Source organism: Trichlorobacter thiogenes, from assembly GCF_900167465.1.
Taxonomy (GTDB): domain Bacteria; phylum Desulfobacterota; class Desulfuromonadia; order Geobacterales; family Pseudopelobacteraceae; genus Trichlorobacter; species Trichlorobacter thiogenes.
Genome location: NZ_FUWR01000006.1, coordinates 1 through 57671, shown reverse-complemented (window position 1 = coordinate 57671; position 57671 = coordinate 1). Strand labels below are relative to the sequence as shown.

Here is a 57671-nt window from a genome sequence, read left to right as displayed (position 1 = left end):
TTTGGGTAAGCCTATGTCAAAGACCATTACCATAGCACCGGTTACCCGGATCGAAGGCCACGCCAAGATCACCATCCAGTTAAATGATGCTGGCGAGGTGGCCGACGCCCGTTTCCACGTCACCGAGTTTCGTGGCTTTGAAAAGTTCTGTCTGGGGCGCAGCTACCGCGAGATGCCCTCCATTACCGAGCGGATCTGCGGCATCTGCCCGGTCAGCCATGCCCTGGCCTCGGCCAAGGCCGGTGATATGCTGAAAGGGGTCAAAATCCCACCCACTGCCGAGAAGCTGCGGCGTCTGATGCACTATGCCCAGCTGGTGCAGAGCCACGCTTTAAGCTTCTTTCTGCTCTCCGGCCCGGATCTTTTGCTGGGGATGGAGAGCGACCCGGCCAAGCGTAACCTGATCGGCCTGATTGAGGCACAACCAGAGCTGGCCAGGGAAGGGATCAGGCTGCGCCAGTTTGGCCAGGAGATCATCCGTCTGCTGGGTGACCGGGCTGTGCATCCGGCCTGGGCGGTATCAGGCGGGGTGCGGGAGCCACTGACGGTAGACAAGCGGGACTGGATTGCAGCCCGGCTGCCTGAGGCGTTGGCCACCGCGAAAAAGGCTCTGGCCCTTGGCTATGATGCCCTGCAACGCCTGTCAGAAGAAGCGGACTCTTACGGAAATTTTCCCAGCCTGTTTCTGGGGCTGGTCTCGCTAGATGGCGGTCTGGAACAGTACGACGGCAAGCTACGGCTGATTGATGCCGAGGGCAAAAATCTTGAGGGAGACCTTGATCCATCCCGCTACGCCGAGTTTATCGGTGAGGCAGAGCAGAGCTGGAGCTATCTGAAATTTCCCTATTACAAACCCCGTGGACATGAAGGTGATGCCGGTATGTATCGCGTTGGTCCACTGGCCCGCCTGAATGTGGCTGATTTTGCCGGAACGCCGCTGGCAGAGCAGGAACTGCAGCGGTTTCGCCAGTTCAGGGAAGGGGGCGGACCGGTGCTGGGCAGCTTCTACTACCATCAGGCCCGCTTGATCGAACTGCTCTACTGCCTGGAACGGATCGGCCAGCTGCTGGATGATCCGCAACTGTTGGATGACCATGTGCGCAGCCATGCCCGCACCAACAACAGGATCGGGATCGGTGTGGTGGAAGCGCCCCGGGGTGTGCTGTTCCATGAATATCATGTTGATGATGACGGGCTGCTCTCCTACGTGAACCTGATTATCGCCACTGGCCAGAACAACCTGGCCATAAACCGTACCGTGCTGCAGATAGCACAGAAGTATCTCTCAGGCAGCAGGTTGGATGAAGGGCTCTTAAACCGGGTGGAACATGGCATCCGCTGTTATGATCCCTGTCTTTCCTGCTCTACCCATGCTGTTGGGAAGATGCCGATGCAGGTTGAGCTGATTGGGCCGGATGGTTTACTTTTACAGAAAATTGTCAAATAGACGCCCCTTGACATCCAAAAAAGTGTGCTTATCTTTTGGACAGAAGGAAGTACCAGAACCAATGTTTAAAAGGAGGAATGTGTCATGGCACTCGTCAAGTACAACCCGCTACGTGAGCTGCGCAGTATGCAGGACCAGATGGATCGGTTGCTGAACCTGTCCTGGGGCAATAATGAATATTCCGGCGAAGATATCAAGGAAGGGATCTGGCAGCCTGCCGTGGATATCTACGAGACACAGGATTCAATTGTGATCAAGGCTGAGTTACCGGATGTGGAACAGAAGGATATTGATGTACGGATAGAAGACAGTTTGCTGACCATCAAGGGTGAGCGTAAGCATGAAAGCGAAGTAAAGAAAGAGAATTACCATCGGATTGAGCGCTACTTTGGTTCATTCCAGCGCAGCTTCAAACTACCTGCTACGGTGGATCAGGAAAAGGTGGCAGCAGCCTGTGATAAAGGGGTGTTGACGGTGACACTACCCAAGAAGGAAGAGGTGAAGCCGAAGCAGATTAACGTTGAAGTGAAGTAGTTGTTGATTGATATCATCTGTACACAAAAAGGCCGGGGGATTTCCCGGCCTTTTTGTATTTAATGGATGTTGATCAAAAATCAGGCAGACTTCTTGCTTTCCTCTGGTTTGACTGTCTCTTTAGCAGTTTCTGCAGCAGCATGTTCAGGTTCTGCAGCCTGCTTATTTTTAATAAGTTGATCAACCTCTTCCTTGCGGGCCTCTTCTTGGACATTACGCTGGAAGTCTTCAGAGGCCTTTTTGAACTCGGCCAGTCCTTTACCCAGGGATTTGGCCAGATCAGGCAATTTATTGGGGCCGATCACGATTAACGCGATCACCATGATGACAATCAATTCCGGCATGCCTATTCCAAACATGGTCTGTTCTCCTCGATGGTTTGCGGGTGGCTTCTGACCCATTAAAGCGTTATTCATGGCTGCAAGGCAACAAAAAAATGTGTTGTTAGTCTTGTTGCTGCAATGTACAAATATGCATAAAAAATAATCAGACATGTATAAAAAATAGTCAGGAGTGCTGTCTGTGTCACTGCTTCGTCCTCTTCAAATAGCCGGTTTAACGCTACGTCATAATCTACTGCTTGCCCCGTTGGCAGGCATTACCAATCATGTTTTCAGGCTGATCTGCAGGCAACAGGGGGCCAGTCTGGCCTTTACTGAAATGGTCAGTGTTAACGGCATGGTTCGTGAAGGTGAAAAAACGTTATCCCTGCTGGCAAGTTCTCCTGAAGATCGCCCTCTGGGGGCGCAACTGTTTGGAAATGATCCCGGGCTTTTGGCTCAAGCCGCCAGTATGGTTAAGGATAACGCCGATCTTATTGATATCAATATGGGCTGTCCAGTGCGCAAGGTGGTTGGTACCGGCGCCGGGTCTGCCTTGCTGCAGGATCCGTCGCGGATAGCAGAGATTATCAGGACAGTACGCAAGGCGACAAAACTGCCGTTAACGATCAAGATCCGTAGTGGTTGGCAGTGTGGTGATGATACCTGGCAAGAGGTGGGGCGGATTGCCGAGGCAGAGGGCTGTGACGCCATTACCCTGCATCCCCGCAGCCGGGCTCAGATGTTTGATGGACAGGCCAACTGGCAGCATATTGCACAGTTAAAGCAGCTGGTGAAGATCCCGGTGATCGGCAGTGGTGATCTGTTTACCCCGCAGGATTGCCAGAGGATGCTGGCTGAGACCGGATGTGACGGACTGATGGTGGCGCGGGGGGCGCTGGGGAATCCCTGGATTTTCCACCAGACCTGTGAGCTGCTGGAGGGAAGGCCGGTAACCCCGGTGAGTTGTGCTGACCGGATGGCAATGGCTGAACAGCACCTTGCCCTGTTCACTGACTACGCCGGTGCATCAGTTGCGGTGCGGGAGATGAAGAAGCATCTTGGGTGGTATATTCATGGTGTTCCGGGGGCAGCAGCCCTGCGTAGGACCGTTAACATGGCCCAAGACACAGATGAACTGCAGGCAATAATCAGACAGATCAGAGAAACAGGAGTCTAACAATACGGTGCATACTGACCTGAGTGGATACGCCCTTACGGTGCTTGACAGTGTGGGGGACGGGGTAGTCGTGATCAACGGAGAAGGGGTGGTGACGTTGATGAACCCGGCTGCCGAAGAGATGACTGGCCGTTCCCGGCGTCAGGTGGTTGGCTCACGTTTTATCGACTCCTTTAAGGCTGAACCGATCCTGGTTGATATGGTTGAGCGGACATCTGCCAGTGGTGTCTCCCTTTCAGATCAGGATAATGTTGTGTTAAGCCCATCCGGGCGGGTGATTCCTGCCAATGCCACCACCTGTCCGCTACTGCGCTCTGATGGTGAGGCTATCGGCGTCATATTAACCCTGCGGGATCTGACTTCAATCCGTGAACTGGAGGCCGCTGTCAGGCAGGCAGACCGTCTTGCCACCCTGGGTACCCTGGCTGCCGGTTTGGCCCATGAGGTTAAAAATCCGCTGGGAGGAATCAAAGGGGCTGCCCAACTGCTGGAACGGGAGCTGGATGAGGACAGCGACCTGCTGGAATATCCCAGGGTGATGATAAAAGAGGCAGAACGGATCGACCGGATTATCCGCCAGCTGCTGGATCTTGCCTCACCCCGTGGACCACGTTATACCCCGGTTAACCTGCATATGGTGCTGGGGGATATCATCCTGCTGCAGCGGGAGGCTGCCGCTGATCGTGACGTCACCATTTCCACCGGATTTGATCCCAGTATCCCGCCGATCATGGCTGATGAGGCCCAGTTGACCCAGGTCTTTTTAAACCTGATCCGCAATGCCATTGAGGCGATGGCGGAAGGTGGGCGGGTCACGGTATCCAGCCGGGTACTGGCTGAATATCATCTGGCCCGTAATGAAAATCGTTCACGGATGGTGGCGGTGGAAGTGGCTGACACCGGTCCGGGGATCTCCACAGAAAATCTTGCCAAGGTGGGCACGCCGTTTTTCAGTACCAAGGATAACGGTACCGGGCTGGGGCTGGCCATCTGCCAGAAGATAGTAGCGGAACATCGCGGTATGTTGAAAATTGAGTCGAAACCGGGACAGGGGACCAAAATCAGTGTGTTGCTACCGCTGATTCAGTCACCCGCGAAAGGATAAACAGCATGGGACTGCATCGGATATTGGTGGCTGATGATGAAGAGAGCATGCGCTGGGTACTTTCCAAGGCGTTGCGCAAAAAAGGGTACTCGGTAGATCTGGCTGCAGATGGTAATCAGGCCCTGCGTCAGGTGCGGGAACAGTCCTATGACCTGGTGATTGTGGATATCAAGATGCCCGGCATGTCCGGTCTGGAGTTTCTGGACAAGGCACGGGAACTGAGGCCGGACCTGCTGGTGGTGGTGATGACCGCCGAGGCCAGCATGAAGAATGCGGTTGAGGCGATGAAGCGCGGTGCCTATGACTACATCACCAAGCCGTTTGATCTTGAGGTAATCGACGCGATTATTGAAAAGGTCAGCCGTGCGCGGGATGTCAGCAATCAGGTCACCCTGCTGAAGCAGGAACTGAAGGACCGCTATCAGGTCGAAAAGAACATCATCGGTAATTCAACCGCCATGCGGGAGGTCTACAAGACCATCGGCAAGGTGGCCGGCAGTGATATTACCGTGCTGATTCAGGGGGAATCCGGCACCGGTAAAGAGCTGATTGCCCGGGCGATTCACTTCAACTCAACCCGGTTGGGTAAGCCGTTTGTGGCGATCAACTGTGCTGCCATCCCCAAAGACCTACTGGAGAGCGAGCTGTTCGGCAGTGAGCGGGGCGCTTTTACCGGGGCTACCGAGCGCAAGACCGGCAAGTTTGAACAGGCCAACCATGGCACCATCTTTCTGGATGAAATCGGTGACATGCCGCTGGATCTGCAGGCCAAGATCCTGCGGGTACTACAGGAGCAGGAGATTACCCGGATTGGCGGTTCCCAGAACCTGAGCGTTGATGTGCGGGTGGTGGCAGCCACCAACCAGGAACTGCAGGAGCGGGTGCGTAATCGCGAATTCCGTGAAGATCTTTACTACCGCCTGAATGTGGTGCCGATCAATCTGGCACCGCTGCGTGAGCGCAGTGAGGATATCCCCGCCCTGGTGGAGTATTTTCTGGAGCGTGCCTGTGCAGAACTTGAGATACCGACCAAACAGTGCGCCCCTGAAGCGATGGAGCTGCTCTGCAGCTACACCTGGCCCGGTAACGTGCGTGAACTTGAAAATACCATCAAACGTGGCGTTATCCTCTCCAGCGATCCATTGCTGACCATTGCTGATTTTGCAGGCCTGACCAATCGTCAGGAAACCATCCATGCCGTACCCCAGGAACAGTCGCTGGAATCGCTGGTTGAAGGCAAACTGCGCAGCTCCATGAACGGGATTGAGAAGCTGGATAAAGGGGATATTTACGACCGGGTGCTGGAGCAGGTGGAGCGGCCTTTGATCCGCTACGTGCTTGAAAAGACCAGAGGTAACCAGGTTCGTGCGGCGGATGTGCTGGGGATCAACCGCAACACCCTGCGTAAGAAGATCAGTGAGTTAGGGATAAGTATTAAAAAAGATTAGTTTGCAAGGCACCGGAAACGGTGCCTTTTTTATTGGGGCAGAACATGCTCCAGCAGGTCTTGGTGTCGCTCTATCACCGCCAAGGCAGGCAGGTCTGATTTGTAGGCGATGAACGGCACTCCGGCTGCGGCTGCAGCCTGCATATCCACCGCGCTGTCACCCACAAACAGCGCCTCCTGCGGGCTAAGACCGTAATGTTCCAGCACCTTCAAGAGTGGCTCCGGGTGGGGTTTAGGATTCTTGACTTTGGCGGCGGTCATGACACAACCAAAGAATCCTTCCAGACCGAAGTCTTCGATGATCATCTCCATGGAGGCTGCCCGGTTGGTGCAGATCGCCAGTTCTACCTTTCCTTTCAGAGCGGTCAGGGTTTCCACCAGTCCATCCTCACGCCGCATGTACGGCATCAGTTCCTTGTAGCGGATGGTCTTGCCGATGGCGATGGCTTGAGCCTTCTGCGGATCTTTGCCAAAGAAATGCTCAATTACATCCAGATAGGAAAAGGTGTGCAGTACCCGCTCTGATTCAGTGCAGAGCCGGTCAATCTCCGGGCGGCCCAGCCCGGCCATGATCCGGTTGTAGAAGATGTAGTTGGATTCGATTGAATCCAGGATAACTCCGTCACAATCATAGATTATCGCCTTGTAGCGTGCAGTCATGCCTTGTCCTCTTCCGGTTGCCGGGCCTTGGTCAGGTACTCTTCCCATTCCATCGGCAGCAGGTATTTTTTACGGCTGTTACATTCCTTGCAGGATGGCACCACATTGTTCCGGCTGGCCTTGCCGCCACGGGTGACCGGTACGATATGGTCCATGGTCAGCTCATCCGGACTAAAGCGGTTGCCGCACCAGTGGCAGACGCCTAATGCCAGCCGGTTCTTCCACCAGCGGCTGCGGCGCAGTTCACGGGATTTGTCCCGTTCACGCCTGACCTCTTCTTCTGATACCTCAATAATGAACTCGCTCATGGTTATCCCAGTTCAGCAACGGTTGCACCGTCGCGGCCTTCGTGTGGTTCACCGGGGCGGAAGGAGCTTATCTGTGGATGCCGACTCAGAAACTCCCGCACTGCCCGCTGCAGGGTACCGGTGCCGATACCATGGATGATCCTGATTTCCCGCTGTCCGGCCAGAACAGCCTGATCAATGAACCCTTCCAGCTCAATCAGTGCCTCTTCCACCCGCTTGCCGATCAGGTTCAGTTCATTGGCGGACTCTTCAGACTGCAGCTTCATCTTGATCTCAGGTGCATTTTTACGCGGTTTGGAACCTGCTGTGCTGCTGCCGATTATCAGGCCGTGCAGCGGTACCTCCATCTCGATGCTGCCTGCCCTGACCCGTACCTTTTGACGGGCCTGATCCACACTGGTGACCGTGGCTTCCCGCCCAAGAGAGCGCACCTGCACAATGCTGCCCGGCTGTAGCGCATCAGCGGATGGGGGCTGCTGTCCGGTGGGGGCAAAGCTGGCTTCCAGCTCTTCTGCCTTCTGCCTGAATTTTACCTCTGTTTCCTTGCGGCGATCCTGCTTGAACTGCTCCAGCAGCTGATTCATCTCACGGCGGGCAGCGGTGATGGTATCCCGTGCGTCAGCCCGAGCCTTTTCAATGGTTTCCTGTCGCAGGCGGACGAGATCAGCCTCTTGCTGTTTCAGGCTCATAGCAAGCCCATCAAGACGTTGCCGTTCCTGCTGCTGATTTGCAAGCTCATCAGCCAGTGCATTCCGTTTCTGGCGCAGCTCTTCAATGATGTTTGAAAAGGCGGTACCAGCATCCCCCAACAGAGCACGGGCGGTCTGTAGGACAGATTCAGGCAGACCATAACGCCGGGCAGTTTCCAGGGCATGGGACTGTCCCGGCTCTCCCATTACCAGCCGGTAGAGCGGGGTCCAGCTGGCACTGTCAAACTCCATGCCTGCGTTCTGCATTTCACTGGTCTGCTGGACAAAACCGACAATCTCGGTCAGGTGGGTAGTGGCCAGCACCACAGCGCCCCGCTGTTGCAGCTCTTGCAGGACAGCGCAGCCAATGGCAGCCCCCTGCAGCGGTTCGGTACCGGTACCCAGTTCATCCAGCAGTACCAAGCTGCGGGAACCGGCCTGTTCCAGAATCTTGCTGATGGCAGCCACATGGGCCGAGAAGGTGGAGAGGCTTTGCTCTATCGACTGTTCATCACCAATATCCACCAACAGGGCATCCAGCAGTGGTATGGATGAGGAGGGGGAGGCTGGCACCGGCATACCGGACAAGGCCATGGCAGTGATCAGGCCGACGGTTTTAAGGGCGATGGTCTTGCCACCGGCGTTAGGGCCGCTGATCACAAGTACCTGCGAGGTGGAAAGCTCCAGATCCAAGGGGACAATCGGTGTGGCATCCTGCTGCTCTGCCCGCATCACCATCAGTAGTGGGTGGCGGGCGGAAAGCAGTCGCAGCGCACCGTTCTGATTTAATTCAGGTACTGCCATGTTGAACTGCTCGCTAAAGCGGGCGATGCAGTCCAGACGATCAAGCTCCACCAGGGTGGTGAAACAGGCGGCGATCCGGTCTGCATCTTCCCTGATCCAGGCAGAGAGTTGCCGCAGGATGCGGATCTCTTCTGCCTTTTCTTCGGCAGACAGGTTTTCCAGTTCATTGACAAACGGGATGATCTCCAGCGGCTCCATAAAGGCGGTTTCACCGGATGAGGAGACATCATGCACCACCCCCGGCACCATCCCCTTGGAATCCATCCGCACCGGGATGACCCAGCGGCCGGAACGAATGGTGATGAAGTCATCCTGCAGGAAGATGGCGGTTTCATGCCTGCGGACAAACTCTTCCAGCTTGCGGCGCACCCGGGCAGCCAGGGCCCGCTTGGCCTTGCGGATTTCGGCCAGTTCGCGGGAGGCAGAGTCCAGAATGGTGTCTTCATCATCCAGTGTGGCAGAGAGCGGTTCAAGGATATCGCTGAAGGCCACCGGAAACGGTTCCAAAAGGCGCAGGGCAGGGATGTCATCCCGCGGGGAGAGCTGTTTGTACAGTTCTGCCAGTGATCCCAGCACCGGAATGAACTCCAGCAGGCCAAAGGGGGAGAGGATCGCTCCGTCCGGTCGTACCTGATCCAGCAGGGGGCGGATATCACTGAAACGGCTGATCCGCAGGCTGATCCGTTGGCGCAGCAGGGTGCGGATTTCCTCGATCCGCTGCCAAGAGAGGGTGATGGCAGCAGCAGACTGTAGTGGAGCAACAGCCAGAATGGCTGCGGTGCTGGCATCGCTACGGGCATGGCCTGCAACCACCTGCAGGACCTTATTGAATTCAAGACGGCAAAGGGTTGTGTGAGAGATCATGGGGTGTCGGTATTCTGTCGTTTATGGGTTGAACGGCGGTTTCTACGGCTTTTCTGTTTACGGATTCTGGCAGCCTCTTCATCTTCAACCGTGGGCAGACCGCGACTGCGGGCGATTTTCTCCAGCAGTTCACGTCGGGCCAGAAAGCGGTTCAGGGACTGACTGCGTTCACGTCCGCAACGGGCTTCAATGCCGGTGGGAAGGTGGCGAACCTGTGCGCAGCTTGAGGTCTTGTTAAGATGTTGCCCCCCCTTGCCGGAGGAGCGGACAAACTGTTCTTCAATCTCTTCTTCACGGACATTCAGTTCCAGCATACGGGCCAGCAGGGCCTGCTGTTTTTTTGCACTGACCGCAAAGGTCGGGCTGGTGGCCATTAGCCCATGCCTGCCTGCCAGTTGTAGGCCTTCATCTGGGCATCCATAACCGTGCTGTAGGGGATAGAGAGGGCACCCAATAACTCTGATGCCTTGACAAAGTCAACCTGCTCCAGGGCCTCGGCCAGGGCAAGCAGGTTGCCGTAGATCCCTTCCCGGCTGACCAGTGCCTGTTGCACATCCTCCGACAGGTTCAATTCTTCCGCAATCTGTCCCATGGGGATATCATACAGCGATTCAAGCAGCGACAGGATGCCGGTCATAAAGGCTTGGTCTGCTGCCTCACGGTTACCCCGCAGACGCGGGCAGGCGGTTGCCATCTGCTCCATGAAGCCACCCCGCACCGCTGCCATATCCACCAGCGGGTTTTCCATGGCATGACTGTCATCGGTAGCAAACAGGGCCAACTGTACCCAGCGTTTGATCTGTGCCCTGCCCAGCATGCTGATGGCGTGGCGTACAGTCTGGATCTTCTGCAGTCCCACAAAGGAGACAGAGTTGACCAGTAGGAGCAGTTTGTAGGTCAGACCCGGACTGCTGCGGAAGGTCTTTTCAACCTCCTCCATCTCGGCGTCATCCATTAACTGACGCATCAGTTTTAAAAGCGCGGCGCCGCCCTCATCAATCTTCTTCTTTTCAATGACTGCTGGTTTGGCAAAATAGTAGCCTTGGAAATAATCAAAACCCAGATCCAGGCATTTCAGAAATTCTTCCTTGGTTTCCACTTTTTCTGCCAACAGCTTAAACTGATAATTGCGGTAGCACTCAACAGCTGCACCGATGGTGTCCACCGGGGTGGCCATCAGGTCCACCTTGACGATATCAATAATCTGGTACAGCTCTTCGTAGATCGGGTCGTAGTCATGATCATCAAGGGCCAGCACAAACCCGGCCTCTTTCAGTTCACGGCAGCGCTCGATCAGTGCCGGGGTGACCTCAAGGGTTTCAAGCAGTTCAAGGACGATCATCTCTTTGGGTAGCAGTTCCAGGGAGTCACTCATCAGGATATCAAGCTCAAGGTTGATAAATCCCAGATGCTTGCCCAGAATCTGCTTGACCCCAAATCCGGCCAGGGTATTCAGGATAACGCTGGCGGTTGCCTGGGAGGCGTCGCTGACATTGGCCTCAGCCAGGGATTGAGCTGAGCGGAAAAGCAGTTCATAGGCACAGATCTGCTCATCACGGTTCAGGATCGGTTGGCGTCCGATCAGGTATTTTTGTTCTGATTGCTCCATAGGTGTCGGGTATCCTGCCTGATATCTGGGCATAGTTACTTGATGAAAGGAGTTGAGTATACGCTATCTGTCCTTTAAGTGCAATCGGCACCGTTTATGTCAGATTTGCCCCTGAGTTATTGCTGAACAGCCCATTGCATGGTATAGGGTGACTACAACTAAAACTTACATTTGGCAGTAAAGGAAGAACGTGGCAAAGGCTTCATTTCTACAGCGCTTTTGGGTGACCTTTTCGATTAATGTGGTTGGCATCTACGCCTCGCTGTTGAATCGTATGAAAATCAAGGGAGAACAGCATATCCCTGATGCAGGAGGTGTGCTGTTGGCCTCCAATCACATCTCGGCCTATGAAACGATTTTTCTCCCCTGGGCCGCTTTACGCAGGCACCCGCTCCAGATGCTCTGGGCACCGGCCAAGGAAGAACTGTTTCGCAAACCGTTTCAGCGCTTTATCTATTCATCATGGGGAGCCTTTCCGGTGCGACGGGGCAGGGATGTCAAGGCCGGCAAGGTCCTGAACGATCTGCTGGCTGATCAGAAGGTGATGCTTTTCCCTGAGGGAACCCGTCATAAAGATGGCAGATTGGGACCGGGCAACCGTGGCGTCGGCAAGTTGATCTTTGATACCCGGCCAACGGTTGTACCTACAGCCCTGATAGGGCTGAACCACTGGACATTTCCCAGTCTGGGGGCCAAGGGGGCGATTGTCTTTGGGCCACAGATCATCTTTGATGACCTGTTTGTGCTTGAGGACTGCAAGGAGACTCATCAGCTGATTGTTGAACGGGTGATGGAGGGGATTGCAGAACTGCTGAAACAGGAAGGGGCCTATGTCGGACGCGTTGAAAAGTAAGGCCCTGACGGATGTCGAGATTTTCTGTGACGGCGCCTGCAGTGGTAATCCCGGTCCCGGTGGCTACGGCACCATTCTACGCTGTCGTGGTAAGGAAAAAGAACTGTCCGGTGCTGCTGCAGAGACCACGAACAATCGGATGGAACTGACCGGAGCCCTTGAGGGGCTTCGGCAGTTGACCCGTCCTTGTCGGGTAACCATAACCACTGATTCCCAGTATCTGGTAAAGGGGATGACCGAGTGGTTGTCGGGCTGGCAACGCAACGGCTGGAAGAACAGCAAGAAAGAACCGGTGCTTAATAAAGATCTCTGGGAGGCGCTGGTTGAGGCGGTCAAGCCCCATCAGGTGGTCTGGCAGTGGGTGCGCGGCCATGCTGGACATGCAGAAAACGAGCGTTGCGATTGTTTGGCCAGGGAAGCGATTAGTGCTATGAAGAATCAGAATTGATCTGATCGAAAAATACACGGTGTCATTACCCAGTGAGAGGGTGCCATGAAGGATATTGAAGCAGAAGTTGGCGTTAAAGATATTATTGGATTCTATATCAAGATTAATGACAGTGCCCGGGCCAAGAAAGATATGGCCAAGCTTTCGGCCAAGGATAAGGCGGCTGCCTTTTCATTGATTATTGAATCCAATGCCGGTCGTGAGTTTAAGATCGAGATCGCCCGCTACTTTGTGAACGATCTGGATGCCCATATCCGCCGCAAGGCGGAACTGCTGCTGGAGGCCTTGATTCCGGGCTGGGTGGCTGATCCTGCTGCCAGTATTTTGCAGGTATTGCGTTCTGCTGAGCACAAAGGTCCGGCCCGGCGTAACGCGGCAGTTCGCTTTCTGTTTGGTATTGTTGATGCCGATTCGCTGCGGATTACCCTGACCAGCCTGCTTTCCAGTCGCAACCGCTCCCATATTGTCGAGATTATCGATATCCTTGAACAGTACATCGATGCCTCTGAAGATGAGCCGGAACAGGTTAAGATCTTTAACGCCTGTCTTGATATCGTGCTCTCAGATGAGATCGAGATGCCGGTCAAGCACCATGCCACCAACCTGCTGTCGGTCTTCTTCAAGAAGGTTTCCACTACCGCTCTGGGCGCCCACCTTAAGGCAAAATATATCGAGAAGCAGGTGGAAAAAGGGGAGAGCGTCTACCGTTTCCTCTGTAGCGGCACCTGCGGCCTGACTGCCAGCTACCTGGAAGATCTGTTGCGTCCGCTGCAGGAGGGGGGTAAGGTTTACCAGCTCAAAATTCTTACCTATTTTACCTTCCTGCTTGATAAAACCTGGAATGAGGATGAGGTTGACAACCATATTGATACCTGGCCGGAGAGCTGGGAACCGGAAGAAATTACCAAGATGGACAAGGTTAAGCGTTTCCGTTCCACCATCTTGAAGCAGGTTGAGGAATTGTGGGAGTTTGCTGCTGATGATGAGGTTAAAGATGGCATCATGGCGGTGGTGTACAGCGGGCATCCGGTGAAACAGGATCTGCTGTCAACGGTCAGAAGTAAGCTGACCGGTGGCGGGCTTTCAGAACTTGCCACCGATAAGATCGCTCGTATTTTGCACAGCTTCCTGAAAAGCTATCAACATGATGAACTGAAACCCCAGGCTGCCAACCTGCTGCTTTTTAATGTCTCTGGTGAACGGCACCATTTGACAGCACTGCGTTTCCTGCGGGACTACCTGGAGAAAAGTTCGCTGAATCAGGCTGAACAGACCAGTCTGGCAACGGCCCTGTTGCAGTTTGCAGCGTCTGCAACCGGCACTGAAGAGCGGGTGACCGCCTGGTTACTGGTCTTTTTGCTGGACCCCTGCAAGCTTGATGAGGCAGAGCAGCAAAAGCAGGTGTTGACCTCCCTGCGAACCATTATTGAGCAGGAGGTGGTTGCTGATTACTCCCGTGCATGTATGATTGCGGCATTGGAACGCTTTACGACAGAGGCCAAGACAACAGAAAAATTGAAAAAGGCTGCGGCCTATCTGCTGTTCCGTTTGCAGAATCCCAATGAAAAGCCGACTTGGGATAAGATAGAGAAGAAGTAGCAGCCAAGGGGAGGTTATATGCCAACTGCATTTGAAAATCTGGGGATCAGAACCAAGCTGGTAATTGCATTTCTGGTGGTTGCTGCCTTTTCCGGCCTGTTGGGCGGGGTCAGTATCGTTAACATTCACAAGATGGAAAAGGCCGATACCTTTATGTACCAAGAGGTGGCAGTACCGTTGGCCGGTCTGCGGGACATCACCCAGGCTTTCCTGTTGAATCGGGTCAGCACCCGGGCCTTAATCGGAGCAACCGATCCTGAAGAACGTGAAGAGATTGCCGATAGCCTGAAGGAAAGTTTGGCAGGTTTGGAGGCAAAAACAGCAGCGTATAACAAAAAAATGGATGGTGCTGAAGAAAAGGCTGCCTTTGCGGAGTTTAAGAGCGCCTTTGATGCCTATGTGCCACTTTTAAAGCAGATGATTGAACTCTCTCTGGCAGGTAAGAACGATGAGGCGCTTGGGATTGCCCGGGGAGATGCCGGTCGCCATGCAAATGCCATGCTGAAGGGGTTGGACAAGATGTCGGCGGTCAGTGTCAAGCATGCCAAGGAAACCGCCGCAAGTAATGCCCGGCTTGCCAAAACTGCGTTGATCTTCTCTCTGGTCATGTCTGTTGCCGCAGTTGCTGTAGCGCTTGCCATAGGTATTTTTGTTTCTGGCAGGATCAGTAGCCCGCTGCAACAGCTGCAGTCGCGTTTCCAAAAGGTTGCCGAAGGCGATCTGACCGTGACGGTTGATGCCCACTGCTGTGATGAAATGGGTAACCTGGCTCGCTCTTTTGCCGCGATGGTGCAGCAGTTGCGAGATCTGATTGCCCAGGTGAATGCAACGGCAGGGGCGGTTACCGCAGCAACCAGAGAGTTGAACGGAACTTCAACCGAGATAGCTGGTGGGGCCGAGGTTGCGGCAGCTCAGACCATCAGTGTTGCCACCGCCAGCGAAGAGATGGCAGCCACCAGTCATGACATCGCCCATAGCTGCCAGATTGCCGTGGAGGGATCCTATCGTGCCAACCAGGCTGCTCAATCCGGTTCTGATGTGGTACGGCAGACCGTTGAAGGAATGCGCAGAATCGCCACCCGTGTCCAGAATACTGCCCGTACGGTTGACTCGCTGGGGGAACGGTCTGATCAGATTGGTGCCATTGTTGCCACCATTGAAGATATTGCAGATCAGACCAACCTGTTGGCACTGAATGCGGCTATTGAGGCGGCCCGTGCCGGTGAGATGGGACGCGGTTTTGCCGTGGTTGCCGATGAAGTTCGCGCCCTGGCTGAACGGACCACCAAGGCTACCCGCGAGATCGGTGAGATGATCAAGGCGATCCAGTCAGAAACCAAGAGTGCGGTAAGTGCAATGAATGAAGGAGTGCGGGAGGTTGAGGCCGGTACCCATGATGCCGAGCGCTCCGGTGCTGCTCTGGAGCAGATCCTGGCAGAGATTGATGCGGTTGCGGATCAGGTTAAGCAGATTGCTACCGCAGCTGAAGAACAAAGTGCCACCACCGGAGAGATTACCGATAACATTCATCGCATGACCCAGATTATTCAGGACACCGCCCGTGGTTCCCACGAGACTGCAGATGCGGCGTCGAATCTGTCGGGGATGGCTGAAGGGTTGCAAGGGGCGGTTTCCCGCTTCAGGCTGCAGTAAAAAGTTAGGCTGAGGCAGCTACCGTAAAGCGGGGTGGGGAATCAGTTCCCACCCCGCTTTATAGTGTCTTGAAGTCGGTACATCTGTGCAGCCTAGTGACTACTTTCCTCTACTGCCTTGTTCGCCAGCCGAGCCGTAACAAATACATGCAAGTCATGTTCTGACAACGGCTTGCTCAGGAAATAGCCCTGTATCTCATCACAGCTCCTGTCTTCCAGGAAGACAAGCTGCTCCCGCGTTTCAACCCCCTCCGCTATCACCTTTAACTTCAAGGAGTGCCCCATGGCGATGATCGCCTCGGTAATGGCAGCATCATCAGGATCGCTCAGGATGTCATTGATAAATGATTTATCAATCTTAAGCCGGTCCAGCGGGAAGTGTTTCAGGTAGGCCAGGGATGAATAGCCGGTGCCAAAGTCATCAATGGCCAGGAAGATCCCCATGTTTTTCAGGAGCTGCAGCTTTTGTAACGCCTGTTGTTCGTTTGAGATCAGGAGACTTTCCGTCAGTTCAAGCTCCAGCAATTCCGGGGCTAGTCCACTGTCGCTCAGGGCAGCAGCAACCATATCCACAAAGTCAGGTTCACTGAACTGGCGTCCTGATACGTTGATGGCTATTCGTAAAGGGGCAGGACCGTTTTTCTGCCATTCTGCACATTGCATACAGGCGGTGCGCAGTACCCACTCACCCAACTTGATGATGAAGCCACTATCTTCTGCCAGTGGAATGAAACGGTCTGGCGGGATCATGCCCAGTTCAGGGTGACGCCAGCGCAGGAGTGCTTCAACCGCAATAACGGTGTCGTTTTTCAGGTCCAGCTGAGGCTGGTAGTGAAGATAAAAATCTCCATTGGCAAGTCCCAGTGGCATGCTGTTGTCCAGACGCAACATCTCAGCTGCCTGGGCATTCATTTCCCGTGCATAAAAACGGAAACAGTTTTTGCCGCTGCGCTTGGCATCGTACATGGCGGTTTCAGCGTTTTTCTGCAGGGTCTCTGCATCACTGCCATCCTGTGGGCAGATGGCGATGCCGATACTGCCGCTGAGGGTTACCTGCTGTCCTGTCGGATTAAATGGATCAGACAGGCTGGCCAGGATCCGGTAGGACATGGTCACTGCTTCGTGACGGCTCTCACGGCCCGGCAGAATAAAGGCAAATACATCACCGCCAAAACGACAGAGGGTGTCATTGGGGTGCAGTAACTTGCGTAACCGCTCGGCAATCATGATTAACAGGCGGTCCCCGGTTTCATGGCCAAGGGTGTCATTGATCAGTTTAAAGCGGTCAATACCGAAGAACAGTACTACGGTCAGCTCACGGTCGTTACGATCTTTTTGAGCCGTTGCCAGGAAGAGGCGATCAGCAAACAGAGAACGGTTGGGCAGGCCGGTCAGCAGGTCATGCAGCACCATGTGTGAGACCTGGTCTGCAAGCTGCTTGCGTTCGGTAATGTCAGAGCGGCAGCCCCGCCGCCCTAGGAAGGTGCCGTTATCATCAATAATCGGTCGGCAGTTGTGGCGAACCCAGCGGGTACTGCCGCCTTTGGTGATAATACGGTACTCGATCTCTTCGTGGTTGCAGTTGGTGGGGTCACCACTCTCTGCGGCCATCTGGTCAACCATCGGGCGATCAGCAGGGTGGATCATCTCTTCCATCAGGGATGGCTGGGCAAACAGTTCTTCCCGGCTGTAGCCGGTTACTTCAAGGCAGGCCGGGGAGATGAACTCAAAGCTGCCGTCTGGTCGTCGCCAATAGGTAAAATCATTGGTGAACTCGGTTACAATCCGATAGCGCTGCTCACTGTTGCGCAGTGCCAAGGTGCTTTGATCAATTTCCTGCACCATGCTGTTGAAGGCGCCGGTAAGATTACCGATTTCTCCGTTTACCGGCAGATGGATAAAACGTGCATCACCTGTTTTTTCCGGTAATGTGGCAACATGGGTGGCCAGCTGAGACAGAGGGCGGGTCAGCAGGCGCATCATCACCAGTACCAGTACAACGGCGATTGCCATACCCGCCAGGGTGGCAACGATAAACCAGTGTCGGGCAGTAGCCACCCTGGCATACACCTCTTCTTCCGGGTAGCTGGCAGCCAAGACCCAGTTAACGGATTTCAGGCGTTGCAGTGAGGCAATCAGCACCTGGTTGCTCATGCCAAAATGGCGACCGGTTGCCGTGCCATCACGCAGTGCCTTTTCTACCAGTGGGCCTGCTCCTTGAGCAACATCCTGCAGGATCCTTGCGTTTTTAGCATGGAGCAAAACCTGTCCGTTGCCGGAGATAAGCCGTAAGATGCCGCTTTTGCCCAATGTGATAGTAACATAACGGGAAAGTGGATTTTTTTCGTACAGATTAAAGCTTCCGGTCATTACCGCGACAACATGTCCATCTGGGTCTTTAACCGGTGCGGTAAACACTATATTGGCACTTCCCTTGGTGTGGCCATGTACTGTCGGATCACTGATAACCGGTTTAGCCTGTTGGATGGTTTGTTTAAAGTATGGCTGCCCGGCAATTGACTCTGATATGTCGTGGTGATGTTGTGCTGAGGTGGCAATCAGGTGACCATCAGCTCCATAGAGGTGGAGGTGGTTTTTGAAAAAACGGCGTAGGCCGGTACGACTGCTAAGGTATTCCTGTGCTGCTTGTGGATTGCGTAAGATATTGTCTGGCAAAGACTGTGCATTAACCAGTAGTGCCTCTTGAATATTGGTCAGCGTGGCATCAACATCGCCAGCAAGATAACGGACAACACTTGACTGCTGTTCTGTCATGGAGCGTTCGTATTCCCGCTCAAAAAAAGCAAGGGATACAAGGCCGGTGATTACCATCAACACCAGAATCAGGCAGGTTACCGCCAGGGTCATTCGTGCCCGTAATGAAGGGTGCAGGAAGCTCATCAGTGCTTATATCCCGCCCATGCAGAGGTACTTGATTTCAAGGTAGTCCTCGATGCCATACTTGGAACCTTCCCGACCGATACCGGACTCCTTGACCCCGCCAAAGGGGGCGATCTCCGTTGAAACCAGGCCGGTGTTAATCCCCACCATGCCGTATTCCAGTGCCTCAGCCACCCGCCAGACCCGACCGATGTCACGGGTGTAGAAGTAGGAAGCCAGACCAAATTCAGTATCATTGGCCATCTGGATCGCTTCTGCGTCGGTGTTGAACTTGAAGATCGGTGCCACCGGTCCAAAGGTCTCTTCCCGTGCCACCAGCATCTGAGGGGTCACATCACAGAGGATGGTGGGTTGGAAGAAGGTGCCGCCCAGTGCATGACGCTTGCCGCCTAAAGCTATACGGGCCCCTTTAGTGACAGCATCGTTAATATGCTCTTCAACCTTCTGTACGGAGGCCTCATCAATCAATGGACCCTGCTGGACATCTTCCTTCAGACCATCACCCACCCGCATTTGGGCTACGGCAGTAGCAAGTTTCTCTGCAAAGGTGTCATAGACCCCGGCCTGTACCAGCAACCGGTTGGTGCAGACACAGGTCTGTCCGGTGTTACGGTATTTGGAGGCGATGGCCCCTTCAACAGCAGCATCCAGATCAGCATCATCAAACACAATAAACGGGGCATTGCCACCCAGCTCCATGGAGACCTTCTTCATGGTGGCAGCACACTGGGCAGTCAACTGCTTGCCGATCTCGGTGGAACCGGTAAAGGTCAGCTTACGGATGATCGGGTTAGAGGTTATCTCAGTACCGATCTCACCGGCAGAGCCGGTAACCACACTGAACACCCCGGCCGGAATACCAGCCCGTTCTCCCAGCTCTGCCAGGGCCAAGGCAGAAAAGGGGGTGGCTGTGGCTGGCTTGACCACCATGGTGCAACCGGCAGCCAGGGCAGGGCCTGCTTTACGGGTAATCATGGCAGACGGGAAGTTCCAGGGGGTAATGGCGGCACAGACACCGATCGGTTCTTTTATGACCACGATCCGTTTGTCGCGGCCATGGGCAGGGATGGTGTCACCGTAGAGCCGTTTGCCCTCTTCGGCAAACCACTCAATAAAGGAGGCAGCATAGGCGATCTCACCACGGGACTCAGCCAGCGGCTTGCCCTGCTCGGCAGTCATGATAACTGCCAGGTCTTCCTGATTCTCTAGCATCAGCTCAAACCAGCGCCGCAGGATGGTTGCCCGTTCTTTGGCGGTCTTGGCCCGCCAGGCAGGCCAGGCTGCATTGGCTGCCTCTATGGCACGACGGGTCTCAGTAGTGCCCATTTTGGGGATGGTACCCAAAACCTCGCCGGTGGCAGGGTTGGTGACCTCAATGGTCTTGCCGCTGTCTGCAGCAAGCCACTGGCCGTTCAGGTAACAGGATTGGCGCAAAAGAGATTGGTCGCGAAGGTTGAGCATTGGCGTTACCTCGGGTTCATAATCAAGTGCGTGATTTGTCACTATATCAGATGTGTATGACGCTGTCATTGCTGGTTTTGTTACAAACAAGGCTGATTCAGTATTTAATCAGTATTTTTTTCATTACATAATCATCCATCACAAAACCGTTGCCAATCTCGTTGACCACGGAATCAGCCACCTGATAGCCATTACGTTCATAGCTCGCAATGGCTTTGTAATTGTATTTATTGACGTTCAGGATAATGGCCGTGGCGCCATCTGCCGTTGCGCGTTGCTCTACCTCTGCCAGCGCTGCGCTGCCGATACCTCTGCCGTGGCAGGCAACATCAAGATACAGTTTGTGCAGCTTGACTGTATGTTCACCATAAGGTCCGAAAGCGGCAAAGCCGATCATTTCCTTGTCATCAAGAATCTTTAGCCAGGTGACCCCTTGTTTGGTCATCTCAGCAGCTATCCGGTCTGACGAATAGCCTTCAGCCAGCATGTAGTCGATCTGTTCCACAGTAATAATACCAGGGTAGTGGGCGTGCCAGATACGGCGGGCTGAATCTTGCAAAGCTGGGATGTCGTCAATGGTGGCAGTTTTAAAGCGGGGTGTGCTGTGCATGGGAACCTCCCTTAACCCCAGATATTCCATTAGGCGGCGCACAGCGCCTACGCGAGCCCTGCCGGATGTTTTCCGGCATCTGTCCGCCCGTTTTCCTCACCAATAGCTTCGGCTATTGTCTCGTCAAACGGCCGAACATCTGCTCGCAAACCATCTCGGCAGCATCTCGCGTCCCAATGGAAAATCTGGGTTAAAAAGAAAAGGCTCCAGGTTAGTGCGGAGCCTTGACAAGTAGCTGGAGCCACTTAGCGGAATCGAACCGCTGACCTACTGATTACGAATCAGTTGCTCTACCATCTGAGCTAAAGTGGCGTGGAGAGAGCTAATCTTCTATACCATCGGGTAGTTTAAGTCAAGTCTAGCCAGAATCGAAATGAGCTTTGTGTCTGAATCTAAGAGGAATGTATGATTGACATAAACAGTGTTTTATGTAAACTGCGCGCATAGCGTCTTTATACGAATTCTGACATTTGAATAGAGCTAATAAAAACGGCATCAAAATGTATCGTCTGTAAATAAATAGGCGTTTTGTTATGGATTTACATGGTATGGGGGAGGGCGTATGAGTTCTACAGCCCAACAAACAACGGGATTTGATGGTGAAGTGTCAGGCATGAGTCTGACGGATCTGCTGCAAATCAAGGCCATGGGGCGTTTTAGTGGACGGATTGTGGTGGAGCAAAATGGCAAATCTGGTCATCTCTTTTTCCGTGAGGGTGATCTGGTGCACGCCCAGCTTGATCAGTTTGAGGGGAAGGATGCCTTTGCGCGTGTCCTTGCCTGGGGAGGTGGCACCTTCAGGGCTGAGCCGAAGGTAGGCACTACACGTCAGACAATTAACGAGAACTTTCAGTATCTTTTGTTGGATGCCTTGCGGTTGCAGGATGAGATTGCTGCAGGCCTGGAGCAACAGAACCCGGCAGCAGAAACTGCACAGGTGCCAAAAGGGGGCGGGATGAAGGATCGGCTATCCGGTATTGCAGGCCTGCAGGATGTTGCCTTGACCGATCGGAGTGGTACGGTGGTTCAATCTATTGGCAGCAATGCAGAATCCCTCGCTGCCCAGGGGATGTATCTGGTATCGACATCCAGCCAGATAGGTGATGAGCTGGGTTTGGGCAGCTTTAAGGGAGCAGTGGTGCAGGGTGTTTCTGGCCATATCGTCTCCCTTGAAGGGGCAAAAAACTACCTCTTTGTCGGTGTGCAGGGAGAGGCCAAGCCCTCTGCGGTTGAGGCCGAAGTCCGGCGTGCCTTGGGAAATCAGGGGTAGGAGGGGATAATGGAAACAGTGCTGCGTAGTGTGGTTACTTCGCCGGGGGTTATCGGCGGTATGATTGCGGATGATAGCGGTCAGTTACTTGTCCGTTCAATGCCTGATATGTACGATAGTGGTCAGCTTGCCAAGGTTGCAACTTTGTTGATGGAACAACAGTTCGGTCTTGAAGATGCCACCGGAGGTGTCAGGCAGTCAGAAATCCGCTTTGAGTTGGGTAAGCTGATTGCCCGTTCTGCTGGAGAACGGTCTCTAGTGCTGCTTTGTGAACCTGGTGTCAATATTCAGGTGCTTTCAATCGCTTTGAATGTGGCCGCAAAAAAACTGGAAAAAATACCGGTACAGCCGGTAGCACAGCAGTCTGCAGCAGCCCAGCCCAGCCAGATGACTCCGCCGCTTCAGTCTGGCACCGGTTGGACCTTTATGCCGCTGCAGATTGAAAACGGTAAGATGCTGTTACAGGTGCAGATAGTGGATAGGACCGGGGGGACGTTCTGGTCATCAATGGAGGAACATGTCTCGGTCAATCGCTCCACCTGCCGTAGTATTTGGCGTCATTACAGCTCGCGTCCTTCAAAGAAATTTTCTCTGACCAATCCCCGTAATAACCTTAACTCAATTATTTCATTGGATATTATTGAAGATGATAAAGAAAACCTTTTTGATGGCAGGGTGCTGATCACCCTGGCTGCTGCAGAGCACCTGCAGCTAAAAGAGGGAGACCGGGTGATGATTGAGGTGCCGAAGGGGACCGGCCTGTTTGGATGGGAAGGGATCTAAGTCTTAATGTCGCTGTAAGATTTCAAACCGGGCCGCACTTCAAAAGAGTGCGGCTTCTTTGTTTCTTTTGCAGCGATAGTAGCTGAACAGATGTCGTAAAATTGAAACGTAATCTGGTTGCAGGATCATGGAGCTATGGTAGAATCAAACAATTCTGAGTCTGCTTATTACAAGTTATTCTGAGGGAGCAGCTGCATGAAACATATGCATCCTATGATGCTAACAGCGTGTGCAATAGTGCTGCTTATCCTGCATCTGCCGACTTTTACCCATGCGGATCAAGTCGTACGGGTGGGCTACGAACAGAATCATCCCATGGCCGGCACTGCAGAAAATGGCAAGGCTCAGGGGATTATGATTGACATCGTTGAGGAGGTGGCCAGCCGGGAAGGGTGGACTATCCAATATGCCCCCTGTATCTGGAATACATGTCTTGAAAACCTTGAAAACGCAGAGATTGATCTGCTGGTGGGTATTGCCCAGACCCCGGAAAGGGCACAGAAATACAGTTATAATCAGCACACCGTCATATCAAACTGGGGCTTGCTCTACAGCCGTCCTGGTCAGAAGATTGAGAACTATGCTGATTTGAATGGCAAGCGGGTCGCCGTAGTAAAGAATGATGTCTACTGCAATACTTTTATCAAGATGCTGCAGCAGTTTAATATCCGTTGTGATCTGGTCTACGCGGATAATTTTAGAGATGTCTTTGATATGATTGACTGGGGTGAAGTGGATGCCGGGGTGGCAAACCGCTTTTTTTCCCTTTTAAACGAGCGTTCTTTTAAAGTTAAGCCCACGCCGATCATCTTCAGCCCGGTCTCGGTGCAGGTGGCTGCACCAAAGGGCAAACATGCGGCACTTCTTGCCGCCTTTGATACCCGGCTAGAAGCGATGAAAAAGGACCGTAACTCGGTCTATCACCAGTCTCTGAAACGTTGGCTGGGGATAGAAGGGGCCGGGTATCGTATGCCGCGCTGGCTCTTGTGGAGTTTGGGCGGGGTGTTGGGTGGGGCGCTGTTGCTTGGTATCTTTGTGGCCCTGCTGCGGCGTGAAGTGCTGCGTAAGACAGCCGATCTGAACCATCAGGTTGAAGAGCGGCGTAAACTGTTTGCAGCGGTTGAGCAGAGCGCCAACTCAGTCATTATTACCGATACCCAGGGGGTGATCGAATATGTGAATCCCCATTTTTGCATGGTAACCGGCTATAGGTATGATGAGATTATCGGGCAAAAGCCCAGTCTGCTCAAGTCAGGAAAACAGCCGCCGGAACTGTATGCAGAGCTCTGGCAGACCATCTCCGCAGGTCGGGAGTGGCGGGGGGAGTTCTGTAATAAACGTAAGAACGGCACTCTGTACTGGGATCTCTGCAGTATTGCACCGATCAGGAATGAGGCCGGTGAAATCACCAATTTTATTGCTGTCAAAGAGGATATCACCAGCCGTAAGGCCCATGAAGAGTCCCTGAACTGGCAGGCCAGCCATGACAGCCTGACCGGCCTCTATAACCGCTACTATCTGGAAAACCACCTGAGTGCCACTGTCAAGCGGATGGAGGCACAACAGACCTTGTCCCTTCTGCTGATCGACATCGACAACCTCAAGTTTGTCAACGATACCTTTGGTCATGACTTTGGTGACCTGTTGCTGATTGAAGTTGCCAAACGCCTGAAGCGGACGGCTTCTGAAGATTCGGTGGTGGGGCGGTTTCTTGGCGATGAATTCTTCCTGGTTGCCCCTCTTACAGGGGATCGGGAGATGGCCGTCAATCTTGCCCATCAGGTGAAACGGCTGTTATCGGAGCTGTTTGTGGTGGAAGAGGTGGAGCTGGCTATTACTGCCAGTATCGGCCTGGTGATCTACCCGGATGATGGTGAAGAGGAAAATAATCTGTTGCGCAACGCCGAGGCGGCCCTGCACGAGGCCAAGCGGTTGGGGCGTAACACTATCGTCTGTTATACCAGTGATTTCCACCAGCAGGCCCACTACCGTCTGATGCTGGCTTCCCGGTTGCATCGAGCACTTGAAAATGAAGAATTCAGCCTGCAGTATCAACCCCAGATCTGCCTGGCAACCGGCAGGGTGATCGGAGTTGAGGCGCTGCTACGCTGGGAATGCCCCGACCTTGCGCCGGTTAGTGCCACTGAGTTTATACCTATTCTTGAGGAAACCGGCCTGATTGTTCCGGTGGGTACCTGGGTCTTGCAGCAGGCCTGTTGTCAGGCCGTAGCCTGGCAGCGTGCAGGTATGGTCTCTCTGCGTCTGTCGGTCAATATCTCAGCCCTGCAGTTTCAGCGGGGTGATCTGGCTGAGACCGTTCGCCAGATTCTGGCTGAGTCTGGCCTTGATCCGGCCTTGCTCTGTCTTGAGTTGACCGAAAGCATGCTGATGATTGACACAGCCCACGCCCAGCAGAAACTGCAGGAACTGCGTGATCTGGGGGTCAGTCTTTCTCTGGATGACTTTGGTACCGGGTATTCCTCTCTTGCCTACCTTTCCCGGCTGCCGGTACAGGAGCTGAAGGTGGACCGGTCATTTATTCATCGATTGCATACAACCCCGTCAGATACAGCGGTGGTCAATACCATCATCGCCATGGCGCAGGAGTTGGGGTTGGAACTGATTGCAGAAGGGGTAGAGACCGAGGAACAGAAACAACATTTGCTGGCTCGGGGCTGTACGACCATTCAGGGGTTCCTGTTCAGTCGGTCACTAGCGCCAGAGAAGTTTGCAGAGTTTATTGATCAAGGGTTGTCTGATGGGGGGTGAAAATATCCGTGCCCGGATTGAACAGGCTGCAGATTTGATCCGCACTGCTGATCTGTTTGTTATCACCGCCGGGGCCGGGATGGGGGTGGATTCCGGTCTGCCTGATTTTCGCGGCAACCAGGGTTTCTGGCAGGCTTACCCACCCTATGCCCGGTTGGGGCTTTCCTTTGTGGAGTGTGCCAACCCGGAGCATTTTCAGCGTGATCCCTCCTTTGGCTGGGGCTTCTACGGCCATCGCACCAACCTCTACCGAGACACGGTTCCCCATGCCGGGTTTGGGATTATCAAAAACTGGATAGAGAAAAAGGCTGCCCCGTACTTTGTGGTTACCTCCAACGTGGATGGTCAGTTTCAGAAGGCCGGTTTTGACGATGAGCGTATGCTTGAAGTGCATGGTTCAATCCACTGGCTGCAGTGCCTTTCCCCCTGTTCTGACATCATCTGGCCCAACCACGAACAGGTTCCGGTTGATCTGGTCACCATGCGGGCCGGTCATATCCCCCGCTGTCCCCGTTGCAACGGGGTAAGTCGCCCCAATATCCTGATGTTTGGTGACTGGTCATGGCTACCGGAGCGAACCCACCAGCAGGAACAGCGGCTGCAGCAGTTTCTGGATCAGCAGGGTGATAAGAAGATTGTGGTGATCGAGATGGGGGCAGGTACCGCCATTCCTACTATCCGCGCTACCTCTGAACGGCTGGGCTGGCGTCATGTCGGTGCCACGGTGATCAGGATCAATACCCGTGAACCGGAGATAGCAGCGCCCCACATCGGTCTGGCCTGCGGGGCGCTGGAAGGACTGATGGCAATCGATTCCCATTTTTAGTTGCTCCGGTTGACACCAATGAACCGGTGGCGTATAGACTGGTGCTACGATTTTATTTTTAGTGGCACTGGAGGTATCTATGCATATGGCAGATGCACTTGTGTCTCCTGCTGTGGGAGGGACAATGTGGGCGGTATCTGCTGGAGCTGTTGCCTATAGCTCCTCAAGGCTTCGGGCAGAGGTGGATGACCGCAGGGTCCCTTTGATGGGGGTGATGGGGGCGTTTCTTTTTGCGGCCCAGATGATCAACTTCAGTATACCGGGTACCGGCTCAAGTGGACACCTTGGTGGTGGAATACTACTTGCCATCCTGCTGGGGCCGCACGCTGCCCTGCTTGCCATAACAGGGGTGTTGATTGTCCAGGCCCTGTTTTTTGCAGATGGCGGGCTGCTTGCCCTGGGCTGCAATATCTTCAATATGGGGGTCATCCCCGCCTTTCTGGTCTATCCTTTGCTGTACAAAAGGCTTGCTGGACAAGATCCGGGGGGAACCCGCCTGACCTTTGCAATTGTGGTTTCAGCTCTGGTAACCCTGCAGCTTGGTCCCTTTGCAGTGGTACTTGAAACCCTGTTTTCCGGCCTCTCAGCCCTTCCTTTTACAACCTTTCTACTGATGATGCAGCCGGTGCATCTGGCAATCGGGCTGGTGGAAGGGGTGGTGACTGCTGCGGTTATCTCCTTTGTCTACCTGGCCCGTCCAGAACTGATGCATGTTGCCCGGAGGACCGCTGCAGCAATGGTCTTCCCGATGCGTAACCTGCTGATTGCTTTTGTTTGTGCAGCCGTTCTGACCGGAGGGGTTGTTTCACTGGTTGCATCTAAGGACCCAGATGGATTGGAATGGGCCATAACCAGGGTTACCGGAACTGCAGAGCTTACGTCACCGGATACTAAGCTACATATGTTGCTTGCGGCTATTCAGGAAAAGGTTGCGTTCCTGCCTGACTATGCCTTTAAAAAGCCTGTGGCTAGTGAACAATCGGCTTCTGCACGTGCTGAAAACAGGGGAACCAGTCTTGCCGGCATTGTTGGTGTTGGCATTACCTTGGTACTGCTGATAGTGGCTGGAGCCCTGTTAAAACGGGGAAGAGCATCCCTATGAGAGGCTGCAGCTAAGCATGGCGACCATTGAAGGATCAATGCTTGATTTCCGGCAACTGGACCTGCTTGCCGCACAGGATACGGTTATTCACCGGCTTGATGCCAGGGCCAAGGTACTGGTTGTGCTGCTGTTCATTATAACGGTTGTATCGTTTGGCAGGTATGAACTGAGCGCCATGGTACCGTTTTTCATCTTTCCTGTGGTTATGGTGGTTTTGGCAGATCTTCCGGCAGGTTTTATTGTGCGTAAGGTTGCCCTGGTAATACCATTTGCCGCTGCAATCGGTATCTTCAATCCCCTGTTTGATCAGGAGATCCGGCTTAGCATTGGCTCCTTTGGCATCAGTGGTGGCTGGCTCTCCTGTGCATCCATTGTAGTCCGTGCGACTCTGACCGTAACCGCTGCTCTCATGCTGGTAGCAGTAACCGGTTTCACTGCTGTTTGCGGGGCGTTAGAACGGCTTGGCATGCCGCAGGCACTTGTGGTGCAACTACTCTTTATGCAGCGCTATCTGTTCGTGCTTGCTGACGACGCTGCCAATGCCTCCCGTGCCCGAGAGCTGCGTGCCTTTGGCAACCGTGGCATGGGAATAGGACCGTTTGCAGCCATGACCGGGCATCTGTTGCTTAAATCCTGGGAACGTGCAGAGCGGATCCATATGGCCATGCTTGCCAGGGGATTTCAGGGTGAATTTTACCTTCAACGCACCGGTGCATTTGGCTTGCGAGAGCTGCTTTTTGTTGCTGGCTGGTTGGCGGTTTTTATGATCCTGCGTTTTACCAACATCCCCCTCCTGATCGGTGAGGCGGTAACCCGTCTTTTTATTGCACAGGCCACAATCCCATGAGCCACCATATCGTAGCAGCAGACCGGCTCAGTTTTTCCTATCCAGACGGGACAGCAGCACTGCGCTCGGTCTCGTTCTCAATCCACCATGGCGAATCCGTTGCCGTGATCGGGGCCAACGGCGCTGGAAAATCCACCTTGCTGCAGCAGTTAAACGGCTATCTGACCCCCACATCCGGTCAGGTTAGAATCGGTGATTTTCCAGTTACACCAAAGACCCTGCACGACGTACGGCGGACAGTGGGGATGGTGTTTCAGAACCCTGACGATCAGCTCTTCATGCCTACGGTGTTTGATGACGTTGCCTTTGGGCCGCTTAACCTTGGTATGCCCACAAAGGATGTTGAACAAAGGGTAACTGCCGCGCTGGATACGGTCTGTGCCGGACACCTGGCCGCCAAACCTCCCTATCGGCTTTCATGCGGTGAAAAGAAGCGGGTTGCCATTGCCACGGTGCTTGCCATGGATCCGGCAATGCTGGTCATGGATGAGCCAACATCAGGGCTTGACCCGTTCTCACGCAGAGAGGTTATCAAGCTGCTGAATGAGTTCAGTCACACCAGGATCATTACCAGCCATGATCTTGATATGGTGGCAGAGGTCTGTGACAGGGTGATTGTGATGCATGCCGGGGAGATCAGGGCAGATGGTGCTGCTGAGGATATCTTTGCTGATGCAGGGCTGCTTGCCTCATGCAGGCTTGAACCGCCATTTTCCATGCAGGCCTGTGTTGTCTGCGCCAAGCGAGGGGGACAGACTTCCTAGCGCAGGTTAAAACGGATTGGCAGTGTGGCCAACACTGCTACCGGTTTCCCATTGTGGTGAGCCGGGGTAAAGCTTGATCCGCGAACTGCCTCCTGGGCAGCCTCGGCAAAGCCATAACCTGGATCTTCCAGCACCTCAAGCCGGGTCAGATGGCCGGTTTCATTGATACTGAGACGCAGCACAACAACCCCTTCCTTCCCACGACGCCTGGCCAGTGATGGATATACCGGTTGAACCCGGTTCCTGAAGGCCGGGCCATTGGCACCTCCAAATGTTGTTTCCTGTGGCGCTATCCGTCCACTGCCAGCTGTTACACCTGTCTGCACCGGTAGCGTGGTTCCTGTGTCCTGTTTAGTGACAGTTGCTCCCTTACCCTGCTTTGCATTGAGTGCTGGTATAGCTGCTGTTTCTGGTGGCGTCTCACTACGCTTAACCGGTTGCATGCTGGTGCTTGACGGTGCAGACACCGGTGGCGCTGGTACCGGCAGTGCTGACGGTATGGGAATCGTCCGGCTGCTGGCAGGCAACGGAGATGTCTGGGGCTTCAGCTCCTTACCGGTGTTTTGCGGCGGTGCTCCAAGGTGGGTCATCAGGATAGTAGATTCCTTGGGGGGGGCTTGCACAAAGGTTGGTAACAGCAGGATTACCGCCGCAAAGAGCACCCCATGCAACAGCAGTGAGGCAAGCAGATAGAGTCGGATAGAGCGGAGTTTCCGACCTGGGGGAAGAGCGGTCATGGTGTCAGTGATGTTCAGGAGTAGCCGAGGTGAGGAACAGTTTGCCGTGTTTGACCCCTTTGACCCCCAGCAGTTCGTCAGCAATCTGTTTGATATCGGTGCTGCTGCCGCGTAACACCAGCACTTCAAGGCAGTTATGGGCATCAAGGTGGACATGCAGGGCAGAGATTACCTGGTGATGGTGCTGGTGCTGGTGTTCGGTCAGTTTATCGGCCAGATCCCGGACATGGTGGTTGTAGACCATGGTAACGGTGCCGACCATTTCTTCATGGCCGGCATCCATTTTTTCCTCGACAATCGTTGCCCGGATCAGGTCGCGAATTGCCTCTGAACGATTCTGATAGCCCTTTTGTGCAATCAGACGATCAAAACTGTCCAGCAGATCACTGTCAATTGAGATGCCGAAACGGGTGATGTCGCCCATGACCAACCTCCATATCAACGAAACTGCCAGACGTTGTAAGGAACGAGGATTTTTTCGTTATGGCTGAGACAAGCAAGGCAGGGAGCGGAGGCGTACACCATGGTACGCCGCACAATCCCTGCCGGTGATTGACTTGGCCAGAGCGGAAAAAGACTGTTCCTACCTCTTCATCGCTTCATCCATCACCTTGTACGCACAGAACTCACCGCACATGGTACAGGCGCCATGCTCGGAGACCGGTGATTTGGCACGATACTCCCGGGCCCGGTCCGGGTCAAGGGCCAGGGCAAACTGCCCTTCCCAGTCCAGCTTCTTTCTGGCACGGGCCATGGCGTTGTCTTTTTCAATGGCACCGGGCAGGCCTTTGCAGATGTCTGCGGCATGGGCTGCGATGCGGGAGGCGATCACACCTTGGCGGACATCCTCAATCTCCGGCAGGGCCAGGTGTTCTGAGGGGGTAACGTAGCAGAGGAAGTCTGCCCCGGCTGCCCCGGCAATGGCGCCGCCAATGGCGCAGGTGATATGGTCGTAGCCAGGTGCAATGTCGGTCACCAGTGGTCCCAGCACATAAAACGGCGCACCGTGGCAGAGTCGCTTCTGTAGTTGGATATTGGCCTGAATCTGGTTCAACGGCACATGGCCCGGTCCTTCAATCATGACCTGTACGCCAGCGTCCCAGGCCCGTTGGGTCAACTCACCCAGAATGATCAGCTCCTGGATCTGAGCCCGGTCAGTGGCATCGGCCAGACAGCCGGGGCGGAAACCATCCCCCAGTGACAGGGTGGCATCGTACTCCTTGGTAATCTCAAGCAGGCGGTCAAAGTTCTCGTAGAGCGGGTTTTCCTTGTTGTTGTAGGACATCCACTCAATGGTAAAGGAGCCGCCACGGGAGACCACATCCATGATCCGGCCTTCGTTTTTCATCCGCTCAACCGTGGCACGGGTTACGCCGCAGTGTACGGTAATGAAGTCAACCCCGTCATCAAGGTGCTTGATGATCCCTTTGAAGATGTCGTCGGCAGTCATATCCACCAACGCCTTTTTCTTGACCCGCACCGTGTCGGTGGCAGCCTGATAGAGCGGCACTGAGCCGATGCAGGCAGAGGTCTCAGCCACGATGGCGCGGCGGATCTCATCCACCGGGCCGCCGGTGGAGAGGTCCATGATGGCGTCTGCACCATGCTTGACCGCAACACGGGCCTTTTCAAGCTCCTTGGTGATGTCAGTATCATCGGCTGAGGTGCCGATGTTGGCATTCACCTTGGTGCGCAGGCCGGTTCCCACAGCCAGCGGAATGCCATGCTTGTGGGTCTTGTCGTTATGGCTGATGATGATGGTGCCTTTGGCAATGCCGTCACGGATAAACTCCGGGGCAACTCCTTCTGCAGCGGCAGCGGTCTTCATCTTGTCAGTAATAATCCCTTGGCGGGCGGCTTCAAGCTGGGTCATTGGTCTGTTTCCTTTGCAGCAAGGTAGTGGTTGATCGGGCCATGGCCTTTGCCCATCGGACGGGCCAGGCGGATGGCATTGCTAATAAAGTTTTTGGCCAAACGAACTGCTTCTTTAAGCGGTTCGCCCTGGGCCAGATAGGCGGCAATGGCAGAGGCAAAGCTGCAGCCGGTGCCATGGGTGGCGCTGGTAAAGAACCGTTCTGAGGCAAAGCGGTGGATGGTCTGACCGTCAAAGAGGATATCAACGGCATCACCGCCGCTCATATGTCCACCTTTGATCAGGACATTGGCTGCGCCCATGCCGTGTAACTGTCGGGCTGCCTGTTCCATGCTGGCTTCACTGTTGATACGACAGTTTATCAGCCGTTCTGCCTCAGGTATATTGGGGGTCAGCAGGTAGGCATGGGGCAGCAGAGTTTCCTGAAAGATGGAGACAGCATCCAGTTCAAGTAAGGAAGCGCCACCCTTGGCCACCATGACCGGGTCAATTACCACCGGATAATAATGGGTCTGCTCAGTCAGATAATCGGCCAGCAGCGAGATGATGGCCGGGGTGTGCAGCATGCCGGTTTTGATCAGGTCAATCGGCAGGTCAGTCAGCACGGTATCGATCTGATCTCTGACAAAGGACGGGGGGATGCCGTGGATCGACTTGACCCCTTTGGTATTCTGGGCGGTCAGGGCAGTGATGGCGGATGCCCCGTAGCTGCCCAACAGCGTAATCGTTTTCAGGTCGGCCTGGATACCGGCACCGCCACCGGAGTCGCTGCCGGCAATCGTCAGGACACCACCACGGGGATAGGGGGCCAGCCGGTTGAACAGTAGCCGCAGTTCTGTAGCTGCCACCTCTGGTCGGGGAGCTGACAGGACCGAAGAAATGACCGCAACTGCATCAGCACCAGCCTCAATCACCCGGCAGGCATTGGCCGGGCTGATACCACCAATGGCCACAATCGGCAGCTTGACCCGGTCGCGGATGGCAGCCAGCCCTGAGGTACCGGGCATATGGGTGATGCTCTTGCTGTCAGTGGGGTACATGGCGCCAAAACCAAGATAATCAGCACCATCTGCCTCTGCCTTGAGTGCTTCCTCCAGATTATGGGTGGAGACGCCGATGATCTTGTTCGGCCCCAGCAGTTCACGGGCCTGTTGGGGAGCACCATCGTCCTGCCCCAGATGGACACCATCTGCATCCAGATCATGGGCAAGTTTCAGGTCATCATTGACAATAAAGAGAGAGCCGAAGCGGCTGCAAAGCTGCTTCAGGCTGCTACCTTCTTCGAGACAAAACTCGTACGGCTTGTCTTTGACACGATACTGCAGCACCGCTACGCCGCCACGCAGGGCCCGGGCTACCCGTTCAAGCAGGTTGTCCTGCTGATCAGTGATCAGGTAGACTCCGGCAATGGAACGGTCCCGCATGGTTTTGGGGGCTGTTGCCACCAGGCGCAGTGGCAAGGTTTTTTCAGACATTGTGTAGTACCTCGTGGTACGAAAAAGGGCCGCACTGAATACAAATCAGGCGGCCCGAAAAGAGATGCTGGGAACGAGGCCGCTTTCCTCCGCCGGCATTACCCGGTTCAGGTTCAAGGGGTCCGGCAAAGCCGTCTCAGCCTATGCAAGGCTCCCCCAGGGCGACGTCACCATACGATAAAAACAGCAGGTCGTCAACCGCTTCTGTACACAGAGTTTTCAGATTGCCCCCCGGGGCAGGCCGTGGTAAGTAAGTGGCATGTTTGACAGTCGCCCAACCTTTGCAGAGATAGATCTTGGTGCCCTGCGGGAGAACTATGCCGTTGTCCGCGCTTCCGTACCGTCACGCTCAGCCGTGCTGGCAGTGGTCAAGGCCGATGCCTACGGCCATGGCTTTCTTGAGGTAAGTAAAGAGCTTGAACGTCAGGGGGTGGATGCCTTTGGCGTAGCCTTTCTGGCTGAGGCGATCCAGCTGCGTAAAAGTGGCATTGATAAACCAGTGCTGTTGTTGGGTGGGATCTACCCTGGCCAGGAACGCAAGTGTGTCGGATTTGGTATCTCCTCCGCTGTTTTTTCCCTTGAACAACTGAAGGCGCTGGATCTGGCAGCGGGCAAACTCTACCGCAAGGCGTTGGTGCATCTGAAGGTGGATACCGGCATGGGCCGCCTGGGAATCCCCTATGATCAGGTGCCTGCTCTGCTGGATGCCCTCAAGCTGCTGCCCAATATCTATCTGGAAGGGGTGATTTCCCACTTTGCCTCTGCCGATGAACTGGATGAATCGGGCCAGTACTTTACCCGGCTGCAGGGAGAGCGGTTTGGCTGGGCAGTGGAACAGATCCGCAAGGCCGGTTTTTCGCCCCGCTATATCCATATTGCCAACAGTGCCGGGGCGCTGCTGAATGACTATCCCTTCTGCAATCTGGTACGTCCCGGCATCGCACTGTACGGGGCGCTGCCTTCACCTGATTTTCAGGGCAGGCTTTCATTGCGTCCGGTGATGCGCCTGAAGAGCAAGATCGCCATGCTGAAATGGGTTGAACCCTCCACCTCCATCAGCTATGGCCGCCGATTTACGGCTGAACAGCGTACTCTGATTGCCAGCGTGCCGGTGGGCTATGCCGATGGCTATCCTCGCGCCTTGACCAACAAGGGCCAAGTGCTGGTCAGAGGGGAGCGGGCACAGGTTTCCGGTACGGTCTGTATGGATTGGCTGATGCTGGATGTCAGCCATATCCCTGGTGTGGCGGTGGGGGATGACGTCACCCTGATCGGGGAGGACCGGCAGGGAAACACGGTCTTTGCGGAAGAGGTGGCCGGTTGGGCCGGTACCATTCCGTACGAGTTGTTGTGCGGCATCAGTAAGCGGGTGCCACGGGTGTATATTGGAGCAGGAAAGTAGGCTATGACCAACAAGAAGATCAAACTGACGCAAACCGTTAAAGCTGCGGGCTGAGCGGCCAAGCTGGGCCCGGAGGGCCTTGCCACCGCGTTGGCAGGACTTAGACGTCCTGCTGACCCCAGATTGATCGTGGGACCAGAGACGTCCGATGATGGGGGAGTCTATTATCTGACGCCGGAGATCGCGCTGGTGGAGAGTTGCGATGTGATTACGCCGCCTGCTGATGATCCCCGTGCCTTTGGCCGGATTGCTGCTGCCAATGCCCTTTCCGATATCTATGCCATGGGCGGCAAGCCGTTGACCGCCATGAATATCGCTTTTTTTCCAACCTGCAGCCTGCCGCCAGAGGTGCTTGGTGAACTGCTGGCCGGCGGGCAGGATGCCCTGAACGAGGCTGGCTGCTGCCTGGTTGGCGGGCATACGGTTGAAGATGAAGAGTTGAAATATGGCTTGGCAGTGACCGGCATTGTGCATCCTGATCAGGTGCTGCGTAACAGTACCGCCCGGCCCGGTGACCTGCTGCTGCTGACCAAGCCGCTGGGCAGTGGCATCCTGTCCACCGCAGTTAAGGGAGAGATGGCAACCGAGGCGCAGGAGGCAGAGGCGGTACGTTGGATGTCGCTTTTAAACCGTGCTGCTGCCGAGCTGATGTTGCGTCACAATCCTTCAGCCTGCACCGATGTAACCGGTTTTGGCCTGATCGGCCATAGCTGTGAGATGGCCCTGGGGGCAGGGGTTACCTTTCGCTTGCAGCTTGATGCAATCCCTTTGATGGCAGGGGTTGCAGAGCAGATTGCAGACGGCATGGTGCCTGCCGGATGTTATCAGAACCGCAGTTTTTATCTCTCGCAAATTGATGCAGGCAGTTGTGAAGCGGACCGGCTACTGCCGTTGTTTGATCCCCAGACCTCCGGTGGCCTGCTGATCGCCTTAGGCCCTGATGATGCGGCATTGTTTCAGGCTGAGGCCAGCAAAAACAGTATCTTCTGCGTAGCAATCGGTGACGTATTGCCTAAGGCTGCCCTGCCGGTGATCATGAACTAAATTCTCTTGTATTGTATACGCGTTGCAGCTTCAAAAGCACTTGGCAGGCCCCTGTCTCCCATGCTACAAAGCTCACTCCTGACCGTAGATCATTAAGATAATCAAACAACACATACATCGAGGTGTCGTCATGGCCAAAATTACACGGGCGTTGATCAGCGTTTCCGACAAGACCGGTATTGTAGAGTTTTCTAAAACCCTTGCAGGATATGGTGTGGAGATCCTGTCCACTGGCGGGACCGCCAAGCTGCTGCGCGACGCAGGTCTGACGGTGAAGGATGTGTCTGAGTTTACCGGATTTCCTGAGATGCTGGATGGCCGGGTCAAGACCCTGCATCCCAAGGTGCATGGTGGTCTGCTGGGTATCCGTGACAATGCAGAGCACCAGGCCAAGATGAAGGAGCATGGCATAGAGCCGATTGACATGGTGGTGGTAAACCTTTACCCCTTTGAGGCCACCGTGGCCAAGCCTGATTGCACCCTTGAAGATGCCATTGAGAACATTGATATTGGTGGCCCCACCATGCTGCGCTCTGCTGCAAAAAACAATCATGATGTGACCGTGCTGGTTGATGCTGCTGACTATGCCACTGTACTGGAAGAGATGGCTGCCAATAGCGGCTGTGTTTCGGTTAAGACCAATTTTCGTCTGGCCGTGAAGGTGTATCAGCATACCGCAGCATACGATGGTGCTATTTCCAACTGGCTGGGCGCCCGTTTGGGTGAGACCGCTGCTGAATACCCTGAAACCTTTACCCTGCAGGTTAAGAAGGCACAGGATCTGCGTTATGGTGAAAACCCCCACCAGTCAGCCGCCTTCTATGTTGAACGTGGTATTACTGAGCCCTGTGTTTCCAATGCAGTCCAGTTGCAGGGGAAAGAGCTTTCCTTTAACAATATTATCGACCTTGATGCTGCTATAGAAACCGTCAAAGAGTTTACGGATAAACCAGCTGCGGTCATTATCAAGCACACCAACCCTTGTGGTGTGGCCCTGGGTGATTCTCCCATCTCAGCCTATCTCAAGGCCCGTGAGTGTGACCCGGTCTCCGCGTTTGGCGGTATTGTCGGCTTTAACCGTATTGTTGATGCTGCTGCTGCCCGTGAGCTGACCTCAACCTTTCTGGAAGCGGTCATCGCCCCTGGCTATGACGAGGAGGCGCTCGCCATCTTTACGGCCAAGAAAAATGTGCGGGTCATGCAGGTACCGCTGCTGGCCGGGCATCTGCAGACCGGCTATGACCTGAAGCGGGTGGTGGGTGGTCTGCTGCTGCAGGGCCGTGATCTGGGGATGGTGGCTGCCACTGACTGCAAGGTTGTGTCACAACGTCAACCAACCGCACAGGAACTGGCTGCACTTGATTTTGCCTGGCGGGTCTGCAAGCATGTCAAGTCAAACGCCATTGTCTTTACCAATGCTGACCAGACCGTCGGGATTGGCGCCGGTCAGATGTCACGGGTGGATTCATCCAAGATCGCTGTTCAGAAGGCACTGCTGCCGATCAAAGGTACGGTACTGGCTTCCGATGCCTTCTTCCCGTTCCGTGATGGTGTGGATGCCGCTGCCGAGGCAGGGGTGACCGCTATTATCCAGCCGGGCGGTTCAGTACGGGATGAAGAGGTGATTCAGGCAGCCAATGAGCATGGCATGGCGATGGTGTTTACCAATATGCGCCACTTTAGACACTGATTTGCTAAACCTTAACACAGAGACGCAGAGTGGCAGGGATGCAGAGAAAGATAAGATGGTATTTGCTTTCTCTGCTCCTCTGCCTCTCTCTGTTTTACTCTGCGTTATGATTTTGAAAGGTTTTCTCATATGAAAATTCTGGTAATAGGCGGCGGTGGCCGCGAACATGCTTTGGTCTGGAAGATCGCCCAATCGCCGTTGGTAACACAGATTTTCTGTGCCCCTGGTAACCCTGGTACGGCACAATTGGCCACCAACCTGCCGATCAAGGTGGAAGAGATCGATAAGTTGCTGGGCTTTGCCAAATCAGAGGGGATTGATCTGGCAGTGGTGGGGCCAGAACTGCCGTTGTCGCTGGGGATTGTGGATCTGTTCCGTGAGTATGGGGTCAAGATCTTCGGGCCCAGTCGGGCTGCGGCGCGGATTGAGGCCAGCAAGGCCTTTTCCAAGGATCTGATGCATAAGTATAACATCCCCACTGCAGCATACGGTGTCTTCACCGAGATCCCTGCTGCTGAGGCCTTTATCCGCAAGACCGGCGCGCCGATTGTGGTCAAGGCCGATGGTCTGGCTGCCGGTAAAGGGGTGATCATTGCCCAGACCGAGGCTGAGGCGATTGAGGCAGTGCAGGATATGCTCTCTGGCAACGCCTTTGGTGATGCCGGTTCCCGAGTGGTTGTTGAAGAGTTTCTGACCGGTGAAGAGGCTTCCTTCCTGGCCATTACTGATGGAAAGTTTGTCATACCCCTGGCTTCAGCCCAGGACCACAAGGCTATCTTTGACGGTGACCTGGGTCCCAATACCGGTGGTATGGGAGCCTACTCCCCGGCTCCGGTGGTGACGCCAGCGGTACATCAAAAGGCGATGGAGCAGGTGGTGCAGCGGGCGGTTGATGGTATGGCTGCTGAAGGTTGCGCTTATCAGGGAATCGTCTATGCCGGCCTGATGGTTAAGGATGGCGAAGTCAAGACTTTAGAGTTCAATGCTCGTTTTGGTGATCCAGAGTGTCAGCCTCTGTTGATGCGGATGAAGTCTGATCTGGTGCCGCTGCTGCTGGCGGTGGCTGAAGGTGATCTGTCAAAGCATAGCATTGAGTGGCATGATCAGGCCGCGATCTGTGTGGTCATGGCTGCAGAAGGCTACCCTGGTGACTACCCCAAAGGGGATGCTATTACCGGAATTGAGGCAGCGGAACAGCTTGCTGATGTAACGGTTTTCCATGCCGGTACGGTTGAAAAGGATGGTCAGATTCTGACTGCTGGTGGGCGTGTGCTGGGGGTTACTGCCTTGGGGAATACCGTGGCAGCGGCGATTGAGCGGGCCTATCAAGGGGTTGCCAAGATTTCCTGGCGTGGGGTGCAGTTTCGCCGTGATATCGGTAAAAAGGCTCTTGGCCGTATCTGATTGGACGGTTGGTATGTATAATGCTTGACATAACTTCAGGGGCTATGATTTAGTTCCACATCTTTTATACACCATCAAGGAGGTTGTAACGATGAAAAAAGCTATTATCGCAATGTTTGCCGTAGTTGCCTTTGCCGGTGCCGCATTTGCTGCTGACAGCTATGAGTACAAGGGTGGCGCAATGGGTAAGGTTACCTTCCCTCACAAGGCACACATGAAGCTGGGCTGTGCCAAGTGCCATGAAGGCGCTCCCAAGAAGATTGAAATGAACAAGGAAGTAGGCCACAACAAGCTCTGTGTTAAGTGCCACAAAGCTGAGAAAAAGGGTCCCCAAGGCTGCAAGGATTGCCACAAGAAGTAATCTATTCTCACTTAGTGCGATTTAAAAGGGTCAGCGGTTGCTGGCCCTTTTTTAATATATTTGATTTTTGTCAAACCTCTATGTCAAAAACCGCTACCCATTTCTTTTATGTTGCGCTATAACGGTTTATACAATACAGAAATAGTCGTGAATTCAATCTTCCTTATGTTGCCTTTTTAACACGGTTTTAATGGAGCTTTCAGTGAGTACCAATCAGCGTAGTTTCGTGCAACAGATCTGGGATTTCTTTTGTTCACTCAAGCTTACCCTCTTTGTGCTGATTACCTTGGCGATTACCTCAATCATCGGTACGGTTATTCCTCAGTATCCGAATATTGATGAACGCTATTGGGGTACCATTAGTGCAGGTCGCAAGCTACTGTATGAGAGGCTTGGCTTCTTTGATATGTACCACTCGTGGTGGTTTTTAGCACTGCTTGCACTGTTCAGTGTCAACCTGATTTGTTGTTCCATCAAACGTCTGCCCCATGTGTTCAAATTCGTCTCAGAGCCAGCTACAGTACTGTCCGAAACCCAGCAGAAAATTTTCACAAGCAAAGATCTGAAGCTGAGCGGTTCGCTTGAGGACTCGCGGGATAAGCTTGCTGCGTTTCTTTCATCGCATTTTTCATCGCCCACTATTACGCAGGTTGGTAACCAGTATCATCTTTTTGCCCAGAAGAACGCCTGGTGCCGTCTTGGTGTCTATGTTGTTCACTTCAGTATTCTGGTGATCATGGCTGGAACGATCATCGGCAATCTCTGGGGCTACAAGGGGTTCGTTGCCATTGTAGAAGGTGAAACGGTTAACACCATTAAAGCGCGTAATGGCAAGGACATCGCTCTGGGCTTTGAGGTCAAGTGTGACCAGTTTACGGTTTCCTTTTATGATGCTCCTGGCGGTGGTGGCCCAAGTCAGATGCCCAAGGAGTTCAAGAGTATCCTGACCCTGACTGAAAATGGCAAAGAGGTTCCTGGTTACAAGCATGCACGGGTGGTGGTGAACGAACCGCTGAGCTATAAAGGAATTACCTTCTATCAGTCCAGCTATGGCCAGGCCAATGACCCCAGTACCTTCTTCTTTACGGTCAAAAACCGTACAACCGCTAAAACTGAACAGATTGCTCTGCGCCCCGGCAGCCAGACCCGTTTGGCTGATGGACGTTTGATCTCCATTGTTGATCTGACTGACAACCCGGGTGAGGGTACGGCTGCAGTATTGAGTGTGAACGATAAAGGAGCGGAACCAAAGTTTTTCAAGGTATTTAAGAATAATCCCACGCTGGATGAACTGCGAGGGGATAGCTTGATTTTCACCTTTATCGGTACCGATGCCCGGATGTACACTGGTCTGCAGGTCAACAAAGACCCCGGTGTCTGGGTGGTCTGGACCGGCTGTATCATGATGTGCCTTGGTCTCTGCATCGCCTTCTTCATGTCCCATAAGCGGGTCTGGATTGTGATGCAACACGGCTATGCGCGCATCTATGGCAATGCCAGCAAGAATCAGCCGGCATTCATGACTGAGTTTGAGGCATTGTCCGAGGAACTCCAGAAGCAGAATATCTGAGCGGAGGAATAATCATAATGTTGAGTGCAAAACTCTTTAATGCAACCACTATCTTTTATATGGCATCTACTCTGGCCTTTATCGGTTTTCTTGCCAGCCGGAATAAGACGGTAGGGCTTGTCGGCTCAGGTCTGGCCTGGATCGGCTTTGCCGTTCAGACCGCAGCGATCGGTCTGCGCTGGAAAGAGTCCTATGATATCGGACTGGGCCATGCCCCAATGTCTAACCTGTATGAATCAGTTGTCTTCTTTGCCTGGAGCATTGTGCTGATCTTCGGCATTATTGATATCAAGTACAAGTACCGGATCATTGGTGCCTTTGTCATGCCGTTTGCCCTGCTTGGTATGGCTTGGGCCCAGCTCTATCTGCCCACTGATATCAATCCGCTGATGCCTGCCCTGCAGAGCAACTGGCTGCTCTATCACGTTATTACCTGCTTCCTTGGCTATGCTGCCTTTGCTGTGGCCTGCGGTGTCTCGATCATGTATTTGATCAAGGCCAAGAGTGAAGAAAAGGGGAGTGAGTCTGCCGGTGGGCTGATGTCCCAATTTCCGCCAACGAGAGTGCTCGATGATCTGAACTACAAGGCAATCATGGTTGGTTTTCCGCTTCTGACACTGGGGATTATTACCGGTGCTGCCTGGGCTAACTATGCCTGGGGAACCTACTGGAGCTGGGACCCAAAAGAAACCTGGTCGCTGATTGTCTGGTTTGTCTATGCTGCCTTTCTGCATGCCCGTTTTACCAAAGGCTGGGTTGGCAAGCGGGCGGCATGGCTCTCGATCATCGGTTTTGCTGCCACCATTTTCTGCTATCTGGGAGTAAACCTGTTGTTGTCAGGTCTGCATAGCTATGGTAATTTAAGCTAGTTTCTAGTGCTTGATACTGCTTGAAAAAACCGGGTTCACCCGGTTTTTTCTGTTTATGGGGGTGTAGTGCTGACGGTTTCCATCATTATACCGATCAAGCCGGGCCTGGTACCGCAGGCAGCAGACAGGATAGCAGCCCTGGGCTGGCTGTCTGATCACTGCGAACTGCTGGTTGCAGAAGGGACTAACCCCAGTTGTCAGCGTAATCAGGCCGTGCAGCAGGCAACAGGTGACATCATCTATTTTCTGGATGATGATGCACTGGTGGCACCGGATGCCCTGCAGCGGCTTGAACAGCATTTTGGTGATCCTCGGGTAGTGGTTGTTGGAGGTCCATCATGTACTCCGGCAACGGATAGTGTGCTGCAGCAAGGGATTGGTGCGGTACTTGGTTCGTTGTTTGGGGCAGGGGGGGTGCGTAACCGTTACCGGGCTGTTGGAGCGGTCAGGCAAACCACCGAGCGAGAGCTGATCCTCTGTAACCTTGCCATCAGGCGGGCTGACTTTCTGGCAGCTGGGGGCCTGGATGAACGCCTGTATCCCAATGAAGAAAATGAGCTGCTTGATCGTTTAAAGAAGGGTGGCGGCACACTGCTGCACGATCCGGCACTTGCTGTTGAACGGAGCCAACGCGCATCAATCCCTGCATTTATCAGGCAGATGTATCGCTATGGACGTGGGAGGGCGGAACAGACCAGAATAGCCGGTTTCAGCGGCCTGATGCCGTTTGTGCCGCTTGTTTTTTTACTGTACCTGCTGACACTCCCGTTTATGCCGGGGCTACTCTGGTGGGGGCCATTGATGCTGTACCTTATGGTCGTCACTGTCTGCACAGCCCATATTGCAGTAGATAAGCGGTCAATCTGGTTCGTTCTGCTACTCCCGGTTTTGTTTCCTCTCCTGCATATCTCAAACGGTGCAGGGTTACTGGTTGGGTTTCTGCTCCCGCTGAAGCGTCAAACATGCTATAACCAGCCATCGGTAACAGTACGCCGTATGCAGCCGTAACCTATTCTGTGGAGAATTTTGATGGACCTGAGTGTTGTTGTCCCGATCTATTTTGAAGAAGATAATATCAGGCCGCTGTATGAGGCCATAACAGCGGCACTTGCTCCAACCGGTCTGCAGTACGAAGTTATCTGTGTTGATGATGGCTCCGGTGATAACTCTTTTCCCCTGCTCAAGGAGCTTGCTGCCACTGACCAACGCCTGCGGGTAATCCGTTTCCGCCGTAACTTTGGCCAGACAGCAGCCATGGCAGCCGGTTTTGAGGCTGCCCGTGGTGCGGTGATCGTGCCGATGGATGGTGATCTGCAGAATGATCCCGCTGATATTCCGCTGCTGCTGGAGAAGATCAAGGAGGGTTACGATGTGGTCTCTGGCTGGCGTAAGGATCGCCAGGATACCTTTATTAACCGGAAACTGCCCTCCATGATCGCCAACGGCCTGATCTCCCGCCTGACTGATGTCCACCTGCATGATTACGGTTGTACCCTCAAGGCCTACCGCCGTGAGGTACTGGAGGGGATCGGCCTGTACGGTGAGATGCACCGTTTTGTGCCTGCCCTTGCCTCGCGGATCGGTGCCAGGGTGGCAGAGCTGCCGGTGCGCCATCATCCGCGACTGCATGGCACCAGTAAATATGGCATCTCCCGCACGGTGCGGGTGGTGCTTGATCTGCTGACCGTCAAGTTCCTGCTCTCCTACGCCACCAAACCGATTCAGCTGTTCGGTAAGTGGGGCATCTACTCCATGTTGCTGGCCTGCGGCAGCGGTGGTGCCATGGTCTATATGAAGCTGTTTGCCAATACCAGTATGAACCGTAATCCGCTGCTGATCCTGACCGCCTTCCTGATGTTCATGGGGGTTCAGTTCATCACTCTTGGTCTGCTGGGAGAACTGAATGCCCGCACCTACTACGAATCCCAGGGCAAGCCGATCTACTCTGTAAAGGAACGGCTGAACGATCCTGATGAACATGCCTGAGAAACCGTTGCGTATCCTGATGATCGCTCCCACACCGTATTTTTCGGATCGTGGCTGTCATGTCAGGATCTACGAAGAGGCCAAGGCGTTGATGGCGTTGGGGCATCAGGTGAAGATCGTCAGTTATCACCTGGGGCGTGATCTGGAGCCGGTACCGGTTGAGCGTACACTGCCTATCCCTTGGTACAGCAAGCATGAGGCTGGTCCCTCGTGGCATAAGCCCTACCTGGACCTGTTGTTGCTCTGCACCTCCCTGCGGGTTGCCCGCCAATTTAAGCCGGATCTTATTCATGCCCATCTCCACGAAGGGGTGCTGATCGGCTGGTTGGTTGCCAGACTACGCAGGATACCGCTGCTGTTTGATTATCAGGGCAGCTTGAGTGGTGAATCTCTCAACCACGGATTTTTTGGCACCGGTTCCCTGTTACATCGTCTGTTCCGTTGGACTGAAGGGCGCATTAACCGTTTGGCGGATCTGATCATCACCAGTTCAACACCGGGCAGACAAGAGTTGGTCAAGTTTTGGCAGGTGCCTTTAGATCAGGTGGTTGCCCTGCCAGACGGTGTTGATACAACGGTCTTCCGATATTTTCCCCGCACTGCAGCACGCGAGCGTCTGGGACTTGATGATCAGGTGCCGCTGATCGTCTATCTGGGCCTGTTCAATCAGTACCAAGGGGTTGATCTGCTGATTCACGCAGCGCGGTTGATGATCCAGCAAGGCAGGAACTTCCATCTGTTGCTGATGGGCTACCCGGAGCAGGAGTACCGTCAGTTGGTGGATGAGCTTAATATGAATAGCTTTGTCAGCTTTACCGGCCGGGTTGACTATGCCGAAGCCCCGCAACTTTTGGCAGCAGCAGATTTGGCCGTTTCCCCCAAAATCTCAGACACCGAAGCCAATGGTAAACTGTTAAACTACATGGCCTGCGGTCTGCCGGTGGTGGCCTTTGATGCGCCGGTCAACTGGGAGCTGCTGGGGGATGATGGCATCTATGCTGCCTTTGGTGATGTGGTTGATCTTGCCCGTTGTCTGTCCAGTGCCCTGAGTGATCGAGAGGCGTTACGGCAGCGGGGTAAGCGGTTGCGTACACGGGCTGTTGAACAACTTGCCTGGGAAGTGCGGGTAAAAGAGTTGGAAATGGTCTACAAACAGCTGCTGGCAGTTGAAAAATAATCTGTCCTGGGGTACGGTTCAGGCCATGAACAAGACAAAGCTCTCTTCACTTGATGACTACACCCTGTTTCGTCTGCTCTGTGAGTTAGAGCAGGGCACGGTCTATTCTCAGCGGGAACTGGCCCGCAGACTGGATAGCGCCCTGGGGCTGGTCAATAACTACCTCAAAACGGCATCTGCCAAAGGGTGGGTCCGGGTTAAGGAGCTGTCCAGCAACCGTTGTACCTATCATATCACAGCCAAAGGGACTGCAGAGTTGCGACGACTTGCATTTCTGCACAGTCGCTACCTGGATCGAATTATTCCGGTTGTATTACAAGAGTATCGGCAGTTGTGCAGGCAGTTTAAAGATGAAGGGGTAGAGCGGGTTGCCCTGTGCGGTATAGACGGCTGTGCTGAGTTGGCCTGGTTGGCACTGCATGAGGTTGGTATTGAGGTAGCATTGGTTATGGATACGGATGCCACTGATGAATTATTTATGGGGCGAGAAGTTGTGTCTCTGGCCCGTGCCATGTTAAGCGGTATGTACAAGGTGTTGATCAGCTCCCGCAATCGGGCTGATCTGCTCTATCACGCCCTGTTGGATCTTGGAACTGATCCGATGTCAATCAAGGTCCCGGTTGTATTTTTGGAGAACAGATAATGGAACACGGTGCAAAAATATTTGTGGCTGGCCACCGGGGTATGGTTGGTTCTGCCATTGTCAGGAAGCTGGAACAGGCAGGCTACCACAACCTGGTGCTAAAGACCTCCTCTGAACTGGATCTGCGTAATCAGTCTGCTGTTGCGGCGTTCTTTGAACAGGAAAAACCTGACTATGTCTTTCTGGCCGCAGCGCGGGTCGGCGGGATTATCGCTAACAGCACCCGTAAAGCAGAATTCCTCTATGACAACCTGATGATCCAGACCAATGTGATTCATGAGGCATGGAAAAATAGTGTCAAGCGGCTGCTGTTTCTGGGAAGCACCTGCATTTATCCCAAGTTTGCCCCCCAGCCGATTAGTGAGACTGACCTGCTGACCTCACCACTGGAGCCAAGCAACGATGCCTACGCCATCGCCAAGATTGCCGGTATTGTTCAGTGCCGCTCTTACAACCAACAGTACGGTACCCGCTTTCTGGCAGCCATGCCCAATAACCTTTACGGACCTGGTGATAACTATGACCTGACCGGCTCCCATGTCCTGCCAGCCCTGCTGCGCAAGTTTCATGAGGCGAAGCAATCAGGCTCTCCCAATGTCACTGTCTGGGGTACCGGTACCCCGTTACGTGAGTTCATGCATGTGGATGACCTGGCTGACGCCTCGCTATTTCTGATGCTGCTTGATGAGAAACGGTACGAAAATCTTCTGACGTATTCTGATGCACCAGCCTTGATCAACGTCGGGTCCGGACAGGAAATCAGTATCGCCGGCCTTGCCCAGATGGTGCAGCAGGTTGTCGGCTTTAACGGTGATTTGATCTTCGATACGGAGAAACCAGACGGCACACCCCGTAAACTGGCCGACTCCTCCCGTCTGCATGCCTTGGGTTGGAAACATCGCATAGAGTTTGAGGATGGTGTACGGGATGCGTACAGGTGGTTTGTAAAGAACAAAGTAGCTTCTTGAATAAAGTTTCGTGATTTTTATGAGGAAGTCGTGCTTTGCACATTTTTTCTGTGTTCTAAGGAGTCGTCTGGAAGGCGTACGCCCTTGCGAAAAGTAATTAGAAATACCGGTTGGATGCTTTTTGACAAAATATTCAGACAGGGTGCAGTCTTTTGTCTCAATATTTGGATAATGAGATATCTCGGGCCTGATAAATTTGGTTTGCTAAGTTACGCAACAGCCTTTGTTTCACTGTTTCTGGCAGTTGCTAATCTTGGTTTGTTTGGCATAGTAACCCGTGATCTGGTCAAATACCCTGAGTCTCGTAATGAGATTCTTGGTACTGCCTTACTCTTGAAAGTTGTTGGTGGTCTTTCCGTTGTGCTCCTGGCTGTAACAGCAATACACTTCTTAAGACCCGGAGACACTTTTTCACTATATCTTATTGTCATTGTATCGTCGGGAATGATTTTTCAGGCCTTTGAAGTGTTTGATTTCTGGTTTCTTTCACAGCTCCAGTCAAAAAACAGTTTTTGGGCTAATTTGCCAGGTTTTGTTCTTATTTTTTTTGTAAAAATAGTGCTGGTTGTAACAGGGGCACCGCTGTCAGCCTTTGCTTGGGCAGCATTTTTTGAGATAGTCCTGGCTGCAATGGGCTTTTTGTTTATGTACCACAGAACAACAGGTGAGTTATTTAAACTCCATTTTAGCCTTGCGTGGGCCAAGATGCTTTTGAGGGACAGTTTTCCTCTCATTTTTGCAGGTCTTATGATGATGATTTATACACGTATTGATCAGGTTATGCTTGGACAAATGACAGGAGATGGATCAGTAGGTATCTACTCTGCCGCAGCAAAAATTGCAGAGTTTTGGTACGTGTTTCCTACCATGTTACTGCAGTCACTTTACCCTGGAATTATTGCCGCTAAAAATATTGATTCCAGTGCTTACAACAACTATCTACAACGCCTTTTTGACAGCATGGCAGTTTCTTCCTGGCTTTTTGCCCTACCTTTGTGCCTTTTTGCAAACACCGTGATAACGCTGCTATACGGAAAGGCCTATGCAGGTGCTGCAACCGTTTTATCGGTTTATGTCATGTCTGGAATTTTTGTTATGGTCGGCCATGTGCGTGAGTATTGGGTAACTGTAGAAAATATTACCCGTTTATCACTCTACTCAACATCATTGGGAGCGTTGGTAAACATTATACTTAATTTCATGTTGATTCCACGATATGGTGCAGTTGGAGCCGCGTATGCAACCCTGCTTGCACTTTTTATTGCTAGTTATGCGATAAACCTTCTTAGTCAGCAAACCAGGCATATTTTCAGGATGCAGACAAACGCCATTTTGCTCCTCCCTGCAATTCTAAGATTGAGTAAGCGAGAAGTTCTGAAGGAAACTAAAATAGTTGATTGAAATTGTTAAGGATGCATGTGACCCGTTTTTTCAGGAAACTTTTTGATCGTCTGGGGCGTTGTCGTACTCTCGAGAATGTGTGTGGTGCGTCACATACACGACGTTGTCTTCTTTGTTATGTGGTTGCCCCGTTTTTACATGGAGGAGAACCGAATCCGGCGCATCAGAATCAGTGGCAGGCCCGCGAAATGGCGCGAATTATTGATTCGCTGGGCTATTGCGTTGATGTTATTAACTATGACAATCCAAAGCCCAGCCTGAGATATGGCTATGATCTGCTGATTGACATCCATCCCGGTATAGATCGTCCCTACTTGCCGTATCTGAATCAGGGCTGCCGGAAGATAGCCTACATTACCGGATCAAATCCGGTGGTTGCAAACCGGGCAGAATCTGATCGTCTGGATGATCTTTTTGCCAGAAGGGGGGTCCGGCTTGTACCTCGGCGTCAAGCTCAGCTTTTCCCGCCAGAGGTCTTGGAACAGTTTGACGCCTTCTGTTTGATCGGTAATCAGCAGACCCTGGACACGTATCATGATTTTCACCTACCCAGAACCTTTCTGCTACCCAATACGGGGATTTCAGGAATGGCACCAGAGGATACAAAACGATCATCCAGGAATTTTATGTTTCTTGCCAGTGGCGGTCAGGTCCATAAAGGGCTTGATCTGTTGCTGGAGGTGTTTCCCCGCCATCCTGAACTACACTTATATGTCTGTAGCAGTTTCAAGGGCGAGCAGGATTTCTGCGAACTGTACCGTACAGAGCTCTTCAATACGCCTAATATTCACTCGGTTGGTTTTCTTGATATTACCTCAAGCCATTTTTGTGACATTGCAAACAGTTGTGCATGGATGCTGCTCCCTTCCTGTGCGGAAGGTATGTCCGGCAGTGTCACGGCGGCCATGTCGGTTGGCCTGGTCCCAGTGGTAAGCAGGGCGTGTGGATTTGAGGCTGATCATGCCACGCTCTTGCCCGATTGCCGGATTGAGACAATTGAGCATATGGTGGTGGAGCTCTCTCGCCAAACGGCACAGCAGTTGGCGGAACAGTCTCGTCGTGCCGTCATGATTGTTGAACAGCAGTATGCGCCGGAATGTTATTCCCGCTTGTTTCGACAGGCCCTTGAGGAAACAGTACATGCTGTGTAGTGTCTGCGATTCGGCTACCGTTCTGTTTGGAGAGGCCACGGTACTGGCTCGCCATAAAGCCGTTTTTGTCCGTTGTCCAAAATGTGGCACTCTTGCCATTGAGAACCCGCATTGGCTGCATGAGGCTTACAGTCAGGCCATAACAGTCTCTGATCTGGGGCTGGTTGCCCGTAACCTGGATCTTTCCCGGATAGTGAGGGTGCTGATCCGTCTGTTTTTTAACCCTGCAGGCCGGTTTCTTGATTGTGCTGGCGGATACGGCTTGCTGGTTAGATTGATGCGAGATGCAGGGTTTGATTTTTATTGGCATGATCCCTACTGCACGAACCTGTTTGCCAGCCAGTTTAGTCAGTCAACTGCAGGTGATGGGCCGTTTGAGCTGGTGACGGCTTTTGAAATGCTGGAGCACCTGGAATCGCCAGTGCAGGAGTTTGACCGGATGTTCAGCCTTTCAGAAAACATTCTCTGCACGACCCTGCTGTTGCCTGAACCGGCTCCAAAACCGCAAGAGTGGTGGTATTACGGTCTGGAACATGGTCAGCATATTACCTTCTATACCCGACGTTCCCTTGAACTGATTGCGGAGCGTTTCGGGCGGAGATTTTATACAAATGGTTCTGGCATGCATCTGTTCTCAACACAACAACACTCGCAGCTGTTATTTGGTTTTCTTGCACGTCATAAAGTCGCTCGGTTGCTGGCACCCTGGCTTGGGAGACCCTCTCTTTTGCAGGCAGATTTTACACGGGCAACAGGATTAACGCTTGACAGGAGGAATGTTTGAAAAAAGCTCTTATTACTGGAATCGCCGGACAAGACGGGTCCTATCTGGCAGAACTGTTGCTGTCAAAAGGATATGAGGTGCATGGCGTTGTTCGCCGGATTGCCATTGAGGATAGCGAGCATAAACTCAAAAATATCAGCCATCTGCTTGATCGTATACATCTGCATGTAGCTTCATTGGATAACGTACTTTCTTTAATAAAGGTCGTGCGGACTATTGAACCTGCTGAGTGTTACCATCTGGCCGCCTCAAGTTTTGTCAGTTATTCCTTTGAAGATGAAATCTCGATCCTGAACAATAATGTCAATAACACCCACTATCTGCTGGCAGCCTTACGGGAGTTTGCGCCTGATTGCCGGATCTATTTTGCCGGTAGCAGCGAACTGTTTGGTTCGGTTGTTGCTGCTCCGCAGGACGAAACTACGCCGTTCAACCCTCGCTCCATTTATGGCATATCCAAGATGGCCAGTTACCACCTGCTTAAAAACTACCGAGAACAATACGGGCTTTTCAGCTGTGCCGGTATCCTCTACAACCACGAATCTCCCCGTCGAGGTTATGAATTTGTGACACGAAAAATTGTGTCGTCAGCCGTAAAGATAAAACTTGGCCTTCAGAAAACAGTTGCACTTGGAAACCTTGATGCCCATCGGGACTGGGGCTATGCGCCTGATTATGTGCAGGCGATGTGGCTTATGTTGCAGGCGGATACCCCCGATGATTACGTTGTGGCCACGGGAGAAACCCATTCGGTCAGAGAATTTGTAGAACTGGTATTTACCTCCCTCGGCCTTGACTATCAGGACCATGTGCAGGTTGATCCGCAGTTTTTCCGGCCAACAGAAAAAGTGCGCCTTTGCGGTAACCCGCACAAAATTGAATCTGTTTTAGGGTGGAAGCGCACTGCCTGCCTTTCAGAAATCATAGCGGAGATGGTGACGGCAGAGTTGGCGCTTCATCATCAGGGATAAGGCTGGTTAACGTGCATATAGGGTTAAACGCCATAAGCTTTGTACCTGGCCGGATGGGTGGGATGGAAACCTACCTTCGTAACCTGCTGCAGGTGCTCCAATGCCTTGATTCTGAACATGACTATACCATCTTTTGTGATCAACAGTATGCTGCTGAACTGCCAACTGACCATGAACGTTTTTGCATCCGCCATCTGAACTATGCGCGTCCCTCGTTTAACTGGTGGTTGCGTGGCGTTGGCCGCACATTATTCAAAACTGATATTTTGAAGCGGAGCATGAAGGGGCTGGGAGTGGACCTTATCCACCATCCCTTTACCGTTTTGACTCCTCTGGGCACCGGTATACCGGCTGTGCTTACCTTTTGGGATATGCAGCATGAGTTTTTCCCCGAGTTTTTTGATCAACTGGAGCTGCTGCGCCGGAAACGGAACTACCGTGCTTCGGCTGAGGAGGCTGTGCAGATTATCGTCAGTGCCGGTTTTACCAAGGATTGTCTGGTGGAACGGTACGGCATTTCCTCTGAGAAGATTCAGGTGATTCATACCGGTTATGCCCCCCGGTACCAGGTAGTTGATGATCAGGACAGTTTACAGCAAATCAGGCACAAGTACGGGCTTGAACGCCCTTTTTTGTACTATCCTGCCGCTACCTGGCCCCATAAGAACCACCGGAATCTTCTGAAGGCCCTTGCCATTCTTATGGAACAACACGGATTTGACGGTGAGCTGTTGCTGACTGGCATTGCCATGCAATCCCAGGAGACCGTTGTTGCAGAGATTCAGCAGCTTGGGCTTGCCAATCGGGTCAAGCTGCTCGGCTATCTGCCTGCCGATGAGCTCCCCTTACTCTATAACCTGGCACGAATACTTGTTTTTCCTTCATTTTTTGAGGGATTCGGTATTCCGCTGGTGGAGGCGATGGCCTGTGGCTGTCCGATTATCTGCGCAGAAAGCAGCTCACTTCCCGAGGTTGCCGGGGATGCTGGAGTCTTGTTTAACCCCCGTGATCCTGAAGAACTGGCCGACAAGATCAGCCAGCTCTGGTATGACGATGCCGGATTGCAGGCCATGGCTGAGCGGGGGATACAGCGGGCAAAGCTGTTTACCTGGGAAGAAACAGCGCGAAAAACAGTGCAGGTGTATGAAACGGCAGGGAGATTGCTACGGTGACGTCGGTGACTTTTTCGATCATAACGCCGACCATGAACAGTGCTGCTCATCTGGAGTCAACCATCACCAGCGTTTTGAACCAGCAGGGGGTAACGCTCGAATACCTGCTGATCGATGGCGGTTCTACTGATACAACGCTTGACATCATCAAGCGCTATGCCGCAGCAGATAATCGTATCCGCTGGGTTTCCGAGCCTGACCAGGGCATTGCCGATGCCTTTAACAAAGGTGTTGCGCTGGCACGGGGCGAGGTGATCGGCATCATCAATTCCGATGACCTGTATGAGACAGGGGCACTGGCGGCTGTGCATGACCAGTTTCAGGCCAATCCAGACTGTGATCTGGTGCATGGCGACATGCTGCGCCTGGAAGGGGATCAGCCGCTCTTCAGGATGGTGCCGGGACCGGTGGCTGAAACGATCTGGCGTGAGATGCCGCTCAATCACCCAACGGTCTTTGTCAAGGCAGCGCGGTATCAAGAACTGGGCGGATTTGATGTTGCGCTTCGACTGACCATGGATTACGAGCTGGTGCTGCGCTATTATCGTGCCGGGTGCCGCTTCTGCTATCTGCCCCGTATCCTGGCCCGGATGCGGTACGGCGGTGCCAGTGACAGCCATTTTCTTGCCGTACGCAGGGAGCTGTTCCAGATAACCGTTGCTGCTGGCTATCTACGTTGGAAGGCAGCTGGTTGGTATTTGCGCTATGCTGCTGCAGGCAGCATCAAGCTGTTTTTGCGTCGTACCGGCCTGTATTCCCTGATGCGCCTGCACCCCAAATTTCGACCTCTTTCCGGTGACCAGTCATGAAGATTGCCATAGATGCCTCGACACTTTCCACCCAAGGGGGGCCACGCTCCTACCTGTTGGGGTTGGTGGATGCCCTCCTGCGGATTGATTCAGACAATCAGTATCTGCTGGTCTACAATGATCCGGTCCATTTGGGGCGCTTCCCCGCTGCCCAGGAACTGGTATTACCCGGTAAATCGCCTCTGGCAAGGCTCCGGCGCGAACATCTCCTGCTGCCTGTCCTCTGCAAAAAAGAGAAGGTCGATCTGCTGCACTGTCCTAAAAGCTCAGCTCCTGTGTTGTCACCCTGCCCGGTGGTGGTGACGCTGCATGATCTGATACCTCTGGATTTTCCGCAGTTTGAAACCTTCGCGGCCCGCTGCTACTGGCGGATGCATATCCCCCTGGCGGCCCGCAGGAGCAGCCGGATCATTACCATCTCCGAGTATGCCCGCAGGGGGATCATGGAGCGGTTCAGGGTGTCGCCGGATCGTATTGACGTGATCATGCAGGGGATAGATCGCACGATGGGGCTGCCGCGTGATCCGGCAGAGGGGGAGCGGATTCGCAGGCGCTACGGCCTGCAAAACGGTTATATCCTGTATGTGGGCACGATTCAGCCCCGCAAAAATCTGACGACCCTGGTGGCTGCCTACGCTGCCCTTGATCCGCAGTTGCGGGCAGGTCGCCCTCTGGTATTCGTTGGCAGGCGCGGCTGGATGACTCAAAAGCTGGATCTGGCCATAGCCCGGCACGGGGTTGAGAGGGAGACGATATTTACCGGATTTGTGCCGGATGAAGAGCTGCCCCACCTCTACGACGGCGCTGCGGTTGCTGCCTATCTTTCGCACTGCGAGGGGTTCGGGCGACCTCCGCTTGAGGCGATGACCTGTGGTGTTCCTGTGGTGGTGTCAGATACCGGAGCGATTCCCGAGGTGGTAGGCGATGCTGGCCTGACGGTTAATCATACCAGCAGCAGCGAGGTGAGTGCAGCGCTGACCCGTATCCTGATGGATCATGCCCTAGCAGAGCAGCTACGTCATAGGGGCCGAGAACGGGCGCGTCTGTTTGAGTGGGATGAGGCGGCCCGCCAGACAATCCGCAGTTATCAGGCAGCGGTGAGGGAGCAATGAAGGCGAGAAACACTGATTTTGCGGTGATGGCCGGGATACTGCTCTGTCTGGTTGTGTCCCTCCGGCCAATCTTGTTTACCGATCAGGTGATCCGTGCGCCGGATATTCTGAATGAGTACTACTGGTCTGCCCTGCGGCTTGCTCAGCAGCCGTTTGCTGAGCTGTTCAGTTTTAAGCTGCAGGCGATCTGGGATATTTACGGCAATGGTGGTAATACGCTGGATGGTGGGGGACAGGTCAATCAATTTCTAATCTGGCAGGGGCTGCTGTACAAACTGCTGCCGCTGCCTGTGGCTGTGGCTTGGTTTATACTGCTGTACCTGTTTGTTGCCGCAAGCGGCATCTATGCCTGGTGCAGGGCAGTGGGGACTAGTCGGCTGGCAGCTCTGACTGCCGGGTTGATCTTTGCCCTGGCGCCTGAAACAGCCACCTTGATCAATGCCGGCCATGTCCTGAAGATAGCCACCATTAGTTTTGCCCCCTGGGCCTTCTTCTGCCTTGCCAAGGGCTACCAGGAAAAACGGCTGGTCTGGTTCCTAGCCACCGGTTGTGTGCTGGCACTCCAGTTTTTTCATACCCATTGGCAGATCGCTTACTACACCTGTCTTGCAATCGGTCTGTACGGGCTGTTTCACCTTGTTGTTGAATGGCGGCAGTTATCGCAGCCTGCTGGATGGAACAGAATGCGGATGCTGCTGATGACGCTGCTGGTGCCGCTGTTTTTCCTTTCGTCAGTGGCTATGGACCTGCTGCCGCTTAAATCCTGGTCGCAGGATACCAACCGTGGTGTGCAGTCCGGTTCCAACCAGGGCAAGGGGGGGCTGGATCGCGAAGAGGCGATGCAGTGGTCAATGCCGCCGGAGGAGCTTGCCACCTACCTGATACCGGGGATGTTCGGTCTTTCCCGACAGGAGGCCGGAGATCGGCCCAGGCAGGGTGAGGTCTACTACTGGGGCAGGATGGTCTTTACCCAGACATCAAGCTACCTTGGCCTGCTGCCCTGGTTGCTGCTGCCGCTACCGCTACTGTTGCTGCGCGATCGCCAGACCTGGTTTTGTGCGGCAATCATCGTGATTGGTCTTTTGATTGCAATGGGCAAGTATACGCCCGTCTATCACTGGCTGTTTGATTATTTCCCAGGGATGAATCGTTTCCGGGTGCCCAAGATGTTCCTGTTTGTTCCGCTTGCTGCTTTCTGTCTGATGGCTGCCCGCGGGATAGACCTGCTGCGCAGGCAGGAACTGCTTGAAACGCCGGTGGTCCAGCGATATCTTGCTGCCGTCGTGTCATTACCTCTGCTGCTGGGGGGGCTACTTACCAGCGAGCTTGTCTGGTCTTCCGGGTGGCTGGCAGTATTGTCAGAGCTGCTGCTGCAACCGACCCGCTATCAGCAGGGTGTAGAGCTGGCCACCCAGCGCTGGGTGAATCTGATTGACGAAACAAAGATTGCCATCATGTTTTCGGCCGGCTATGCACTACTGATCTATCAGACTGTCAAAGGTGATCGTTTTCGTGCGTTGATGCCGTATCTGCTACTAATTCTCTTTTTGTTTGATGTTGGGCGTATCAACAGTTCCATGCTGGTGACGACCTCGCTGCCTCAGACGAACCGCCGCGATCACCGTTCTCCGGCGGTTGAATATCTTGCCGCAATGTCAAAGGAGTATCGGGTGCTTCCGCTTGCTTCAGGCAGTGAACAGTATGCACTGCACAAAATACCGGTGCTGTTTACCTCTATGCCGGTCCAGAAACGGCGCTGGCAGGAGTACCTGGATGCCCTTTCATTGCAGTCAGCCCTGCCGGATATTATGAATGTGCGGTGGCTGGTGGCAGATGAAAAACAATATGAACAGAACAAGGGGCATTTAGGCGAACGTTATCCGGTTGTTTTCAGGGGCGGTAATGAGGTGGTGCTGGAGAACCGGCAGGTGCTTCCCAAGGCCTGGCTGGTGAGTCAGGTCAAGGTGGAGACAGACCAGTTACAGAGGCTCAAGCAGATGCAGGATCTGTCTTTTGATCCATCCCGGACTGCTCTGGTTGAATCTGCTCCGCCACTGGCATTGACATCCGCCCCAAAACCTGGAGAGGTGCGGCTTGAACGGTATGAAGGTGAACGACTGAGCTTGTCAGCTACGGTTGCTGCCAACAGCCTATTGGTAGTGGGCGAAAAATACCATAACGGCTGGAAGGCAACAATAGACAGCAAGCCATCCACTATCGTCCCGGTCAACCATATCCTGCGCGGGGTCTACCTGACACCAGGCAAGCATACGGTCGAGTTCTGTTTTGATCCATTGCCGTTCAAGATAGGTAAATGGCTGACTTTGGGTTCCTTTGCTCTGTTTGGGGTTGTGGCGCTGCGGGAATGGTGGCTGCGGAGACGGGATAATGCCGGACCAGCCTGATCTGACCAGAGATGAGTTGAAACGGTTTGGTCTGACGTTGTTGCAGCCAAGGCAGGGGTACCGCTTTAGCCTTGATCCTTTGCTGTTGTGTGACTTTGCCAATGCCAGCCAGGAAACATCAATTGTTGATCTGGGTACCGGCAGTGGGGTGCTGGCGCTGGTACTGGCTCGGATGGCAGTTGACGCCAGGGTGACTGCTTTTGAGCAGGATTCAGATGCTGTGGCGCTTGCTCGAGAGAATGTTCGTCTTAACGGCCTTGATGGTCGGGTGATGGTGTTGCATGAGGATGTGCTGCGTGTCCGGCAGCATCTGCCGGTTTCAAGTTGTGATCTGGTGGTCAGTAATCCGCCCTATCGTAAGCAGGGCAGGGGGCGGTTGAATCCTCACCCCGGCAGGCAGGCTGCCCGCCATGAGACCACGGCCGGACTGGCTGATTTTCTTGCTGCAGCCAAGTATCTGGTCAAGCCGGTAACGGGGCGTATCTGTCTGGTCTATCATGCTGATCGTTTTGTTGAACTGATGGTAGAGGCCGTGGCCCAGAAGCTTGCGGCGGTGCGGTTGCGGATGGTGCATGGTCTGCCGGATGCACCTGCCAAGGTGTTTCTGGTTGAACTTTCAAAGGGAAGAAAAAACGCTGATCTGCAGATTATGCCACCGTTGATCGTGCGCTCTGATCCGGACAGGTACACGGATGAGGTACGCCGTATCCTTGTCGGAAACTAAAAAAGGCGCCGTTGGGCGCCTTTTTTAGTGCATTGGTACGGTGCAGGTTTATTGTTTGATAAACAGCGCCATTTCCATTGTCTCGTTGTCGCCGACATGAATCGGGAAAACAACACAGCGGTAGTGGGTAGGCACGGCCAGCCCACTGGCAGAAGGGTGCAGCGTAACCGGGGGATTGATATCAAGGGTAACCCCCATCTGTGATGCCTTTGCCACAACGTTACCGCAGACGATGTTCACAAACTCCATGACGGTGTCTTCAAGGATTTCATCGTCCTCATTCTCAACATCATCTTCTTTAAGAATTGCCTTGGCGATTGTTTTCTGGATACCAGCTGAGACTGAAAGCAGATAGCGGGCAGTCAGGTCGCCGCTTAAATCCATGGCTGCGATCATGTGATTACAGGAAAGGGTGTCGGTTTCAGTAAATTTACCGGCACGGAATTGCATGCCAAGTACCCTGGTGATCATCTTGTAGGTCAGGTCAACTGTCATTTCCCAAGCAGCAGCGTTTTCTGAAAGCCAGGCTGGTAATTCGACACGGTTGGCAACGTAGGGTGCCTGATCAGCCTTGAACGCCTCTAGGTACTGCTCCAGCTTTTCCGGGGTAAGTGCACCAACCTTGACCAGGGCTTCACCAATGTAGAGGTGAGTTGCCTTTTGGTGAGAAATGACCTCGTCAAGTTGGGTTGGCGAAAGAAAGCCAAGGTCAACCAGCAGGTCACCCAGTTTCATATCTTTTGATAACTGGGCAGAGTGTGCGGTTTCAATATCCTGCTGGGTGATGAACCCCATGGCGACGGCCATTTCACCCAGCTTCAAGTTGGTCCGTTCCTGCAGTTCTATGGCATGGAGCAGTGACTCGCCGGTCACCGCATCCTGCTCAACTAAAAATTGTCCAAAGAATTTTACTGCCATTGGCTTAGCCCCCCAGCCCTGTTAGAGCGCCCGCAGGATACGCAGCACGTTTTCCGTTTCAAACGGCTTGGAAATAACATTTGGTTCTTCCGCAGAATTTATGGGTAACTGACCTGCCGAAGATGGTCTGAGCAGCTACCTGGTGAACGAAATAGAGCATCCCGCCTACAAAT

Annotated in this window: 52 protein-coding genes, 1 tRNA gene and 1 riboswitch (1 of these 54 running past the window's edge); of the genes, 38 read left to right on the top strand and 15 right to left on the bottom strand. The window is 53.6% G+C overall.

The window, feature by feature from the left end:
- The 3 genes from B5D39_RS06965 to B5D39_RS06955 all read left to right on the top strand — a co-directional run.
- On the top strand, positions 1 to 9 hold the 3' end of the coding sequence (locus B5D39_RS06965) for an NADH-quinone oxidoreductase subunit B family protein (protein ID WP_078789745.1). 531 nt of this gene lie to the left of the window's left edge; 9 of the gene's 540 nt are visible here — the last part of the coding sequence; its start codon lies beyond the left edge, outside the window; the stop codon is at positions 7 to 9.
- Between the two features lie 4 nt (positions 10 to 13).
- Positions 14 to 1447 (top strand): Ni/Fe hydrogenase subunit alpha, encoded by a 1434-nt coding sequence (locus B5D39_RS06960; protein ID WP_078789744.1) that lies wholly within the window; start codon positions 14 to 16, stop codon positions 1445 to 1447.
- 84 nt (positions 1448 to 1531) lie between these two features.
- On the top strand, positions 1532 to 1981 hold the full coding sequence (locus tag B5D39_RS06955) for an Hsp20/alpha crystallin family protein (protein WP_078789743.1): 450 nt from the start codon (positions 1532 to 1534) through the stop codon (positions 1979 to 1981).
- A gap of 80 nt (positions 1982 to 2061) precedes the next feature.
- Here the strand turns inward: B5D39_RS06955 and B5D39_RS06950 are convergent, their stop codons facing one another.
- Complete coding sequence (locus B5D39_RS06950; RefSeq protein WP_078789742.1) at positions 2062 to 2340, bottom strand: TatA/E family twin arginine-targeting protein translocase; 279 nt, start codon at positions 2338 to 2340, stop codon at positions 2062 to 2064.
- Positions 2341 to 2509: 169 nt separating this feature from the next.
- Here B5D39_RS06950 and dusB point away from each other — a divergent pair, with 169 nt between their 5' ends.
- From dusB to B5D39_RS06935, 3 genes are read left to right on the top strand one after another with little or no spacing between them, the layout of a single operon-like run.
- The gene (dusB, locus tag B5D39_RS06945) at positions 2510 to 3481 is read left to right on the top strand and encodes a tRNA dihydrouridine synthase DusB (RefSeq protein WP_078789842.1); all 972 of its coding nucleotides are present in this window, start codon (positions 2510 to 2512) and stop codon (positions 3479 to 3481) included.
- A 7-nt stretch (positions 3482 to 3488) separates the two neighbouring features.
- Positions 3489 to 4586: a two-component system sensor histidine kinase NtrB gene (locus B5D39_RS06940; protein WP_078789741.1), complete on the top strand. Its 1098-nt coding sequence runs from the start codon at positions 3489 to 3491 to the stop codon at positions 4584 to 4586.
- 5 nt (positions 4587 to 4591) lie between these two features.
- Entirely contained in the window at positions 4592 to 6034 is a 1443-nt protein-coding gene (locus tag B5D39_RS06935) for a sigma-54-dependent transcriptional regulator (RefSeq protein WP_078789740.1), read from the top strand.
- Between the two features lie 29 nt (positions 6035 to 6063).
- Here the strand turns inward: B5D39_RS06935 and B5D39_RS06930 are convergent, their stop codons facing one another.
- Genes B5D39_RS06930 through B5D39_RS06910 form a run of 5 tightly spaced genes read right to left on the bottom strand, consistent with a single transcriptional unit; the run spans position 6064 to position 10967 of the window.
- A complete protein-coding gene (locus B5D39_RS06930; protein ID WP_078789739.1) occupies positions 6064 to 6693 on the bottom strand; it encodes an HAD family hydrolase in 630 nt (209 codons plus the stop codon).
- On the bottom strand, positions 6690 to 7001 hold the full coding sequence (locus B5D39_RS06925; protein WP_078789738.1) for an HNH endonuclease: 312 nt from the start codon (positions 6999 to 7001) through the stop codon (positions 6690 to 6692). Before B5D39_RS06925 ends, B5D39_RS06930 begins: the two co-directional genes overlap by 4 nt.
- Positions 7002 to 7003: 2 nt before the next feature.
- On the bottom strand, positions 7004 to 9358 hold the full coding sequence (locus B5D39_RS06920) for an endonuclease MutS2 (RefSeq protein ID WP_078789737.1): 2355 nt from the start codon (positions 9356 to 9358) through the stop codon (positions 7004 to 7006).
- Positions 9355 to 9732: a peptide chain release factor family protein gene (locus tag B5D39_RS06915; RefSeq protein WP_078789736.1), complete on the bottom strand. Its 378-nt coding sequence runs from the start codon at positions 9730 to 9732 to the stop codon at positions 9355 to 9357. The genes B5D39_RS06920 and B5D39_RS06915 overlap by 4 nt, the downstream gene beginning before the upstream one ends.
- Positions 9732 to 10967 carry an EAL and HDOD domain-containing protein gene (locus B5D39_RS06910; protein ID WP_078789735.1) on the bottom strand — a complete coding sequence of 412 codons (1236 nt, stop codon included), beginning with the start codon at positions 10965 to 10967 and terminating at the stop codon, positions 9732 to 9734. Before B5D39_RS06910 ends, B5D39_RS06915 begins: the two co-directional genes overlap by 1 nt.
- Before the next feature lie 190 nt (positions 10968 to 11157).
- Here B5D39_RS06910 and B5D39_RS06905 point away from each other — a divergent pair, with 190 nt between their 5' ends.
- From B5D39_RS06905 to B5D39_RS06890, 4 genes are read left to right on the top strand one after another with little or no spacing between them, the layout of a single operon-like run.
- On the top strand, positions 11158 to 11820 hold the full coding sequence (locus tag B5D39_RS06905) for a lysophospholipid acyltransferase family protein (RefSeq protein ID WP_078789734.1): 663 nt from the start codon (positions 11158 to 11160) through the stop codon (positions 11818 to 11820).
- Positions 11798 to 12268 carry a ribonuclease HI gene (gene rnhA, locus B5D39_RS06900; RefSeq protein WP_078789733.1) on the top strand — a complete coding sequence of 157 codons (471 nt, stop codon included), beginning with the start codon at positions 11798 to 11800 and terminating at the stop codon, positions 12266 to 12268. The genes B5D39_RS06905 and rnhA overlap by 23 nt, the downstream gene beginning before the upstream one ends.
- Before the next feature lie 45 nt (positions 12269 to 12313).
- Entirely contained in the window at positions 12314 to 13867 is a 1554-nt protein-coding gene (locus B5D39_RS06895; protein WP_078789732.1) for a hypothetical protein, read from the top strand.
- An 18-nt stretch (positions 13868 to 13885) separates the two neighbouring features.
- The gene (locus B5D39_RS06890; protein WP_078789731.1) at positions 13886 to 15520 is read left to right on the top strand and encodes a methyl-accepting chemotaxis protein; all 1635 of its coding nucleotides are present in this window, start codon (positions 13886 to 13888) and stop codon (positions 15518 to 15520) included.
- A gap of 92 nt (positions 15521 to 15612) precedes the next feature.
- Here the strand turns inward: B5D39_RS06890 and B5D39_RS06885 are convergent, their stop codons facing one another.
- From B5D39_RS06885 to B5D39_RS06870, 4 genes are all read right to left on the bottom strand, one after another.
- Positions 15613 to 18420 carry a bifunctional diguanylate cyclase/phosphodiesterase gene (locus B5D39_RS06885; protein ID WP_078789730.1) on the bottom strand — a complete coding sequence of 936 codons (2808 nt, stop codon included), beginning with the start codon at positions 18418 to 18420 and terminating at the stop codon, positions 15613 to 15615.
- A 6-nt stretch (positions 18421 to 18426) separates the two neighbouring features.
- Positions 18427 to 19881 carry an NADP-dependent succinate-semialdehyde dehydrogenase gene (gene gabD, locus B5D39_RS06880; protein ID WP_078789729.1) on the bottom strand — a complete coding sequence of 485 codons (1455 nt, stop codon included), beginning with the start codon at positions 19879 to 19881 and terminating at the stop codon, positions 18427 to 18429.
- A 97-nt stretch (positions 19882 to 19978) separates the two neighbouring features.
- The gene (locus B5D39_RS06875; RefSeq protein ID WP_161947444.1) at positions 19979 to 20491 is read right to left on the bottom strand and encodes a GNAT family N-acetyltransferase; all 513 of its coding nucleotides are present in this window, start codon (positions 20489 to 20491) and stop codon (positions 19979 to 19981) included.
- Between the two features lie 236 nt (positions 20492 to 20727).
- Positions 20728 to 20803, bottom strand: a tRNA-Thr gene (locus B5D39_RS06870).
- A gap of 250 nt (positions 20804 to 21053) precedes the next feature.
- Between B5D39_RS06870 and B5D39_RS06865 the strand changes: the two genes are divergently transcribed.
- From B5D39_RS06865 to B5D39_RS06835, 7 genes are all read left to right on the top strand, one after another.
- The gene (locus tag B5D39_RS06865) at positions 21054 to 21761 is read left to right on the top strand and encodes a DUF4388 domain-containing protein (protein ID WP_078789727.1); all 708 of its coding nucleotides are present in this window, start codon (positions 21054 to 21056) and stop codon (positions 21759 to 21761) included.
- A gap of 9 nt (positions 21762 to 21770) precedes the next feature.
- Positions 21771 to 22544 (top strand): roadblock/LC7 domain-containing protein, encoded by a 774-nt coding sequence (locus B5D39_RS06860; protein ID WP_078789726.1) that lies wholly within the window; start codon positions 21771 to 21773, stop codon positions 22542 to 22544.
- A 213-nt stretch (positions 22545 to 22757) separates the two neighbouring features.
- Positions 22758 to 25313, top strand: coding sequence for an EAL domain-containing protein (locus tag B5D39_RS06855; protein WP_161947443.1), 2556 nt, complete (start codon positions 22758 to 22760; stop codon positions 25311 to 25313).
- Positions 25303 to 26139, top strand: a complete 837-nt coding sequence (locus tag B5D39_RS06850) for an SIR2 family NAD-dependent protein deacylase (protein ID WP_078789724.1) — start codon at positions 25303 to 25305, stop codon at positions 26137 to 26139. The genes B5D39_RS06855 and B5D39_RS06850 overlap by 11 nt, the downstream gene beginning before the upstream one ends.
- A gap of 79 nt (positions 26140 to 26218) precedes the next feature.
- The gene (locus B5D39_RS06845; RefSeq protein WP_078789723.1) at positions 26219 to 27241 is read left to right on the top strand and encodes an energy-coupling factor ABC transporter permease; all 1023 of its coding nucleotides are present in this window, start codon (positions 26219 to 26221) and stop codon (positions 27239 to 27241) included.
- Between the two features lie 16 nt (positions 27242 to 27257).
- The gene (cbiQ, locus tag B5D39_RS06840) at positions 27258 to 28088 is read left to right on the top strand and encodes a cobalt ECF transporter T component CbiQ (RefSeq protein WP_078789722.1); all 831 of its coding nucleotides are present in this window, start codon (positions 27258 to 27260) and stop codon (positions 28086 to 28088) included.
- Entirely contained in the window at positions 28085 to 28852 is a 768-nt protein-coding gene (locus B5D39_RS06835; protein WP_078789721.1) for an energy-coupling factor ABC transporter ATP-binding protein, read from the top strand. The genes cbiQ and B5D39_RS06835 overlap by 4 nt, the downstream gene beginning before the upstream one ends.
- On the opposite strand, the gene B5D39_RS17335 is transcribed toward B5D39_RS06835, so the two are convergent.
- From B5D39_RS17335 to thiD, 4 genes are all read right to left on the bottom strand, one after another.
- Positions 28849 to 29589: an energy transducer TonB gene (locus B5D39_RS17335; RefSeq protein ID WP_078789720.1), complete on the bottom strand. Its 741-nt coding sequence runs from the start codon at positions 29587 to 29589 to the stop codon at positions 28849 to 28851. The genes B5D39_RS06835 and B5D39_RS17335 overlap by 4 nt on opposite strands.
- Before the next feature lie 4 nt (positions 29590 to 29593).
- A complete protein-coding gene (gene nikR, locus B5D39_RS06825; RefSeq protein WP_078789719.1) occupies positions 29594 to 30013 on the bottom strand; it encodes a nickel-responsive transcriptional regulator NikR in 420 nt (139 codons plus the stop codon).
- Positions 30014 to 30172: 159 nt separating this feature from the next.
- On the bottom strand, positions 30173 to 31462 hold the full coding sequence (gene thiC, locus B5D39_RS06820; RefSeq protein ID WP_078789718.1) for a phosphomethylpyrimidine synthase ThiC: 1290 nt from the start codon (positions 31460 to 31462) through the stop codon (positions 30173 to 30175).
- Entirely contained in the window at positions 31459 to 32937 is a 1479-nt protein-coding gene (gene thiD, locus B5D39_RS06815) for a bifunctional hydroxymethylpyrimidine kinase/phosphomethylpyrimidine kinase (protein ID WP_078789717.1), read from the bottom strand. Before thiD ends, thiC begins: the two co-directional genes overlap by 4 nt.
- 67 nt (positions 32938 to 33004) lie before the next feature.
- Positions 33005 to 33105, bottom strand: a riboswitch (TPP riboswitch).
- Positions 33106 to 33196: 91 nt separating this feature from the next.
- Between thiD and alr the strand changes: the two genes are divergently transcribed.
- The 21 genes from alr (at position 33197) to B5D39_RS06710 (ending at position 56580) form a co-directional block, all read left to right on the top strand.
- A complete protein-coding gene (gene alr, locus B5D39_RS06810; RefSeq protein WP_078789716.1) occupies positions 33197 to 34339 on the top strand; it encodes an alanine racemase in 1143 nt (380 codons plus the stop codon).
- A 3-nt stretch (positions 34340 to 34342) separates the two neighbouring features.
- Positions 34343 to 35383: a selenide, water dikinase SelD gene (selD, locus tag B5D39_RS06805; protein ID WP_078789715.1), complete on the top strand. Its 1041-nt coding sequence runs from the start codon at positions 34343 to 34345 to the stop codon at positions 35381 to 35383.
- Positions 35384 to 35513: 130 nt separating this feature from the next.
- On the top strand, positions 35514 to 37073 hold the full coding sequence (gene purH / locus B5D39_RS06800; protein WP_078789714.1) for a bifunctional phosphoribosylaminoimidazolecarboxamide formyltransferase/IMP cyclohydrolase: 1560 nt from the start codon (positions 35514 to 35516) through the stop codon (positions 37071 to 37073).
- 129 nt (positions 37074 to 37202) lie between these two features.
- Positions 37203 to 38477 carry a phosphoribosylamine--glycine ligase gene (purD, locus tag B5D39_RS06795; RefSeq protein ID WP_078789713.1) on the top strand — a complete coding sequence of 425 codons (1275 nt, stop codon included), beginning with the start codon at positions 37203 to 37205 and terminating at the stop codon, positions 38475 to 38477.
- A gap of 91 nt (positions 38478 to 38568) precedes the next feature.
- Positions 38569 to 38838, top strand: a complete 270-nt coding sequence (locus B5D39_RS06790) for a cytochrome c3 family protein (protein WP_078789712.1) — start codon at positions 38569 to 38571, stop codon at positions 38836 to 38838.
- A gap of 202 nt (positions 38839 to 39040) precedes the next feature.
- Entirely contained in the window at positions 39041 to 40408 is a 1368-nt protein-coding gene (gene resB, locus B5D39_RS06785) for a cytochrome c biogenesis protein ResB (RefSeq protein WP_078789711.1), read from the top strand.
- Positions 40409 to 40425: 17 nt separating this feature from the next.
- Complete coding sequence (ccsB, locus tag B5D39_RS06780) at positions 40426 to 41277, top strand: c-type cytochrome biogenesis protein CcsB (protein WP_078789710.1); 852 nt, start codon at positions 40426 to 40428, stop codon at positions 41275 to 41277.
- 66 nt (positions 41278 to 41343) lie between these two features.
- Entirely contained in the window at positions 41344 to 42285 is a 942-nt protein-coding gene (locus B5D39_RS06775) for a glycosyltransferase family 2 protein (protein WP_078789709.1), read from the top strand.
- Between the two features lie 21 nt (positions 42286 to 42306).
- Positions 42307 to 43263 carry a glycosyltransferase family 2 protein gene (locus tag B5D39_RS06770; protein ID WP_078789708.1) on the top strand — a complete coding sequence of 319 codons (957 nt, stop codon included), beginning with the start codon at positions 42307 to 42309 and terminating at the stop codon, positions 43261 to 43263.
- Positions 43250 to 44440, top strand: coding sequence for a glycosyltransferase family 4 protein (locus tag B5D39_RS06765; RefSeq protein ID WP_341865426.1), 1191 nt, complete (start codon positions 43250 to 43252; stop codon positions 44438 to 44440). Before B5D39_RS06770 ends, B5D39_RS06765 begins: the two co-directional genes overlap by 14 nt.
- 25 nt (positions 44441 to 44465) lie before the next feature.
- Positions 44466 to 45083, top strand: a complete 618-nt coding sequence (locus B5D39_RS06760) for a winged helix-turn-helix transcriptional regulator (RefSeq protein WP_161947442.1) — start codon at positions 44466 to 44468, stop codon at positions 45081 to 45083.
- Entirely contained in the window at positions 45083 to 46051 is a 969-nt protein-coding gene (locus tag B5D39_RS06755; protein ID WP_078789706.1) for a GDP-L-fucose synthase family protein, read from the top strand. The genes B5D39_RS06760 and B5D39_RS06755 overlap by 1 nt, the downstream gene beginning before the upstream one ends.
- Positions 46052 to 46135: 84 nt before the next feature.
- Complete coding sequence (locus tag B5D39_RS06750; RefSeq protein ID WP_078789705.1) at positions 46136 to 47452, top strand: flippase; 1317 nt, start codon at positions 46136 to 46138, stop codon at positions 47450 to 47452.
- A gap of 188 nt (positions 47453 to 47640) precedes the next feature.
- Positions 47641 to 48603: a glycosyltransferase gene (locus B5D39_RS06745; RefSeq protein ID WP_078789704.1), complete on the top strand. Its 963-nt coding sequence runs from the start codon at positions 47641 to 47643 to the stop codon at positions 48601 to 48603.
- On the top strand, positions 48593 to 49387 hold the full coding sequence (locus tag B5D39_RS06740) for a class I SAM-dependent methyltransferase (RefSeq protein ID WP_161947441.1): 795 nt from the start codon (positions 48593 to 48595) through the stop codon (positions 49385 to 49387). Before B5D39_RS06745 ends, B5D39_RS06740 begins: the two co-directional genes overlap by 11 nt.
- Positions 49384 to 50358: a GDP-mannose 4,6-dehydratase gene (locus B5D39_RS06735; RefSeq protein ID WP_078789702.1), complete on the top strand. Its 975-nt coding sequence runs from the start codon at positions 49384 to 49386 to the stop codon at positions 50356 to 50358. Before B5D39_RS06740 ends, B5D39_RS06735 begins: the two co-directional genes overlap by 4 nt.
- Positions 50359 to 50420: 62 nt before the next feature.
- Positions 50421 to 51530, top strand: a complete 1110-nt coding sequence (locus tag B5D39_RS06730) for a glycosyltransferase family 4 protein (protein ID WP_161947440.1) — start codon at positions 50421 to 50423, stop codon at positions 51528 to 51530.
- Complete coding sequence (locus tag B5D39_RS06725) at positions 51527 to 52339, top strand: glycosyltransferase family 2 protein (protein WP_139366699.1); 813 nt, start codon at positions 51527 to 51529, stop codon at positions 52337 to 52339. Before B5D39_RS06730 ends, B5D39_RS06725 begins: the two co-directional genes overlap by 4 nt.
- Positions 52336 to 53451: a glycosyltransferase family 4 protein gene (locus B5D39_RS06720; RefSeq protein WP_078789699.1), complete on the top strand. Its 1116-nt coding sequence runs from the start codon at positions 52336 to 52338 to the stop codon at positions 53449 to 53451. Before B5D39_RS06725 ends, B5D39_RS06720 begins: the two co-directional genes overlap by 4 nt.
- Positions 53448 to 55856: a YfhO family protein gene (locus B5D39_RS06715; RefSeq protein WP_078789698.1), complete on the top strand. Its 2409-nt coding sequence runs from the start codon at positions 53448 to 53450 to the stop codon at positions 55854 to 55856. Before B5D39_RS06720 ends, B5D39_RS06715 begins: the two co-directional genes overlap by 4 nt.
- A complete protein-coding gene (locus B5D39_RS06710; protein ID WP_078789697.1) occupies positions 55840 to 56580 on the top strand; it encodes a tRNA1(Val) (adenine(37)-N6)-methyltransferase in 741 nt (246 codons plus the stop codon). Before B5D39_RS06715 ends, B5D39_RS06710 begins: the two co-directional genes overlap by 17 nt.
- A gap of 48 nt (positions 56581 to 56628) precedes the next feature.
- On the opposite strand, the gene B5D39_RS06705 is transcribed toward B5D39_RS06710, so the two are convergent.
- Positions 56629 to 57498 carry a chemotaxis protein CheX gene (locus tag B5D39_RS06705; RefSeq protein WP_078789696.1) on the bottom strand — a complete coding sequence of 290 codons (870 nt, stop codon included), beginning with the start codon at positions 57496 to 57498 and terminating at the stop codon, positions 56629 to 56631.
- Positions 57499 to 57671 lie beyond the last annotated feature (173 nt).

Excerpts from the sequence above, each read along its gene's own strand:
- B5D39_RS06850 (WP_078789724.1), top strand. The coding sequence starts at position 25,303 with ATGGGGGGTGAAAATATCCGTGCCCGGATTGAACAGGCTGCAGATTTG.
- purD (WP_078789713.1), top strand. The coding sequence starts at position 37,203 with ATGAAAATTCTGGTAATAGGCGGCGGTGGCCGCGAACATGCTTTGGTC.
- B5D39_RS06715 (WP_078789698.1), top strand. The coding sequence starts at position 53,448 with ATGAAGGCGAGAAACACTGATTTTGCGGTGATGGCCGGGATACTGCTC.
- thiD (WP_078789717.1), bottom strand. The coding sequence starts at position 32,937 with ATGTCTGAAAAAACCTTGCCACTGCGCCTGGTGGCAACAGCCCCCAAA.
- B5D39_RS06765 (WP_341865426.1), top strand. The coding sequence starts at position 43,250 with ATGAACATGCCTGAGAAACCGTTGCGTATCCTGATGATCGCTCCCACA.
- nikR (WP_078789719.1), bottom strand. The coding sequence starts at position 30,013 with ATGGGCGACATCACCCGTTTCGGCATCTCAATTGACAGTGATCTGCTG.
- B5D39_RS06895 (WP_078789732.1), top strand. The coding sequence starts at position 12,314 with ATGAAGGATATTGAAGCAGAAGTTGGCGTTAAAGATATTATTGGATTC.
- B5D39_RS06890 (WP_078789731.1), top strand. The coding sequence starts at position 13,886 with ATGCCAACTGCATTTGAAAATCTGGGGATCAGAACCAAGCTGGTAATT.
- B5D39_RS06955 (WP_078789743.1), top strand. The coding sequence starts at position 1,532 with ATGGCACTCGTCAAGTACAACCCGCTACGTGAGCTGCGCAGTATGCAG.
- purH (WP_078789714.1), top strand. The coding sequence starts at position 35,514 with ATGGCCAAAATTACACGGGCGTTGATCAGCGTTTCCGACAAGACCGGT.
- B5D39_RS06770 (WP_078789708.1), top strand. The coding sequence starts at position 42,307 with ATGGACCTGAGTGTTGTTGTCCCGATCTATTTTGAAGAAGATAATATC.
- B5D39_RS06950 (WP_078789742.1), bottom strand. The coding sequence starts at position 2,340 with ATGTTTGGAATAGGCATGCCGGAATTGATTGTCATCATGGTGATCGCG.
- B5D39_RS06875 (WP_161947444.1), bottom strand. The coding sequence starts at position 20,491 with ATGCACAGCACACCCCGCTTTAAAACTGCCACCATTGACGACATCCCA.
- B5D39_RS06845 (WP_078789723.1), top strand. The coding sequence starts at position 26,219 with ATGCATATGGCAGATGCACTTGTGTCTCCTGCTGTGGGAGGGACAATG.
- B5D39_RS06760 (WP_161947442.1), top strand. The coding sequence starts at position 44,466 with ATGAACAAGACAAAGCTCTCTTCACTTGATGACTACACCCTGTTTCGT.
- B5D39_RS06745 (WP_078789704.1), top strand. The coding sequence starts at position 47,641 with ATGGCGCGAATTATTGATTCGCTGGGCTATTGCGTTGATGTTATTAAC.
- B5D39_RS06790 (WP_078789712.1), top strand. The coding sequence starts at position 38,569 with ATGAAAAAAGCTATTATCGCAATGTTTGCCGTAGTTGCCTTTGCCGGT.
- B5D39_RS06910 (WP_078789735.1), bottom strand. The coding sequence starts at position 10,967 with ATGGAGCAATCAGAACAAAAATACCTGATCGGACGCCAACCGATCCTG.
- B5D39_RS06755 (WP_078789706.1), top strand. The coding sequence starts at position 45,083 with ATGGAACACGGTGCAAAAATATTTGTGGCTGGCCACCGGGGTATGGTT.
- B5D39_RS06865 (WP_078789727.1), top strand. The coding sequence starts at position 21,054 with ATGAGTTCTACAGCCCAACAAACAACGGGATTTGATGGTGAAGTGTCA.
- alr (WP_078789716.1), top strand. The coding sequence starts at position 33,197 with ATGTTTGACAGTCGCCCAACCTTTGCAGAGATAGATCTTGGTGCCCTG.
- rnhA (WP_078789733.1), top strand. The coding sequence starts at position 11,798 with ATGTCGGACGCGTTGAAAAGTAAGGCCCTGACGGATGTCGAGATTTTC.
- B5D39_RS06935 (WP_078789740.1), top strand. The coding sequence starts at position 4,592 with ATGGGACTGCATCGGATATTGGTGGCTGATGATGAAGAGAGCATGCGC.
- B5D39_RS06705 (WP_078789696.1), bottom strand. The coding sequence starts at position 57,498 with ATGGCAGTAAAATTCTTTGGACAATTTTTAGTTGAGCAGGATGCGGTG.
- B5D39_RS06730 (WP_161947440.1), top strand. The coding sequence starts at position 50,421 with ATGGAAACCTACCTTCGTAACCTGCTGCAGGTGCTCCAATGCCTTGAT.
- B5D39_RS06720 (WP_078789699.1), top strand. The coding sequence starts at position 52,336 with ATGAAGATTGCCATAGATGCCTCGACACTTTCCACCCAAGGGGGGCCA.
- B5D39_RS06710 (WP_078789697.1), top strand. The coding sequence starts at position 55,840 with ATGCCGGACCAGCCTGATCTGACCAGAGATGAGTTGAAACGGTTTGGT.
- B5D39_RS06920 (WP_078789737.1), bottom strand. The coding sequence starts at position 9,358 with ATGATCTCTCACACAACCCTTTGCCGTCTTGAATTCAATAAGGTCCTG.
- thiC (WP_078789718.1), bottom strand. The coding sequence starts at position 31,462 with ATGACCCAGCTTGAAGCCGCCCGCCAAGGGATTATTACTGACAAGATG.
- B5D39_RS06915 (WP_078789736.1), bottom strand. The coding sequence starts at position 9,732 with ATGGCCACCAGCCCGACCTTTGCGGTCAGTGCAAAAAAACAGCAGGCC.
- B5D39_RS06855 (WP_161947443.1), top strand. The coding sequence starts at position 22,758 with ATGATGCTAACAGCGTGTGCAATAGTGCTGCTTATCCTGCATCTGCCG.
- B5D39_RS06860 (WP_078789726.1), top strand. The coding sequence starts at position 21,771 with ATGGAAACAGTGCTGCGTAGTGTGGTTACTTCGCCGGGGGTTATCGGC.
- cbiQ (WP_078789722.1), top strand. The coding sequence starts at position 27,258 with ATGGCGACCATTGAAGGATCAATGCTTGATTTCCGGCAACTGGACCTG.
- B5D39_RS06960 (WP_078789744.1), top strand. The coding sequence starts at position 14 with ATGTCAAAGACCATTACCATAGCACCGGTTACCCGGATCGAAGGCCAC.
- B5D39_RS06930 (WP_078789739.1), bottom strand. The coding sequence starts at position 6,693 with ATGACTGCACGCTACAAGGCGATAATCTATGATTGTGACGGAGTTATC.
- B5D39_RS06925 (WP_078789738.1), bottom strand. The coding sequence starts at position 7,001 with ATGAGCGAGTTCATTATTGAGGTATCAGAAGAAGAGGTCAGGCGTGAA.
- B5D39_RS17335 (WP_078789720.1), bottom strand. The coding sequence starts at position 29,589 with ATGACCGCTCTTCCCCCAGGTCGGAAACTCCGCTCTATCCGACTCTAT.
- ccsB (WP_078789710.1), top strand. The coding sequence starts at position 40,426 with ATGTTGAGTGCAAAACTCTTTAATGCAACCACTATCTTTTATATGGCA.
- B5D39_RS06835 (WP_078789721.1), top strand. The coding sequence starts at position 28,085 with ATGAGCCACCATATCGTAGCAGCAGACCGGCTCAGTTTTTCCTATCCA.
- B5D39_RS06740 (WP_161947441.1), top strand. The coding sequence starts at position 48,593 with ATGCTGTGTAGTGTCTGCGATTCGGCTACCGTTCTGTTTGGAGAGGCC.
- gabD (WP_078789729.1), bottom strand. The coding sequence starts at position 19,881 with ATGCTCAACCTTCGCGACCAATCTCTTTTGCGCCAATCCTGTTACCTG.
- B5D39_RS06885 (WP_078789730.1), bottom strand. The coding sequence starts at position 18,420 with ATGAGCTTCCTGCACCCTTCATTACGGGCACGAATGACCCTGGCGGTA.